Raw genomic sequence first — 55214 nt, 5'->3', positions numbered from 1 at the left:
ATCACCGCCAGGGCGACCAGGATTTGAAGACTGCGTGTCACGTTCATGCAGGAGGCACGTCCCCGGCCCCGGAAAAGTTGCGCATGAAACGGTCGCGAAATGCGTCCATCGGCATCGCCGTGCTGCCTGGCTCTGGGATCAGCCCCGGCGTCAGGCCCCATCCGTCGGTCAGGGCGACCAGATCGGGCGGGCCGATGACGTGGATCGGAACCTCGCGCCGGTCATCCAAGCCGATGGGGGTTGCCGCCTGGTGATCGCCGATCAGCAGGATCAGCGGCGCGTCGTCCCCCTGCCGCGCGGCGTATTCCAGCACCGCCTGCAGCGTATAGTCGATGGTATCGCGATATTGCGCCCGCACCCGGTCGCGGTCGCGCCAGACGACGTTCGGCGGATCGCCCGCCTGCGCCATCGCGTCGAATTCGGTCCCGTCGCCCAGATCCTCCCACGGCAGCATCTCCGGGACCGGGGTCCAGGGCGCGTGGGACGAGATCAGGGCGATCTGCGCGAACAGGCGGCGCGGGTCGCTGCCGTCGCGCAACAGGCGGTCTGTCGCTTCCAACGTGAACTGGTCGGGCATCGTGACCCAATTGAAGGGCTGCCCGCGATAGCCCAGGTCGGGCGCGGCCAGGATCCGCTGGAACCCCATGGTCGACGCCTCGGGCCAGGGACGGACGATGGCGGGCATCACGGCGGCGGTGCGGAACCCGGCATCGGCTGCGTGATGGAACAGCGTGCGGCGCCCGCTGGCGATGGCGGCCTGATAGCGGGTCTGGTCGTTGACCCACAGCCCGTTGGCCAGCGTCGCATGCGCCAGCCAGCTTTGTCCTCCATGCGTCGGAGAGGTCAGGAACCCCGACGCCATGGCCAACCCACGATCCTGCAGCGCCTGCTGTCCCTGGCGCAGCCGTGGCAAGTGCGCGTCGGCAAAGAAGGACCTGTCAAAGCTGGTCCGGCCATAGCTTTCCAGAAAGATCACCAGCACGTCGCGGTCGATCAGCGCCAGTGGGTCCTGCAGCCCGGCCAGCGTGTCCTGTCGCGCCTGTTCGCGGAACTGGCGCAGTTCCATAACGGTGCGTGCCGACAGCTGCGCGCGGTCGACGGCATAGGTGGCGGTGGGGGGCGGCATCGTGGTCAGCAGGGCGATGCCCACGGCGGATGCGGCCAGGCTGGCGGCGCGCGCCCACCCGGCTTGCGGTGCCCGGCGCCTCAGCACACCCACGGCCCACCACGTCCCCGCAGCGATCAGCGCCATGGCCAGCAGCGCGGCCAGGACGGCGCCCGCGGCCTGCCACGGCCCCAGGCTGCCCGCGATCAGCCGGACCGAGGCGTCGATCAGCGGCAGGTCCGCGACCGGATTGAACCGCCGTCCCAAGCTTTCCAGCATCGCCAGGTCCGCGACCTTGAGTACGGTGACAAGGGTCAGGGTCAGTGTGACCGCCACGCGCAGCAACTGCCCCGCAAGCGACCGACCCGCAGCCAGCGCCATCAGGATCACGACCGCCAGTTCCGGTGCGGGGCGGGCCAGCGCGGTCCAGGCCAGCTGGTCAGGATGCGCAGGAAGGGCCAGTAGGCCGTGCAGCAACAGGATGGCGGCAAGGACCGACCAGGGCCGGGGCGTCACCGATGGCCCCGCAGCCACAGCACGTCGCGGCCAAAGGACCAGATCAGCGCCGCCGCCGCGATCCGGGCCAGCGTGATCGCCAGATCATCCGGCAGCACCGGCACCTGCAGCGCGATCAACGTCGCCAGCTGCAGCACGCAGACGGCCTTGCGCGCATAGCTGACCGGCAGCGGCGCCATGATCCACGGCCAGATCAGCCCCGCGCCGATGAACAGATAGCGCATGACGCCCAACGCCAGGATCTCCGCCCCGACGGGACTGCCGGCCAGGGCATGCAGCGCCAGGATCAGCGCCAGCGCCGCGTCGACCTCCATGTCGAAGCGGGCGCCGAATTCGGAACACAGCCCACTGCGCCGCGCCAGCCAGCCGTCCACCCCGTCCAGCGACAGCGATATCGTCGCGATGGCGGCCACGGCCCAGCCCGCCGCCACCCCGCCGACCAGGGGCGCGATCAGCGCCGCCGTCAGCGCCATGCGCATCAGCGTCACGGCATTGCACCACCCCAGCCTTGCATGCGGATAATGGCGGCGCATCGCGACGCAGACCAGCGCCGCCCCCGCCAGATAGACGGCACCCGCCGCCAGCGCGCCGGTGCCTTGCCCCAGGACCATCACGCCGACGCCCAGGTTCAGGGCCAGGCCCGCGGGAATGGCCAGGATCAGCCCCTCGGGCAGGCGGCGGCCTGCGGCGGCGGCCGGTCTGATGGCCGGATCGGCAAGGTCGGGGCGGGAAATCTGCATCGGCTGAACATATGACAGGCGCATGACGCGTCAAGCGGACTTCTCAACACGCTTGCCTCAGCGCGATCGCGGGCTATCCTGTCGGAACAGGAGGACTGCGACATGGATCATCGATCCGCAGGCTATGGCACCACGGCGCGGATGCTGCACTGGCTGGTCGCGGCGCTGGTCCTGGCGATGATCCCGGTGGGGCTGTTGATGGTGCGGGATGGGCTGGATCGCGGCCTTGGCGATGCGCTTTACCTGTTTCACAAGAACGTGGGCAGCCTGCTGATCGCCATCATCGCGCTGCGGCTGGTCTGGCGGCTGACGCATCCGCCCGCGCCTCTGCCCGCGACCATGCCCGCCTGGCAACGGCGGGCGGCGGGCCTGTCGCATCTGGCGCTGTACGCGCTGATGGTGGTGATGCCGCTGTCGGGCTATGTCCGCGTCCGCGCCGGCGGCTTTCCGATCGAGGGGCTGGACGCGCTTGGCCTGCCGACGCTGATCCCCCGGTCGAAACCCTTGGCCGATGCCGCAAGCAGCCTGCACGCACTGGCGGCCTGGGCGCTGATCGCGGTGCTGGTCTTGCATGTCGGCGCGGCGCTGCACCATGCGCTGATCCGGCGCGACGGGGTCTGGGGGCGGATGTGGCCGCCGCGGGCGCGCTGAGCCCTCGACAGGACCATCCGGTTTGGATATGGCCGTGCGGCGCGGATGACGGGGACCGTCTGGTGGCGTCGACTTATCAAATATCGATCACAGGCGGTTGAACGAAAGGCCCGGTCGGGACGTTCGACGATGCCGTCGAAAATACTGCCGTTCAGGAGAGACCGTGACCAAGACCCTAGACCTGACGATTCTGATCGTCATCGGAGCGGCCCTTGCCGGCGTGTTCACCCTGGATCTGATGGTGCCTCTGGGGACGGCGGTCTGGCTGATCTATATCCTGCCGCTGAGTCTTGCGGTCTTCGCGCGCTGGCCCGCGCTGCCGGTTGCCACGGCCGTGCTGGTCTGCGGGGCGATGGCGCTGGCGTTCCAGAAGGACAATGTCGGCATCGATCCGACGCTGGCGGGGATCAACCGCGCGCTGGCCGGGATCGTTTATCTGTGCTTGGGCTTTCTGGGGCGCAGACTGATCGTGACCCGCGGCAAGCTGCTGGACACCGACTGGATCACCGGCACCCAGGTCGCGGTGTCCCGCGCCGTGCAGGGCGACCTGTCGACCGAAAAGCTGGCCCGTCAGGTCCTGCAGGTGCTGGCCGACCGGATCGGCGCGCGCGCCGCCGTCGCCTATGCCCGCAACGGTCACGGCCACATGCGGCTGGCGCAGTGGGGCACCGACGGGGCCGCCCTGGCCGAGCGTGTGGCCGATGACGAAGGCCATCTGGGCCGGGCCATCACCGAAGGCCGCATCCTGCAGATGTCGCTGGCGCCGGACCAGGCGCTGGGCTGGGGGTCGGGGCTGGCGCGCGGGCGCACTGCGCATGCGCTGATCGTGCCGATGCGGGACGGTCAGCTGATCAACGGCGTGCTGGAATTCGGGCTGGACTCCGCCCCCAGCCCGCGCGTGATCGACCTGTTCGAACGTATCGGCGACAAGCTGGGCATTGCCCTGCGCTCCGCCCAGTACCGCCAGCAGCTGCAGGAGCTGCTGGAGGAGACCCGCCGCCAGGCCGAGGAGCTGCGCGCCCATACAGAGGAGCTTGCCGCCTCGAACGAGGAGCTGGAGGAGCAGACCCGCGCCCTGCAGGACAGCCAGCGCCGGCTGGAGGCCCAGCAGGCCGAGCTGGAGGAGCAGAACGCGCAGCTGGAGAGCCAGACGCAGGAGTTGGAGGAACAGCGCGACGCGCTGGCCCGGTCGCGCCGCATGCTGGAGGATCAGGCGCAGGAGCTGGCGCAGGAAAGCCGCTACAAGTCCGAATTCGTCGCGAACATGTCGCACGAACTGCGCACGCCACTAAACGCGCTGCTGATCATGTCGCGCCTGCTGTCGGACAACCGCGGCCGCAACCTGTCCGAGGAGCAGGTCCGCTGGGCCGAGACGATCGAGGCGTCGGGCAAGGATCTGCTGGCGCTGATCAACGACATCCTGGACCTGTCCAAGATCGAATCCGGCAAGATGGACGTGTCGCGCGACACGGTCGACCCGCAGGTGCTGGCCGACAAGCTGGTCCGTGGCTTCGAGGCGCAGGCCCGCGACAAGGGCCTGACGCTGACCGCGCAGGTGGATCCGGCCGTCGCGGCCTTCCACACCGATCGGCAGCGGCTGGAACAGGTGCTGCGGAACTTCATCTCGAACGCGCTGAAGTTCACCGAGCGGGGGCAGGTGGTGCTGCATGTCTCTCCTGCGCCGCAGGGGATCGCCCTGTCGGTGCAGGACAGCGGCATCGGCATCGACGCCAGCCAGCAGGAGACCGTGTTCGAGGCGTTCCGGCAGGCGGACGGCACCATCTCTCGCCGCTTTGGCGGCACGGGGCTGGGCCTGTCGATCTGCCGCGAGTTGGCCGACCTGCTGGGCGGGCGGATCACCCTGACCAGCGCGCCCGGCAAGGGCAGCACCTTCACGCTGATCCTGCCCGCGGCCCCCGCGCTGCAATCGCCCGCCCCGGCGCGGCGGTCCGCGCCCGTGCCCACGATGCCGGAACCCGCGCCGATGATGCTGGATGCGCTGTCGGGGGTCGATGACGACCGCGCCGATATCGCGGCCGGGGACCGGGTCATGCTGGTGGTCGAGGACGATCCGGCCTTTGCCCGCATCCTGTACGGTCTGGCGCAGGAGCTGGGATTCCGCTGCGTCTGTGTGGGACGGGCCGATGACGCGGTGCGTGCGGCGCGCCATTTCCTGCCGCAGGCCATCGTCATGGACGTGGGCCTGCCCGATCATTCGGGCCTGTCCGCGCTGGACCGGCTGAAACGCGACACCACCACGCGCCACATTCCCGTGCACATGGTCTCGGCCGACGATTACACCAAGGAGGCGCTGGCCCAGGGGGCCATCAGCTACATGATGAAGCCGGTGCGCCGGGACGATCTGGCCACGGCGATCCGCAACCTGGAAACGCGGCTGGAGCAGCGTCTGCGCCGGGTTCTGATCGTCGAGGACGATCCCGCACAGATGCTGGGCCTCAAGGCTCTGCTGACCAGCGACGGGGTCGAGACGGTGGGTGCTGGCACCGCCGCCGAGGCGCTGCAGGTCTGCCGCAGCCAGACGGTCGACTGCATCGTGCTGGACATGACCCTGCCGGACGCGTCGGGCTTTGAGGTGCTGGAACAGCTGGACGGGGACGGCACGGCGTCCTTTCCGCCGGTCATCGTCTATACCGCCCGCGCCCTGTCCGAGGCCGAGGAGCAGCGCCTGCGCCGCTATTCGAAATCGATCATCATCAAGGGCGCGAAATCGCCCGAACGCCTGATAAACGAGGTGACGCTGTTCCTGCACCAGGTCGTGTCCGACCTGCCCCAGAAACAGCGCGACATGCTGGCCGCGTCGCTGAACCGCGACGCGCAGCTGGAAGGGCGCCGCATCCTGGTGGTCGAGGACGACATCCGCAACGTCTATGCCCTGACCGGCGTGTTCGAGCCGCATGGCGCGACCGTCCAGATCGCCCGGAACGGCCGCGAGGCGCTGGAGGCCCTGGGCCGCATCAACGACGGTGCCGCGCCCAAGGTGGACCTGGTGCTGATGGACGTGATGATGCCGGAAATGGACGGCCTGACCGCCACGCGAGAGATCCGCAAGATCGACCGTTGGAAGTCGCTGCCCATCATCATGCTGACCGCCAAGGCCATGGCCGAGGATCAGAACCAGTGCCTGGCGGCGGGGGCCAACGATTATCTGCCCAAGCCCCTGGACGTCGACAAGCTGCTGTCGCTGACCCGGGTCTGGATGCCCAGATGAGCGTCGATCCCGTCCCCCTGCACGCGGCCGATGCGATCGAGCTGGACCTGTTCCTGGAGGCGCTGAACCGGCGCCACCATTACGATTTCCGGTCCTATTCGCGGACGTCGCTGGCGCGGCGGGCGGAACTGGCGCGCGAACGGTTGGGCTGCGCGACCCTGTCCGAGGTTCAGGGCCGTCTGCTGCACGACCCCGCCGTGCTGCCCGACATCATCGACGCGATGACGGTGCAGGTCAGTGAGATGTTCCGCGACCCGGCCTATTACCTGGCGCTGCGCCGCGAGGTGATCCCGCATCTGCGGACCTTTCCGTCGCTGAAGGTCTGGGTGGCGGGCTGTGCCGACGGAGAGGAGCTGTATTCCCTGGCCATCCTGTTCCAGGAGGAGGGCCTGTTCGACCGCACGATGTTCTATGCCACGGAAATCAACCGCCGCGCCCTGGCCCGGGCCGAGGCCGGGATCTATGACATCGACCGCCTGCCGGTCTTTTCGCAGAACTATCAGCGGGCGGGGGGGCTGGGGTCGCTGTCGGATTACTATACCGCCGCCTATGGGCGCGCGGCCTTTGATCGGTGCCTGCGGTCGCGCACGGTGTTCACCGAACACAACCTAGCCACCGATCAGGTGTTCTCCGAGGTGCAGCTGGTGTCCTGCCGGAACGTGCTGATCTATTTCGACGGAACGCTGCAGGACCGCGCCGTGGGCCTGTTCGCCGAGGCTCTGGCGCGGGGCGGCTTTCTTGGCCTCGGCTCTCACGAGACGTTGCGCTTTTCCACCCATGCCGCGTCCTTTGCGGCCTTTGCCGAACCGGACCGGATCTGGCGCCGGACTGCCGACCAGGAGACTGTTCATGCCCGATAGACCCATCCGTTTCCTGATCGTCGACGACATCGCGGAAAACATCATGGCGCTGGAGGCGCTGCTGCGCCGCGACGGGCTGGTGGTCGACACCGCCCGATCCGCGACCGAGGCGCTGGAGCTGATGTTGCAGCACGATTACGCGCTGGCGTTTCTGGACGTGCAGATGCCCGGCACCGACGGCTATGAGCTGGCCGAACTGATGCGGTCCACGGAACGCACCCGTGGCGTGCCGATCATCTTCGTCACCGCCGCCGAGATGGACGAGGCCCGGCGTTTCCGCGGATACGAGGCGGGGGCCGTCGATTACATCTTCAAGCCCATTGACCCGGTGGTGCTGAAATCCAAGGCCGAGGTGTTCTTTCGCATCGGCCGGCAAGCCAAGGACCTGCAGCGCCAGCGCGACGAGATGCAGGACATCGCGCTGCACCGCGACCGCGCGATGGCGCAGCTGAAGGCGCATGCCGACAATTCGCCGCTGGCGTTTGTGACGCTGGACCGGAACCTCTGCGTGCGCAGTTGGTCCAAGGGGGCGGAACGCATGTTCGGGCGCCCGGCGGGCGACATGCTGGGCATGACCGCCACCGCGGCGGGCTGGCTGGACGAACAGGGGGCCGCGCTGCTGACCGGCTGGCTGGACAGCCAGCAGGACGGCGTGCCGCGTTTCTCGGCCGAGATCAGCCTGGATCACGCCGATATCGGCCCGATCTGCTGCGAGGTCTATGGATCGGTGCTGTCCGAGGGGCTGAACCGCCAGTCGCTGTCGCTGCAGGTCCAGGACATCACCGAACGAAAGCAGTCCGAAGAGGTCCGCGCCCTGCTGATCGGAGAGCTGAACCACCGCATCAAGAATACCTTGGCCAACGTCCAGGCCATCGCCCGCCAAAGCCTGCGCCAGTCCGGCAGCCTGCCGGAATTCGAGACCAGCTTTGGCGGCCGCTTGCAGGCCTTGGCCCGCGCCCATTCGATCTTGTCGGATGCGACCTGGGCCAGCGCGCCGCTGGACCAATTGATCGATGACCAGATCAGCTCGGGCACGCTGGACGGCGACCGCCTGCGCCGCGACGGCCCGCCGGTGGAACTGGCGCCCGACACCATGCTGCGCCTGGCGCTGACCCTGCACGAACTGGGCACGAACGCGGCGAAATACGGCGCGCTGTCGGTTCCGGGCGGCATCGTGCATATCGCCTGGCGGCTTGAGGGTCAGCGCCTGGTCCTGACCTGGCGCGAGACGGGGGGGCCGACGGTGACCGCGCCGTCGCGCATGGGCTTTGGCATGACGCTGATCGGGGCGGCCGGGGGCGGCGACGCCGCGGCGGTCAGCGCCGACTGGAACCCCGACGGTGTCGTCTGGACCATTCGCCTGACCGAAGGCGTCACCCGGCTGTCGGGTCAGGCCGCCGCGGCCGAGGCGCTGGCCGGGCAGCCCATTGTGCGCGTGTCGACCCTGCAGGGCGCCCGCGTGCTGCTGGTCGAGGACGAGCCGCTGGTCGCGTTGGACCTGCGATACGAGCTGGAGGATGCCGGGGCCACCGTCACCGCCGTCGCCCGCAGCGTCCCCGAGGCGCTGGCCGCCGCCCGCAACGGTCCGGTCGACCTGGCCCTGCTGGACGGCAACCTCAAGGGAGAGCCGGTGGACGAGGTCGCCGCCCTGTTCGACAGCCTGTCGGTACCGTTCTGCTTCGTGTCGGGCTATGGGCGCGAAAACCTGCCGCAGGGGTTCGACCATGCGCCGCTGATCGAAAAGCCGTTCCGCCCTGACACGCTGCGAACCATCCTGACCGCGCTGCTGGCGCGCGGGATGCCGGATGCGGCGGAATAAGGACAGCCTTCCTGTCACATGTCGGATCGACCTGCCGCGCGTTCACGCGCGCAGGCCGGGACAGGGCATGCGTTCCGGAACCCCGCACCCGCGGCGAACGGTCGTTTTGCGGGCGCAGGCTGCGTGATCGCCGCACGGCTTGCGCCCGGCGGCCGTTTCGGGCAGGACCGCGCCCTGACTTTTGACAAGCATGCAGGATGCGGATGACCGGCGCGGCGATAACCTTCGAAGGGCTGGGCAAGTCCTTTCCCAAGGCGGGCGGGCAGGTGATGGCGCTGGCCGACATCACCCTGTCGGTGCCGCAGGGCAGCATCACCGGCATCATCGGGCGATCCGGCGCGGGCAAGTCCACGCTGCTGCGCATGGTGAACGGGCTGGAGCGTCCGACGACGGGCAAGGTGTCGGTCGCGGGCCGCGATGTCGGCACCGCCACCGGGTCCGGCCTGCGGGCGATCCGGCGCGACGTCGGCATGATCTTCCAGCACTTCAACCTGCTGGCCTCGCGCAGCGTGCGGGGCAACATCGCCCTGCCGCTGGAGGTCGCCGGCACCCCGCGCGGCCAGATCCGCGCCCGCGTCGACCAGCTGATCGACCAGGTGGGCCTGGGCGCGCTGGCCGACCGCTATCCGGCAGAGCTGTCGGGCGGGCAGAAACAGCGCGTGGGCATCGCCCGCGCCCTGGCCACCGGCCCCAAGGTCCTGCTGTCGGACGAGGCGACCAGCGCGCTGGACCCCGAAACCACGCAGACCGTCCTGGACCTGCTGGCGCAGATCAACCGCGACCTGGGCCTGACCGTCCTGCTGATCACGCACGAGATGGCCGTCCTGCGCGACATCGCCAGCCACATGGCGGTGATCGAGGCCGGGCGCATCGTCGAAGCCGGTCCGACCTATGACGTCTTTGCCCGCCCGGCGCACGCGACCACCCGCAGCTTTCTGTCGGGCGTGACCGGCGCCACGCTGCCCGCCTTCGTCGCGGCGCGGCTGCAGGCCGATCCGCCGGGCGACCAAGTGATCCGCGTGACCTTTGCCGGCACCCATGCGACCGACCCGATGCTGGCGCGGCTGGCGACCGATCTGGGCATCAGCGCCAACATCCTGGGCGGCACCATCGAAGAGATCGGCACGCGCCCCTTTGGCAACCTGCTGATTTCCGTCCCCCACGACCGCGGCGACCAGGCCCGCGCGTCCTGAGCGAACACGGTCTGACCACGGAGGTGCTGGGCCATGTCCGCTAACCTGATCCCGATCCTGTGGGATGCGACGCTGCAGACGCTGTACATGGTCGCCATCTCGGCGATCCTGGGCACGGTGGGCGGGCTGCCCTTGGGCGTGTTCCTGGCCACGTCGCAGCGAGGCGAGCTGCTGTCCACGCCTTGGGTCAACAAGGTGCTGGGGCTGGTGGTGAACGCCACGCGGTCGGTCCCGTTCATCATTTTGGTGGTGGCGATCATCCCCTTCACGCGGGCCGTGGTCGGCACGTCGATCGGCACCGACGCCGCCATCGTGCCGCTGACCGTGGCCGCGATCCCCTTCATCGCGCGGCTGGTCGAGAACGCCATCCGCGAGGTCGACCAGGGCCTGATCGAAGCGGCCCGCGCGATGGGCGCTACGCCTTTGCAGATCATCCGCAAGGTGCTGATCCCCGAGGCGCTGCCCGGCATCACCCTGGGCCTGACCCTGGCCGTGGTCAGCCTGATCGGATATTCCGCGATGGTCGGCGCCGTGGGCGGGCAGGGACTGGGCGATCTGGGCATCCGCTATGGATACCAGCGTTTCATGCCAGAGGTCATGGCCGCCGTCGTCGTCATCCTGATCGTGCTGGTGCAGCTGGTCCAGTCGCTTGGCGAATGGATCGCGGCCCGCGTCGACCGTCGCGCGCCCCGCAACCGCGGCGCCTGAGTTTTCCCCCGTTTTTCCGCAGACAAGAAAGGACCAATCCCATGCTGCGTCTGACAACCTTTGTTTCCGCCCTTGCCCTGTCCACCGCCGCGATGGCCGAGGATATCACGGTCGGCGTCTCCCCCGGTGAACATGGCGAGATCATGGAGAAGGTGGCCGAGGTCGCCGAACCCCTGGGCCTGACCATCGAGGTCATCGAATTCTCCGATTACGTCGTGCCGAACCAGGCGCTGGCCGATGGCGATCTGGATGCCAACAGCTTTCAGCACCGCCCCTATCTGGAGAACCAGATGACCGATCGCGGCTTTGCCCTGGTCGAGGTCGGCACCACCATCACCACCCCGATGGGCGTCTATTCCGACCGCATCGAGGATCTGGCCGATCTGCCCGAGGGCGCGCAGGTCGCGATCCCCAATGACCCGACCAATGGCGGGCGCGCGCTGCTGATCCTGCAGGATCTGGGCATCATCACCCTGACCGAGGGCACGGGCCTGGTCCCCAGCCCGCTGGACATCGCCGACAACCCCAAGGGCCTGCGCTTCCTGGAGCTGGACGCGGCGCAGCTGCCCCGCACGCTGGCCGATGCCGATATCGCGATCATCAACACGAACTATGCGCTGGCCTCTGGCCTGTCGCCGCGCGGCGATTCCATCGCTATGGAAAAGGCCGACAGCCCCTATGTGAACATCCTGGTCGTGCAGGAAGGCCGCGAGGCCGAGCCTTGGGTCCAGACCCTGGTCGAGGCCTATCAGTCGCCCGAGGTCAAGGCCTTCATCGACGAGAAATACGAAGGCGCGGTCATCACCTCGTGGTAATCGCTTGGGGCCGTCCTTCGGGGCGGCCCCGTTCCGTCAGGCACTGAACCGCGCCTGCCGCGGCGAACAGCGCCAGCCCGATCGCCGTCAGCACGGCAAGGGCCGCGAACATCAGGTCGGTCTGACCCCGCCCGTTCGCCATCAGCATCACGTGCCCCAATCCGCGGCTGGACCCCACCCATTCGCCGATGATCACCGCCAGCGGCGCCTGCACCGCCGCCAGCCGCAGCCCAGAGCCAAGCGCGGGCAGGGCGTTCGGCAGCTGGATCAGCATCAGGCGTCGCACGGGCCGCGCGCCCATCGACAGGGCCAGATCGTCCAGCGCCGCGGGCGGGCGCATCAGCGCGTCGAACAGGACCGACGCCACCGGGAAATACACCACCAGCGCAACCATCACGACCTTGCTGGGCGCGCCGTAACCCAGCCACAGCGTCAGGATCGGCGCCAGCGCAAAGACCGGCACCGCCTGCGCCGCGATCAGCATCGGCCGCAGCAGCCACCGCGCCGCGGGCGACAGCGCCAGGTTGATCGCCGTGCCGACCCCAAGCGCCACCCCCAGGGCCAGCCCGGCCGCCAGATTGGCCAGCGTGAACCGCGCGTTCACCGCCAGCATCCCGGCATGATCGATCAGCGCATGGGCCACCCGCGCGGGTCCCGGCAGGATGAAGGGCGGCACGCCGCTGGCCCAGACAACGCCCTGCCATAGCGACAGCGCGACCAGTATCGCGATCAGGCCGCGCATGGCATCAGGCTGCGGAACAATGCGCCTTGGGTGGCCAGCACCTGCGGGTCGTCCAGGGCGCGCGGTGTGGGGGTGGCGGGCAGGGCCAGTGCATGGGTTCCGTGCGCGTCCAGCAGCCAGGCGGCGTGGCACAGGCGCGCGGCCTCCAGCGGGTCGTGGGTGATCAGGATCATCGTGCGCCCGGCCAGGTGTCGCGCCGCCAGATCCTGCATCTGCGCCCGCGTGCCGGCGTCCAGCGCCGAGAACGGCTCGTCCAGGACGACCACCGGGCGATCCTCGATCAGGGTGCGGGCTAGGGCCACACGCTGGCGCTGGCCGCCGGACAGCTGGGCGGGGCGGCGCGCCTCCAGCCCCGACAGGCCCAGATCGGCCAACAGGGCGCGGGCACGGTCCCGGTCGGGGGCTGGCCGCGCAGCCGCGCGCCGATGGTGACATTGGCCAGCGCATCGGCCCAAGGCAGCAACTGATCCTGCTGCCCCATCAGCGTGACCGCCCCCGCCGTGATATGCCCCCGCAGCCGCGCGGCCACGGGCAGGCCCGCCACGATGCGGCCCAAGGTCGACTTGCCCACCCCCGACGGCCCCATGAGCGCGGTCCACCGCCCCTGCGGACAGTCCAGCGCCAGACCCTGCAGCAGAGGCCGCCCGTCCAGGATCAGGTCGCCCGTGATGCGGATCATGTCCGGTCCAAGCCCATCTGCCAGAACCCGACCTCCAGCTGGGTTGCTTGGGTGAAATGGCGCGCCAGCGTCTGCGCGCGGGGCAGGGTGGGCCAGTCGGGGCCCAACCGCGCCTCCAGCGCCGCGTCGATCAGCGCGCCCACGTCATGGCAGACGCGCTGGTAATCGGCGCCGCCATAGGTCGCGGTCCATTCGCCATAGGGGCCGCCGCTGCCCGCATGCGCCAGCCCGATCTGGCCATAGCCGAAGACGCAAGGTGCAAGCGCCGCCAGCAAGTCCAGCATGTCGCCCGCATAGCCGGTGGCCTGCACGAACCGCGTATAGGCCATGTTGGCGGGCGATTCCGGGGTCTGCTGCAGCATCTCCTCGGAGATGCCCTCGCGGCCGCAGATGTCGACATGCAGCGGCATCTCTCCGTTCAGCAGGCCGTGCGCGATGGACGACGCCAGCGCCATTTCCGACATCCGGTCCGACTTGGCAAAGACCAGCGCCCAGGACCGCGCGAAATGCAGAAGGAACACATAGTCCTGCCGCAGATAATGCAGGAAGCTGTCGCGCGGCAGTTCGCCCGCCGCCAACTGCCGCACGAAGGCATGGTCGACATAGGCGTCCCAGTGCCCCCCCGCCGCCTGCCGCCACAGCGCAAAGGCGCGGCCGTAATCGGGCGCGCTCATGGTGCGGTCACGTCGATGGCCAGGTCGGACAGGTCCTGTCCGCCCGGCGTGGCCCCCTGGTCGGCCAGAAACGCCTCGAACCGCAGATAGCGTCCGGCGTCCAGCGCGGCGGGGCGTCCGGCAAAGCGCGGCCAGGTGTCCGCCCACGCGGCCTCGTTCAGGGGCGTCTGCAGTTCGGCGGCGGTGTCCGCGAACATCCGCCACGCCGCGTCGGGGTCGTTCTTGATGAAGGCCGTCGCGCGTTCGGTGGCCTCCAGAAAGGCCGCGATGGCGGCGCGGTCCATGCGCGCGGGATCGGCCAGATAGATCAGTTCGTCATAGGCGGGGATGCCGTGGTCCTCGGGGTTCAGGCAGCGGCCCTCGAACCCCTCCAGCCGCAGCTGGTTCAGCTCGAAGTTGCGGAAGGCGCCGATGACGCCGTCGACCTGTCCCGACATCAGCGCGGGCGCGATGGACCAGCCGATGTTGATCTGTTCGACATCGGTGGGGGCCAGCCCGCTATCGGCCAGCATGGCGTCCAGCATCACCTCCTGCACGCCCGCCACGGCAAAGCCCACCTTGCGTCCCGACAGGTCGGCGGGGGTGTCGATGCCGCTGTCGGCCAGCACGACCAGACAGGTCAGCGGCGTTTCAACCAGCGTGCCGACGCGTGTCACCGGCAAGCCCTGATGGCGTGACAGATGCAGCTGCGGCTGATAGCTGACGGCCAGATCGACGCGCCCCGCCGCGACCATGCGCGGCGGATCGTTGGGGTCGGACGGGGTCACGGTGTCGACCGCCAGCCCGGCATCGGCGAAATAGCCCAGTTCCTGGGCCAGCACGATGGGGGCATGGTCGGGGTTCACGAACCAGTCCAGCATCACGGTCAGCCGGGTTTCGGCATGGGCGGGCATGGCCAGCACGGCCAGCGCCAGGGTCAGCGTCTTCATGGGCGTCCTTTCAGGTCGTCATCGGTCAGGGCCAGCAGGGCGATGCGCCCCGGCCAGCGTGATTGCAGCACCTGCCCGGCATTGTGCGCGCGCAGGCCGGTGCGACAGGCCAGCACCACCCGCGCGGCGGGGCCGGGGTCCAGATGCGCGATCCGGTCGGGGGGCAGGTGGCGGGCGCCGGCAAAGGGCGCGGCCTCGGTCCGCAGGTCGATCAGCAGGTCGCCGGGGGCGATCTGTGCATGGGCGATGAAGGGCAGGGGGGCGGCGGGTTCGGGCGCCGCGTCGAAACGAAACCCGCCCATCCGCCAGCCGCCTGCGTCCCAGCTGACCAGCCGCCCCAAGGGCTGCGGGTCCAGCCCCAGCAGCACCGCCAGCGCCATCTGCGCCTGCAGCGCGCCGATCATGCCGACGACGGGACCAAGGACGCCCGCGCTGGCACAGCTGGCGGCCTGCACAGGCAGGTCGGGAAAGATCGCACGCAGGCTGGGCGCGCCGCCACAGCACCCCGCCGCATAGCCTGACAGGCCAAGGGCGGACCCGGTGATCAGCGGCCTGCCCGATGCCATGCAGGCATCCGACAGGGTCAGGCTGACCGCAAAGCTGTCGGCGCAGTCCATCACGACATCGGCCGCCTGCACCAGATCGAAGACGTTGGCCGGGGTCAGCCAGTCGGCATGCGGCACCACGTGGCAGTCGGGGTTCAGCACCGCCAGCGCAGCTGCCGCCGCCTGCGCCTTGGGGCGGCCGATCTGCTCCATGCGGTACAGGGGCTGGCGGTGCAGGTTCGTCTCCTCCACCCGGTCGGGATCGACCAGCGTGATGCGGCCCACGCCCGCGGCGGCCAGATATTGCAGCGCGGGACAGCCCAGGCCGCCCGCGCCGACGACCAGCACATGCGCCTGCGCCAGCCGATCCTGGCCCACGGCGCCGATGCCGGGCAGCACCATCTGGCGGGCATAGCGGTTCATGCCGTCACCGCCAGCCAGTCGATCATCCGGGCCTCGGGGTCGGGATTCAGCGTGATGTCGGTCACCGCCGACACCACGTCCGCCCCCGCCGCCAGCGCCTGCGCGCCGCGATCGGGGGTCAGCCCGCCGATGGCGATCAGCGGGACGTCGCCCACCAGCGCCTTCCATTCGGTGACGCGGTCCAGCCCCTGTTCGTGCCAGCGCATCTTTTTCAGGATCGTGGGCCAGACCGGCCCAAGGGCCACGTAATCGGGCGCCAGCGCCAGCGCGCGGTCCAGTTCGGCCCGGTCATGGGTCGACACGCCAAGCCGCAGCCCGGCGCGGCGGATGGCGGGCAGGTCGGCGGTGTCCAGATCCTCCTGCCCCAGATGCAGCCAGTCCGCGCCCAGATCGATCGCCACCTGCCAGTGATCGTTGACGACAAGCGTCGCGCCATGATGCCGCGCCACGCGCAGCCCGCGCGCGATCTGGTCGCGCAGGTCGGCGGGGTCGCGGTCCTTCAGCCGCAGCTGAACCAGCCGCACGCCAAGGGGCAGGGCGCGGTCCAGCCAGGCCACGTCGTCGAAGATCGGATAGAAGCGCGGCAGTGTCACAGCCAAGCCCTCCCGATCAGGGGGGTGGATGGCGCGCCCATGTCGCGCACCCCCATCGGGTCGGCGTCGCGGGCCAGCGCGCCCGCCTGCACGGCAAAGGCAAAGGCCCGCGCCATCGCGACCGGGTCGCCCGCCTGCGCCACCGCGCTGTTCAGCAGGACCGCATCGAACCCCATCTCCATCGCCTCGGTCGCGTGGCTGGGCAGGCCCAGGCCCGCGTCGATCACCATCGGCACGTCAGGGAAGGCCGCGCGCAGCATGCGCAGCCCGTGGCGGTTGTTCAGGCCCAGCCCCGATCCGATGGGCGCGCCCCAGGGCATCAGCACCTTGCATCCGGCGTCCAGCAGGCGGGCGGCCAGCACCTGATCCTCGGTCGTATAGGGGAAGACGTGGAATCCCTCGGCGCACAGGATGGTCGCGGCCTCCAGCAGGCCGAAGGGGTCGGGCTGCAGGGTGTCGGCATGGCCGATCACCTCCAGCTTGATCCAGTCGGTCTCAAAGACTTCTCGGGCCATTCGGGCGGTGGTCACGGCCTCGCGGGCGCTGTGACAGCCGGCGGTGTTGGGCAGGATGCGCACCCCCAGATCGCGGATCAGCGACCAGAAGGCCTGTCCCTGACCGGCCTCGCGGCGCAGCGACACGGTCGCCACCCCGGCACCGCTGGCCCGGAACGCGTCCTGCAGCACCGACGGGGACGGGTACTGCGCGGTGCCCAGCAGCAGCGCATTGGGCAGGGTGACGCCATAGAAATCGCGCATCGCCTATCCTCCCTGCATGGGGGCCAGAACCTCCAGCCGGTCACCGTCGCGCAACGGGTGGGTCGCGCGGGACGCGGCGGGCAAAAAGTCGCCGTTCAGCGCGGTCGCCACGCGGGCATCGCCCCAGCCCAGTTCGGACAGCGCGTCGGCCACGGTGGAGGCGGCGATGTCGCGGGGGGTTCCGTTGACCTCAATCCTCATGGATCAGTTCTCCCTTGGTTCCGGTGATCAGGTAATCGGCCGCCTGCCGCGCCAGCGCGGGGGTCATCAGGTATCCGTGGCGGAACAGCCCGTTCAGGTGCAGCACCCGCCCCCGTACGGTGACGCGCGGGATGTTGTCGGGAAACGCCGGGCGCAGGTCGGCGCCCAGTTCGACGATGGCGCTTTCGGCAAAGCGGGGGTCCAGCGCATAGGCCGCCGACAGCAGCTCCAACACCGACCGGGCCGTGGCGGGCGCGCGGGAGGCGCTTTCGATCTGGGTCGCGCCCAGCATGAACAACCCGCCTGCGCGCGGCACGATGTACAGAGGATGGCGCGGATGCAGCAGGCGGACAGGGCGCGTCAGGGCGATGTCGGGGGCATGCAGGACGATCATCTCGCCGCGCACGCCGCGCAGGTCTGGCAGGGCGGCGGACAGCCCGCGCGCGTCGATTACCGGGCCGACGATGTCGCGCGGATCGGCCGTCGCGGCCTCGATGCCGATGCCGCGCGCGGCCAGCCACGCGGTCAGGTCGGTCAGGGCGCGGCGGGGGTCCAGATGCGCCTCGGTCGGAAAGATCAGGCCGGGGCGGGGCGGCAGGTCAGGTTCCAGATCGGCGCTGTCGCAGGGCTGATGGTCGGTGGCGCGGCGGGCAAAGCGGGCCAGTTCCGCCCGGTCGCGGTCCAGCGCCAGCACCAGCGTGCCGTGCCGCGTGACGGGCGTCACGGCGGACCAGGCATCGGCAGCGTCGGCGCCAAGCCGGGTGATCACCGGATCGGCGGTGACGCCTTCGCAATGCGGGGCCAGCATGCCGCCCGCCCACCACGAACAGCCATGCGGACCCGGCGGGCCGTTGCGGTCCAGGATGCGCGGGGTCAGCCCGCGCAGCGCCAGCACATGGGCCGCGAACAGCCCGGCCACGCCCGCGCCGATGATGGTGACGTCAGCCATGTGACCAGACCGCATGGAAATGATGCACAGGCCCATGCCCCGAGCCCACGTGCAGGTCATCCGCCGCCGCGATCGCGCGTTGCAGATAGCGATGCGCGACCCCCACGGCCTGCACCAGCGGCAGGCCTTGCGCCAGCCCCGCCGCGATCGCCGCGGACAGCGTGCAGCCGGTGCCATGCGTGTTGCGCGTCGCCAGGCGTCGTGCGCTGAAGGGCGTCGCCCCCTGCGCGGTCACCAGAAGGTCGGTGCAGATCGCGCCATCCCCGTGACCGCCCTTCATCAGCACAGCCTGCGCGCCCATCGCGCGCAGTGCCGCCCCCTGTTCGGCCATCTGCGCCGGGCTGGTGGCCGGGGCACAATCCAGCAGGAAGGCGGCCTCCGGCAGGTTCGGGGTCAGCATGGTCGCGCAGGGCAGCAGGGCGCGCAACGCATCAATGGCGTCGGGCGGCAGCAGCCGGTCGCCCGATTTCGCGATCATCACCGGATCCAGCACGACGGGCAGGCCGCAGCCGTCCAGCCCGCGGGCCACGGTGGCGATGGCGTCAGCCGCGCCCAGCATGCCCAGCTTGATCGCGCGGACATCCAGATCGTCCAGCACGGCGCGCATCTGGGCCGCGATCATCGCGGGGCTGGCGGGTTCGACCATGCTGACGGTGCGGGTGTTCTGCGCGGTCAGTGCGGTCACCACGCTGGCGCCATAGCAGCCAAGCGCCGAAAAGGTTTTCAGATCCGCCTGGATGCCGGCGCCGCCGCCCGAATCGGACCCGGCGATGGTCAGGGCAATGGGTGCTGTCACGTCGTCCCCCTTTAAGGTGGCGGGTCGTGACCGGGCAAAGGGGTGGGGACACAGGGCGGGCCGGGGGCGCGCGGATATCTGCACCGTTCCCTCCGCCGGTATGACCCGGATCAGGTTCGATGGGTTGGCTGACGCCTCTCAGCCCCTGACGGGACACCCCAACGGTTTGCACCGTCAAGGCTAGGTCGGGCGGGCGCGGGGCGCAAGGGGGGCTTTTCGTGCGGCCGCGATTGTCGCAGGATGGCGGTTCAGCAGACGGGGGACCGATGGACAAGCGCGGGCTGGAGATGACGGTGCTGATGTCGCCGGACATGGCGAATTTCAGCGGCAAGGTGCATGGCGGCGCGCTGTTGGCCTGCCTGGACCGGGTGGCCTATGCCTGCGCGTCACGGTGGTCGGGGGAATATGCGGTAACCCTGTCGGTCGACCAGGTGACTTTCAAGGAGGCCATCCACGTGGGCGAACTGGTCACCTTTCGCGCGCGGGTGAACCACACCGGGCGCACCTCGATGGAGGTCGGCATCCGGGTCGAGGCCGAGAACATCCGCCGCGGTACGCGCAGGCATACCAATTCGTGCTATTTCACCATGGTCGCGGTCGACGAACGCGGCCATCCCGTCCCCGTCCCCAAACCCGAACTGGAGGACGAGATCGACCGCCAGCGCTGGCGTTCCGCCGAGGTCCGGCGCACCATGCGGCGCGAGATCGCGGCCCGCCAGGAGGCCGCGTCGAACACCCCGTGATTGGGCGTGGACTTTGCGATCCAAGTCGCGTAGGGAACCGCCTTTGGCCCTGCTAGTCCGGGGCGGCGGGTGCAGGGTGGGCCGGTCGCAGCGACGATAGGTGCCGCTCATCGGGTCGCTCACGACCCCCGCATTTTGGCGAATCACATGACTGAACTGAATTTCCCCGCGCCGCTTCAGGCGGCGTTGGCCGACAAGGGCTATGAGACCCTAACCGCGGTGCAAAGCGCCGTTCTGGCGCCCGAGGCGCAAGGCCGCGACGTGCTGGTCTCGGCCCAGACCGGGTCGGGCAAGACCGTGGCCTTTGGCCTGGCCATCGGGGCCGAGCTGCTGGACGGCGACCGCATGATCGAGGGGCAACTGCCCCTGGCGCTGGCCATCGCGCCGACGCGCGAACTGGCACTGCAGGTCGCGCGCGAACTGGAGTGGCTTTATGCCGGCACCGGCGCGCAGATCGCCACCTGCGTCGGCGGCATGGATTACCGCAACGAGAAACGCGCCCTGCAGCGTGGCGCCCAGATCGTGGTCGGCACGCCGGGCCGCCTGCGCGACCATATCGACCGGGGCAGCCTGGATCTGTCCGATCTGCGCGCCGCCGTTCTGGACGAGGCCGACGAGATGCTGGACCTGGGCTTCCGCGAGGACCTGGAGTTCATCCTGGGTGCAGCGCCCGTCGAGCGCCGCACGCTGATGTTCTCGGCCACGGTGCCGTCCGCGATCGAAAAGCTGGCCCGCGATTTCCAGCGTGACGCCCTGCGCATCGCCGCCATGGGCGAGGCACGCCAGCACGGCGACATCGCCTATCGCGCCTATACCGTAACCGCCCGCGACCGCGAGCCCGCGATCTTCAACCTGCTGCGCATCCACGAGGCGCAGACCGCCATCGTCTTCTGCAAGACGCGGGCCAACGTGAACCACCTGCTGGCGCGCATGTCGAACCGCGGCTTCAAATGCGTGGCCCTGTCGGGAGAGCTGTCCCAGCAGGAACGCACCCACGCACTGCAAGCGCTGCGCGACGGTCGCGCCCGCGTCTGCATCGCCACCGACGTCGCCGCCCGCGGCATCGACCTGCCGGGGCTGGAACTGGTGATCCACGCCGATCTGCCGACCAACCCCGACACCATGCTGCACCGGTCGGGCCGCACCGGGCGCGCCGGGTCCAAGGGCGTGTCCGCGCTGATCGTGCCCTCTGCCGATTATCGCCGCGCACAGCGCCTGCTGCAGAACGCCAAGGTTTCGGCCGAATGGCTGGACGCGCCGACCGCAGACGAGGTTCGCGCCCGTGACGACCAGCGCATGCTGGACCACCCCGGCCTGCACGAACCGGCCGGCGAGGATGCTGCGCTGGCGGCACAGCTGCTGGAGCAGTTCAGCGCCGAACAGGTCGCCGCCGCGTTCCTGCGCATGTGGCGCGAAGGCCGCCCCGCCGCCGAGGAGCTGGCCGAGGCGCATGCGCCCCCCGCGCCGATGGCACCCCGCCCGCAGCGCGAATTCGGGCCGTCGGTCTGGTTCACGCTGTCGGTCGGCCATTCCGGTCGCGCCGAGGCGCGCTGGCTGCTGCCCAAGGTCTGCGACGCGGGCGGGATCACCCGCGACAGCATCGGCGCGATCCGCGTGAAGCAGGACCTGTCCTATATCCAGATCGCGTCCGAAGTGGCCGCCAAGTTCGGCGATTTCATCGAGATCACGCCCGAGGTCACCATGCGCCGCATGGACGGCGCCCCGGATCTGGATGCGCCTATCGAACGCGCCCCGCGCGCCCCGCGCACCGACAACCGCTCCGAGGGCCGCAAGCCCGCGCCCCGCGCCAAGCCCGCCGCATCGGATGAGGGTCATAAGGAGCGCGTCAAGTCGGCCCGCGGTGGCTGGGTGCCCGATGACGTCCCGGCCGAACCGCGCGAGACCGGACCGCATGCGGCCGTGAAATCGTGGAAGAAGAAGTCGTCCGCCGACGCCGGCAAGGGTCCGAAGCCCGCTTGGGCCAAGTCCAAGCCCGCCGCCGACAAGGCCGGTGCGCCCAAGGCGCATCGCAAGGGCCCCAAGCGCCCCGCCTGATCGGCGACTGCCCGCAGGCCCGGACGATTGCCTGAATAACAGGCAGCGGGTCCTGCACGCTCTGCAATCGACACAGCCATCGCGCGAAGCCCCATCACGGGGTTTCGGGCGCGACGCGTTCGGCGCATGGAATGTCGCAATTGATATTGCCAGCCGGGCAGGGCGACGCTTAACCTGATCCTTGCGCTGAATAACCAACGACAAAACAGGGAGAGCGCTTTTGCTGGACGACCGCCACGGCGACGCATTCGTCGCCTTCGAGCATGTGCAAAAAAGCTATGATGGACAAACACTTGTCGTCAAAGACTTGAATCTGTCCATCGGGAGGGGAGAGTTTCTGACGATGCTGGGGCCGTCCGGGTCCGGCAAGACGACCTGCCTGATGATGCTGGCAGGCTTCGAGACCGCCACGAACGGAGAGATCCGCCTTGACGGCCGCCCGATCAACCAGGTGCCGCCGCACAAGCGCGGGATCGGCATGGTGTTCCAGAACTATGCGCTGTTCCCGCACATGACGGTCGGAGAGAACCTGTCCTTTCCGCTGGAAGTGCGCGGCATGGGCAAGGACGAACGCCAGACGCGCATCGCCCGCGCGCTGGACATGGTGCAGATGGGCAAGTTCGCGAACCGTCGCCCCGCCCAGCTTTCCGGCGGCCAGCAACAGCGGATCGCCCTGGCCCGCGCGCTGGTGTTCGATCCCGAGCTGGTGCTGATGGACGAGCCGCTTGGCGCGCTGGACAAGCAGCTGCGTGAACACATGCAGTTTGAGATCAAGCACTTGCATGAGAAACTTGGAATTACCGTGGTCTATGTGACCCATGATCAGGGCGAGGCGCTGACCATGTCGGACCGCATCGCGGTCTTCAACGACGGGCGCATCCAGCAGCTGGCCCCGCCCTCCGATCTGTACGAGCGCCCCGAGAACATCTTTGTCGCCAGCTTCATCGGCGAAAACAATGTCCTGCCGGGCACGATTGAACAGCTGGATGGCGACAGGGCGCTGGTGCGGCTGGACGGGGGCGGCGTGATCGACGCGACCGCCGTCAACATCCGCGAAAAGGGTCAGCGCACGACCGTGTCCATCCGCCCCGAACGGGTCGAGTTCAAGCCCGAGATGATGTCCCAGGGCGCCCACACGATCGAGGCGCAGGTGATGGAGGTCATCTATATGGGCGACATCCTGCGCGCCCGGCTGAAGGTCGCGGGCAGCGACAATTTCGTCATGAAGATGCGCAACACGATCGGCCAGACCCGCCTGGACCCAGGCCAGGTGATCCGCATCGGCTGGCATCCCCAGGATGCCCGCGCGCTGGACCCGATCTGATCCCCTTTCCCAACCGGAGACTTCGATGAAGCGTTTTCTTGCACTCAGCACCGCGATGGGCCTGGTCGCCGGGCCGGCACTGGCCGATGTGAACCTGCTGTCCTGGGGCGGCGCCTATGGCAACAGCCACCTGGAGGCCTATGCCAAGCCGTTCACGGCGGAGACGGGCATCAACGTCATCATGTCGGACGCCGACAACCCCGCGACCCCGATCAAGGCGCAGGTCGAGGCGGGCAATGTCAGCGTCGACGTCGCATCGGTCGAGTATGCCGATGCGGTGCGGCTGTGCGACGAGGGTGCGTTGGAGGTGATCGACCCGGCCATCCTGCTGCCGGCCGAGGACGGCACGGCGGCGGCCGACGATTTCATCGACGGTGCGGTGACGGAATGCTTTGTCGCGACCGACGTATATTCGATGGTTCTGGCGTTCAACGACACGGCCTTTCCGGAGGCCAAGCCCGCGACGCCCGCCGACTTCTTCGACCTGGAGGCGTTTCAGGGCAAGCGGACGATGCGCAAGGGCGCCAAGTTCAACCTGGAACTGGCCCTGATGGCGGATGGCGTGCCTGCCGCCGAGGTCTATGAGGTCTTGGGCACCCCCGAGGGCGTGGACCGGGCCTTTGCGAAACTGGACACGATCAAGTCCGAGGTGATCTGGTGGGAGGCGGGCGCGCAGCCTCCGCAACTGCTGGCCGATGGCGAGGTCAGCATGGCCTATGCCTTCAACGGCCGGATCTTCAACGCGGCCCAGGCCGACGGCCAGCCGTTCGAGATCATCTGGGACGCCCAGATCTATGAGATGGAGGGCTGGGTGGTGCCGAAGGGCGCGCCGAACCTGGAGCAGGCGATGGAGTTCGTGGCCTGGACCACGGCATCCGCGCCCCAGGCCCGCGCCGCCGAATTCATCAGCTATGGCCCGCCCCGCCGGTCCGCCGCGGCCATGGTCGGCAACATCGAGGGCACCGAGGAGCCGATGGGCCCGAACCTGCCGACCTTTGACGCCAACATGGCCGGCGCGCTGGCATCGGACTTGGATTTTTGGGTCGACCGCGATGCCGAGCTGATCGAGCGTTTCAACAGCTGGCTGGCCAGCTGATCCATTCGGACCGGGCGGGTTCGTCCCGCCCGGTCCGCGCCCCGCAGCGGGGCCAATGACAACGGGCAAAAATGCCCGAGACCAACCAACCGGGAGAACCAACGTGAAAACCACCCTGATCCTTTCGACCGCCCTGTGCGGCGTGGCCTTTGGCGCGATGGCGCAAGAGGTCAACGTCGTGTCCTGGGGCGGCGCCTATGAGGTCAGCCAGGTCGAGGCCTATAACAAGCCCTTTACCGCTGAGACGGGCATCACCGTCAACATGATCGCCGCCGACAACCCCGCAACGCCCCTGCGCGCGCAGGTCGAGGCTGGCAACGTCACGGGCGACGTCTTTGACGTTGAGGTCAGCGACGCGATCCGCCTGTGCGACGAGGGCGCGCTGGTCGAGATCGACCCCGCCGACCTGCCCACCGCCCCCGATGGCACCGCCGCCGCCGATGATTTCGTGCCGGGCGCCCTGCAGGATTGTGCCGTCGCCAACATCGTCTGGGGCACGGTCATTTCCTTCAACACCACCAAGTTCGAGGGCGAGGCCCCCAGCACGGCGGCGGATTTCTTCGACACCGAGACCTTCCCCGGCAAGCGCGGCCTGCCCAAGAACCCCAAGCGCACGCTGTACCTGGCATTGATCGCCGACGGCGTGCCCGCCGCCGAGGTCTATGACGTGCTGTCCACCCCCGAAGGCGTGGACCGCGCATTCGCGAAGCTGGACACGATCAAGGGAGAGACCGTCTGGTGGGAAGCCGGCGCCCAGCCCGTGCAGCTGCTGGCCGACGGAGAGGTCAGCATGACCACCGTCTATAACGGTCGCGCCTTCGACGCGATGGTGGCCGAAAAGCAGCCGTTCGAGATCATCTGGGACGGCCAGTACCTGGACATGGACATGTTCGTGATCCCGGTCGACGCGCCCAACCCGGAAGCGGCGATGGAATACCTGAAATTCGCCACCGACACGCAGCGGCTGGCCGATCAGGCGAAATACATCGCCTATGGCCCGGCGCGGCAATCCTCGACCTCGCTGGTGGGGCTGTATCAGGATGGCGTCACGGAGATGGCGCCCCACATGCCGACCAGCCCCGAGGCGCTGGCCAACGCGGTGACGGACGACCCGGAATTCTGGGCCGACCATTCCGCGGAACTGACGGAACGCTTCAACAGCTGGCTGGCCGCGTCCTGAACTGACACCCTGCCGCCCCCGCATCCGGGGGCGGCGGACCTGACTGCCGGGGGACGACATGGCCGACGCCGCACTTGATCCACACGCCGCCATCGCCACCACCGCATCCGGTGTGGGGTCTGGCACGCTGACCACCGCCGACGGGATGCCGCTGGCCCGCGCCCTGGCCCACAGCCAGCGCCGCGCGCGACGCCGCGCCTTTCTGCTGGTGCTGCCGCTGCTGGCCTTCATTTTGATCACATTCGTGGTCCCGATCGGCCAGATGCTGGCGCGGTCGTTCCACAATGACGGCTTTTCCGCGAACATGCCCCAGGTCTCGGCCTGGTTCGCGTCGACGGAACATGGCACCGCGCCCGACGATGCCGCCTGGACCGCGCTGGCCCAGGACCTGGTTGCCAGCGCCGATGCACGCAGCATCGGGGTGGTGGGCACGCGGATCAACTATGACATGCCGGGGACGCGGTCGCTGTTCACCGCGACAGGGCGCCAAGTGCGCCGCGGGCTGGAGCCGCCGTACCAGGAGGCCCTGCTGGAGATCAACGAGGCTTGGGGCGACCCGCGCCTGTGGTCGGTGATGCGGTCGGCATCGACCCCGGTCACCGCGAATTTCTATCTGGCGGCCGTGGACCGCACCCGCGACGAAGACGGCAACATCCAGCAGGTCGAGGAACAGCAGCGGATCTATCTGACGCTGTTCTGGCGCACCTTCTGGCTGTCGGCGGTGATTACCGGGCTGACATTCATCCTGGGCTTTCCCATCGCGCATTTGCTGGCGACGCTGCCGATGCGGAAATCGAACCTGCTGATGATCCTGGTGCTGCTGCCGTTCTGGACATCTCTGCTGGTCCGGACGACCAGCTGGATGGTTCTTCTGCAGCAGCAAGGGGTGATCAACGACATCCTGGTATGGATGGGGATCATCGGCGGCGATGCGCGGTTGCAGATGATCTATAACCGCACCGGCACGATCATCGCGATGACGCATATCCTGCTGCCCTTCATGATCCTGCCGCTGTATTCGGTGATGCGGACGATCAACCCCGCCTATGTCCGCGCCGCGCGCAGCCTGGGGGCGACCAGCTGGACCGCGTTCCGCCGCGTCTATTTCCCGCAGACCCTGCCGGGGCTGGGGGCGGGGGCGATGCTGGTCTTCATCTTGGCGGTCGGATACTACATCACGCCCGCCCTGGTCGGCGGATCGTCGGGACAGCTGATTTCGAACATGATCGCGCAGCACATGACCGGGACGCTGAACTGGTCGATGGCGGCGGCGCTGGCGGCCCTGCTGCTGGGGTCGGTGCTGATCCTGTATTGGCTTTACGATCGCCTTGTCGGCGTCGACAACCTGAAACTGGGGTAAGCGAATGGCAATTCCGACCTATGCAAGCCCGCTGGAGCGCGTCTGGCATTACACCTATCTGACGGTGTGCACGCTGATCTTCGTGTTCCTGATCGCGCCGATCATCGTCATCATCCCGCTGTCCTTCAACGCGGAGCCGTATTTCACCTTCACCGACCGGATGCTGTCCTTCGATCCCGAAGGCTACAGCACCCGGTGGTATCGCAGCCTGCTGACCTTTGGCATGCAGAACCCGGAATCGACGGGTTGGGCGTTCTGGTCGGATGCCTGGACGAATGCGAACTGGGTCAAGGCGGCCAAGAACTCGATCATCATCGGGGTGTGTTCGACCGTCGTCGCGACGGTGCTGGGGACGCTGGCGGCCCTGGGCCTGTCGCGCCCCGAGATGCCGTTCCGCCGGGCGATCATGGCGATCCTGATCTCTCCGATGATCGTGCCGCTGATCATCACGGCGACGGGGATGTTCTTCTTTTACTCGAACCCCTGCGAATTGCTGGCCCTGATCGGGTTCGATCCGCAATGCGGGCGCTTGGCCGGGACCTATCTGGGCGTGGTGCTGGCGCATGCGACCTTGGGGATTCCCTTTGTCATCATCACCGTGACGGCGACGCTGGTCGGGTTCGACCAGTCGCTGAACCGGGCGGCGGCCAGCCTTGGTGCCAATCCGCGCACGACCTTCTTCAAGGTGACGATGCCGCTGATCCTGCCGGGGGTGGTGTCGGGGGCGCTGTTCGCCTTTGTCACCTCGTTCGACGAGGTGGTGGCGGTGCTGTTCATCGCAGGACCCGATCAGCAGACCATACCGCGCCAGATGTGGAACGGCATCCGTGAACAGATCAGCCCGGCCATCCTGGCCGTGGCGACGCTGCTGGTGATCTTTTCGATCGCGCTTCTGACGACGGTCGAACTGCTGCGCCGCCGGTCCGAACGCATCCGGGGCGTCACGCCGCGATGACCCCCGAAGAGCTGGAGGACGAGGGCGCGCGTCCCGCGCCCCCGTCCTATCCCGCCATCACGCAGGCCGAGCGCGCGCATGGGCGCCGCCTTGCCGCGATCCACGACATGTACCGGGCAGAGTTGGACGCGGTGCAACGGCTGCTGGTGCAGGTCCGGGCGGCGCAGGCCGACCCGGCCGTGGTTGCGCCCGCAGTGGCGGCGACCGGGTTGGCGCGCAACATGGCGCAGTTCGGCACCGCGTGCGGGCGCGACTGCGCGCTGCTGCAGAACCACCATGACATCGAGGAGCAGTGGATGTTCCCGGTTCTGGCAGATCGCGGCGGATCGGCCCTGGCCCCGGTGATCGCGCGGCTGATGGCCGAGCACCAGGTGATCCACCGGCTGATTGGAGAGCTGCACGATGCGGCGCAGGCGCTGGTGGCGGATCGGGGGAACGCGGCGCTGGACCTGTGCGCCGATCGGTTCGCGGTCCTGGACCGGGCGATCCGGTCGCATTTCGGGTATGAGGAAAGGGCGCTGGAAGAGCCCCTGGGGGCGTTGCGCGTGCCGATCTGACGGTCTTGTTGCGTCCCGCGAGGCGGGGGGCCAGCTCCCCGCACCCCCCGCCGGGGAGCCTGCGGCCCCCCGGACCCCCCGCAATGCGTCAGGGCAGCAGCGCCAGCCACATCCAGATGGTCAGCGTGGACAGCGCCGTGGCGACCAGCACGCTGGAAGCGGCCACCCGCTTGGCCGCGCCATAGACATTGGCGAACAGATAGGCGTTCACGCCCGGCGCCATCGACGCCGTCAGCACGGCAGAGCGCATGCCGTCCCGGTCCAGATCCAACGCCCAGGCCGTACCGAAGGTGATTGCCGGGTGCAGGATCAGCGACGCGGCGCAGCATAGCGCGATGGTGGCCATGTCCCCCTCGGGGCGATAGCGGTAGAGGACGCCGCCCAGACCGAACAGCGCAGCGGGCAGGGCGGCCCGGGCGATCATGTCGGCGGCGTCCCAGAACCCCTGCGGCACGACCAGCCCCGCCTGCGTCAGCACGTTCACGGACAGCCCGGCGATGATACCGATCACCAGCGAGGTGCGCAGCACTCCGGTCAGTGCGCGCAACGCCACGCGACCGACCGACAAGCCGCTGCCACGGGCGCGGGTGAACTCCATCACGGTGATGCCGAAGGTGTAGAGCATCGGCGAGTGCAGTGCGATGATCGCCCAGTTTCCCGCCAGCGCGTCCGAACCATAGGCGCGTTCCGTGATCGGCACGCCCAGCAGCAGCGTGTTGGAGAACAGGCAGACGAACCCGATCGCCACGCAATCCACAGGCGGCCTGCGGAACAGGAACCGCGCGCCTGCCCAGCCCGCCGCAAAGGCCGCGAAGGCGCCGGCATAGAATGGGATCAGCAGTTGCGCGCGGAATTCGGTCCCCAGATCCAGCCGCGCCATCGATACGAACAGCAGCGTGGGCACCGCGAAGTTCTGGGCAAAGTTCATCAGCCCGTCGACGCCGCTGGCCGAGAACCAGCCCCGCCATGCAACCAGATAGCCGAAGCCCACGATCAGGAAGACGGGCAGGATGATCGTGAACAGCGCCGTCATGACGCGGCGGGCACGGTGATCTGCATGCCGTCGAAGGCGGGCTCGACATGGGCGGGCGTCTGCGCGGCGACGGTGGCATAGTCCATATCGATATGCATGTTCGTCAGCACGGCGCGCGGGCTGCGGGCGCGGGCGATCCAGTCCAGCGACAGGGCCAGGTGGGCGTGGCTGGGATGTGGCTCGGGCCGCAGGGCGTCGATGATGAAGACCGGCGCATCCTCGATCAGCGGCCAGGCCGTGTCGGGGATGTCGGAGACGTCGGGCAGATAGACCAGACCGCCGATGCGAAAGCCCAGGGCGGTGATCTCTCCGTGCTGGACGCGGAAGGGGATCAGGGTCACCGGGCCGCCGGGGCCGTCGATGGTGATCGGGCCATCGATGGCGTGCAGCGCGCAGATCGGCGGATAAAAGCTGCCCTCGGGCGTCTCGAACACATAGCCGAAGCGGGTGGTCAGCGCCTCGGCCGTCGGTTCGTCCGCCCACAGCGGCAGGATGCGGTGGGCGTTGAAGACCAGCTGACGCAGGTCGTCGATGCCGTGGACGTGGTCGGCATGGGCATGGGTATAGACCACAGCGTCCAGCGTCGCCACGCCCGCGTCCAGCATCTGCGGGACCAGGTCGGGGCCGGTGTCGATCAGCACTTGCGTGGTGCCGTCAGGGCCGTCGCGCTCGACCAGCAGGGAACAGCGGCGGCGGCGGTTTCGCGGGTTCGCGGGGTCGCAGGCGCCCCATCGGTTGCCAAGCCGCGGCACCCCACCGGACGATCCGCAGCCTAGGATCGTGGCGCGGATCGTGTCGGTCATCGGGCGGCCTTCCAGAACAGGCGGTCGAAATTGGCCTCGGTCCGGGCGGCGAAATCGGGCAGGGACAGGCCGAACAGGTTCGCGCCCACCGCGGCGGTGTGGGCGACATAGGCGGGTTCGTTCCGGCGACCGCGATGCGGGGGCGGGGCCAGATAGGGGCTGTCGGTTTCAACCAGGATGCGGTCCAGCGGCGCCGCCTTGAAGATGTCGCGCAGATCCTGGGACCGCGGAAAGGCCGCGATGCCCGACATCGACAGATAGAACCCCAGATCAAGCGCCGCCTGCGCCAGCGCCGTGGTCGAGCTGAAGCAGTGCATGACGCAGTTGTATTCGCCCGCGTGGTGTTCCTCGGTCAGGATGCGCGCCATGTCGTCATCGGCATCGCGGGCGTGGATGATCAGGGGCAGGCGGGTCAGGCGCGCGGCCTGGATATGGATGCGCAGGCTGTCCTGCTGCGCCTGCGCGCTGTCGGCGGTGTAGTGATAGTCCAGCCCGGTTTCCCCGATCGCCACGAATTTGGGGTGTTCGGCCAGGGCCACCAGTTGATCGACGGTGGCCATCGGCTCGTCCGCGACGCTCATCGGGTGGGTGCCGGCGGCGTAGAAGACGCCGTCATGCGCCTCCGCAAGGGCGCGCACGGCGGGTTCCTGGCGCAGGCGGGTGCAGATGGTGACCATGCGCCCGACACCCGCCGCGCGGGCGCGGTCGATCAGGGCGTCATGTTCGCCTTCGAAATCGGGGAAATCCAGGTGGCAATGGCTGTCGGTCAGCCGGAGGGCCGCATCGGTCATCGGTCAGGCCTTGGTCAGGGACGCTTGCGCGGGCGGCAGCTGCGCCAGTTCCAGCACCATATCCATGACCAGCGCGGCAGGGTCAAGGTTGACCGCCCGCCCCGTGCGGGCGCGCGCCGACAGGCGGGCCTGCGCCTCGGCCCATATTCGGGCGGCGTGGTCGTCGGGCGACAGGCGCGCCATCAGCGCGCCCTCACCGCGTGCGGCCTGGGGCAGGGGCGCACCCATCAGGCCTGCGCGCGCCAGCCGCGTTACGACGCGGTCCAGCACGGTGATGGTCAGGTCGAACGGATCGCCATCGGCGCCGGCACGACCCGCTGCCCCATCCGCAAATTTCGACGCGGCCAGCCGGTCCATCCGGGGCAGGGTGGCAAACAAGTCGACCAGTTCCTGATAGCGGTCCAGGCCCCCCTGACCCGCCAGCCGCAGCGCCTCCCCGACGGAACCGTCGGACAGGGCCGACAGCGCCTCGGCATCCTCGTTCAGGCCCATGTCGGACAGGATCGCGGACATCTGGCGCGGCGGCAGCGGCGACAGGCGCAGCGTGCGGCAGCGCGACCGGATCGTGGGCAGCAGGCGCGCAGGCTGATGCGCGATCAGCAGGATCAGCGCGTCCGACGGCGGTTCCTCCAGCACCTTCAGCAGGGCGTTGGCGGCGGCGGTGTTCATCTCGTCCGCGGCGTCGATGATGGCCACGCGACGGCCCCCTTCGGCGGCAGACAGGTGGAAGAAGGACAGCAGCTTGCGGATCTCGTCCACGGTGATCTCTACGCGAAGGCGGCTGGTCTTGTCGTCCCAGGGGCGGCGGATCAGGGCCAGGCGCGGCTCGGACAGGGCGGCGATGCGGCGGGCCTCGGGCGTGTCGGGATCGACCGACAGATCGGCCCGCCCGGTATCGGCCAGAAGCCAGCGCGCGATGGCCCAAGCCAGCGTCGCCTTGCCCACGCCGCGCGGCCCGGTCAGCAGCCAGGCGTGGTGCAGGCGGTCACCCTGCGCCGCCTGCAGGAACGACGCCACCGCCGCATCTTGACCGATCACGCGCGGCGCATGGCGCGGATGGGGCGCGCCGGGAACCCGGTCGGGTTCGGGAATGTCGGCGGGTTCGGTCTTCACAACGCGGCCAGAATGCGGGCCGACACGTCATCCGCGCTGCCGCTGCCGTCGATCAGCCGCACGCGATCGGGATATTCGGCGGCCAGCGCGCGGAACCCAGTGGCCAGACGCTGCTGGAACGACAGGCCCAGGCTTTCGAACCGATCCTCGGCCCCGCCGCGCGCGTTGCCACGGGCCAGCCCCGTCGCGGGGTCGATGTCGATGACAAAGGTCCGGTCCGGCTCGACCCCGATCATCAGCGCATGCAGCCGGTCGACCATGTCGCGCAGATCGCCCCGCGCCGCGCCCTGATAGACGCGCGTGCTGTCGGCAAAGCGGTCGGTCACCACCACGCGCCCGGCCATCAGCGCGGGGCGGATGGTGCGTTCCAGATGATCGCGGCGGGCGGCGGTGAACAGCAGGCATTCCGTCTCGGGCGACCAGCGTTCGCCCGCACCTTCGACCAGCAGCCTGCGGATCTCTTCGGCGCCGGGGCTGCCGCCGGGTTCACGGGTCAGCACCACGTCGCGGCCCTGCGCCCGCAGCGCGTCGGCCAGCAGGCGGGCTTGCGTGGACTTGCCGCAGCCGTCGATGCCTTCCAGACTGATCAGCATCAGCCGGTGACGGCGGTAAGGGCGCGCTGGCCAAGCTGCATCACGGCGCCTTCATGCGGCCCATCAGGCCGGCTTCGGGGACGTCCTGCGTCGCGATCAGCGGGGTGATCGTGTCGCGCGTGCCGGGGATGGTCACGACCAGCTGGCCAAGGCGGTCGCCACGCGCGATGGGCGCGGGGACGGGGGAGTCATAGACCACCTCGACCTTGACCTGGTCCTGGACACCGGCGGGGACCAGCACGTTGACGCCGTTCTGCGTGGTCAGGCCAACCCGCGACGCGGTGCCCAGCCAGACGGGGGCCTGCGCCACGTCCTCTCCGGCGGGGACCAGGGTGCGCATGCTGAACTCGCGGAACGCCCAGTTGACCAGACGTTCGGATTCCTCGGCCCGCGCCCGGTCGGTCTGCAGCCCGGTGATGACAAAGATGATCCGCCGACCGTTCTGGATGGCCGATCCGACCAGGCCATACCCGGCTTCCTGCGTGTGGCCGGTCTTCAGCCCGTCGGCGGTCCATTCGCCCGTGCCGATGGACAAAAGCGGGTTGCGGTTGCCCGCGTTCGACGGCACCCGACCCTTGTAGTTGTACTCTGTCATCGCAAAGTTCGGGTAGAGATCGGGGAATTCGGCGATCATGTAGGCGGCCAGCAGGCCCAGATCCTCCATCGACATGCGATGGCCCGGATCCGGCCAGCCCGACGAATTCGTCAGCGTGGTGTGCGTCAGGCCAAGCTGCGCCGCGCGTTCGTTCATCTGGCGGGCAAAGGCTTCCTCTGTTCCGGCCAGCCCCTCGGCCACGGCGACGCAGGCGTCATTGCCGGAATTGATGATGATGCCGTGGATCAGATCCTCGACCGACGGACGGTCGGCGGGTTCGATGAACATCTTGGAACCACCCATGCGCCATGCCTTTTCCGACACCGGAAAGGTGGTGTCCATGGTCACGCGCCCGTCGCGCAGCGCCTCGAACAGCATGGTCAGGGTCATCAGCTTGGACATGGACGCGGGGGGCAGGGGCGTGTCGGCGTTCTTTTCCATCAGCACGGTGCCGCTCTGGACGTCATAGACCCACGCCGCCGAGGCGGTGGTCTCGAAGGCCCTGGCAGGGGCCGTCATGGCCAGCACGGCCGCCACCCAGATCAGGAATCCGCGCATGATAAGTCCCCCTAGGTTGTTTTCCATGATGGTTACATCAACCCAATCCGCCCCGCAACGCGCCTTGGTCGGGGCGGGGCAATCGTGATCAGTTTCCCGTGGCTTGGCGCCAATGCTTGCGGCACAGCGACACATAGGTCTCGTTCCCGCCGACCTGGACTTGCGCGCCCTCGGTGATGGCCTGGCCTGCATCGTCGCGGCGGATGACCATCGTGGCTTTCTTGCCGCAATGGCAGATGGTGCGGACCTCGCGCATGTCGTCGGCCAGCGCCAGCAGGGCCGCCGATCCGGGAAACAGCTTGCCGCGGAAATCGACCCGCAGGCCATAGCACATGACAGGAATGCCCAGATCGTCGGCAACCCGGGCCAGCTGCCAGACCTGGTCCGCGGTCAGGAACTGCGCCTCGTCGACAAAGACGCAGGCGGGGCGCAGTGCGGTCGCTGCCACTAGCGCCAGCAGGTCGGATGCGCTGTCAAAGGACAGCGCCTCGTCGGCGATGCCGATGCGGCTGGCGATGCGCCCCTTGCCCGCGCGGTCGTCCAGCGCCGCCGTCAGCAGCAGCGTCTCCATCCCGCGTTCGCGATAGTTGTAGGACGCCTGCAACAGCAGCGTGCTTTTGCCGGCGTTCATCGTCGAATAGTTGAAATACAGCTTTGCCATGGTGCCCGGCCCATACCCGCGCCCATGACCCTCGACAAGCAAAAGCCGCCGGGGATCGCTCCCCGGCGGCTTCTTCGTTGTCCAAATACCCATCTGCCTTGCGGCAGGGATCAGGCCGTGCGGCTTTTGGCGCGCGCGACGGACGGCGTGCGGGACGCTTGTGCGCGCCCCCGTCCATCGGCTTGCCACGTCCGCGCTGAACGCCGCCTGCAGGACCCGCCGCGGCCGCGGCAGCAGCCGATGGCACGTCGCCGCCGATCACCGGGATCGAATTCTTCATCGCCTTCTCGATGGCGCGCAGCTCTCCCAGCTCGGCGGGCGAGCAGAAGGCCACGGCGCGACCGTCACGGCCCGCACGCGCGGTCCGGCCGATGCGGTGGACATAGTTCTCGGGCACGTTCGGCAGATCATAGTTATAGATGTGCGCCACGTCCGGGATGTCCAGGCCGCGGGCTGCCACGTCGTCGCGACCAGAACCTTGGTCTCTCCCTTGCGGAACGCCTCCAAGGCGCGCTCGCGCTGGCCCTGCGACTTGTTGCCGTGGATCGCGGCGACGGCAAAGCCCCACTTTTCCAGCAGCTTGGCCAGCTTGTCGCAACCGTGCTTGGTGCGGCCAAAGACCATCGCCATCTCGGTCGTGTGCTTGGACATGTATTCGGCCAGCAGCGTGGCCTTGTCGCCCTGGCTGACGAAATGCACGCCCTGGTCGATCTTCTTGGCGGCCTGGCCCGGAGGGTTCACGGCGACCTTGACCGGGTTGGTCAGGTAGGTGTCCGACAGCTCGGACATCAGCTTCGGCATGGTGGCCGAGAACATCAGCGTCTGGCGTTCCTTGGGCAGCATACGCGCGATCTTGCGCAGCGTGTGGATGAAGCCGATGTCCAGCATCTGGTCAGCCTCGTCCAGCACCAGATAGGTGGTGGCCTCAAGGCTGATCGCGCGACGCTCGATCAGGTCCATCAGGCGGCCCGGCGTCGCGATCAGCACGTCCACGCCGCGCGACAGGCGCTCGGTCTGGGTGTTGATCGAGGCGCCGCCCACGACGCGGAACGACCGGATGGGCGTGCCTTCGGCATAGGCGTCGATGTTCGTCGCGATCTGGGTGGCCAGTTCGCGGGTCGGCGCCAGGATCAGCGCGCGGCAGGTCTTGGGGTCGGGCTTCTTGCCATAGTTGATCAGGCGGGTCAGCATCGGCAGGCCGAAGGCCGCCGTCTTGCCGGTGCCGGTCTGGGCCAGGCCCAGCACGTCGCGGCCCTGCACGATGGCGGGGATGCCCTGCTCCTGGATCGGGGTGGGCGTGGTCAGGCCCATCGCGATGATGTTGGCGTTGATGCGGTGGTCGATCCCCATGTCCGCAAAGGGACCGGTGATGACGGGTTCGCGGGCGGGGGCGCGGCGCCCCTCGTTCGATTGGGCCGAGATCGGCGCACGGCTGGGGGTGGACTTGCCGCCACGATTGGGGCGGCGGCGGGTGTTGTTCTGTTCCATCAGGATCTTTCGTCCCTTTCGTCCCCCGTATCGGACGCAAAGGCAGGGGCCACGCGCAGGGCGCGGCCAGTGGCAGGGGTGCAGGCGCGATACGAGGATGCCTGCTGCCTCCCCGCGTGAATGGGAAACTGGATTGGGTATCGGCGTCATCGGGAATGGCCCAAGGGGCTGCTCACGCGGCAGCGGACGGCGATGGGTGTCAGATGGGCCAGAATGACGCGAAAGTCAAGCCCCGTGGGGTCAGTCCCGGTCGGCGCTGTCCAGCCAGATCGTGACCGGCCCGTCATTGACCAGGGCCACCTGCATGTCGGCGCCAAAGCGCCCAGTTTCGGTGCCGATTCCCAGATCGCGCAGCGCCTGCGCAAAGCGTTCGTACAGGCGACGGCCATCGTCCGGGGCGGCGGCGGACGAAAATCCGGGACGGTTGCCGCTGCGCGTGTCGGCGGCCAGGGTGAACTGGCTGACGACCAGCGCCGACCCGCCGGTGTCCTGCAGCGACCGGTTCATGCGCCCCTGATCGTCGCGAAAGATGCGCAGCCGCGCCACGCGGGCGGCCATCTTGTCCGCGGCCGCATCGTCGTCGTCCCGCATCGCGCAGACCAGGATCAGCAAGCCGGGGCCCGTCCGACCCACGACCTGGTCGTCGACGGTGACGCTGGCTTGCGCGACGCGCTGGATCAGGACCCTCATGCGCGGGTCAGGGCGCCAGAACGATGCCGACCACGACCATCATCAGGCCGATGACCGATGCGGCCAGCGCGCCCATGTTCACGGCCAGCACGCCGCGCATCTTTTCGCGCAGCGCTGCGTCGTCCAGGCCCCGCGCGCGGCGCGTCCGACGGTCCAGATGCACCAGACGAGGGCGCCAAGCCCGATCAGGGTCAGGGCCGCGCCGCTCCAGATGATCCAGTCGAACAGGGTCATGGTCTTCTCCTTGGGCAAAGCGGGGTTTCGCGACCGTCCCCTAGCGGCGATTGCACCCCGCAACAAGACCGCCTAACACCCGGTGCAAACGCGCAAGAAGGGACGAATCCGATGCAGGACGATCAAGCTTACGGGGTGGCCGCGGACGAACTGCGCCAGTTCATCGAACAGTTCGAGCAGCTTGAGGCCGAAAAGAAGGACATCGCCGAACGCCAGAAAGAGGTGATGGCCGAGGCCAAGGCCCGCGGATACGACACCAAGGTGATGAAGCAGATCATCGCCCTGCGCCGCCGCGACAAGGACGACATCGCCGAGGAAGAGGCGATCCTGGACATGTACAAGGCCGCCCTGGGGATGGTCTGACGACGCCGCCCTGGGGCCGCCTTCCGCGGCCCTAGGGCAGGATGAATTCGACCCCGGGCAGGACCGCGATCTCGGCCACGTCGGCGCGGTAGTTCTCGGTCACCTGATCCACCAGCTCCTGCGTCCAGCCCGGCAGGTCGATGGTCTGGTCCAATACCTCCGGCAGGGCATGTGCCGCCAGCACCTCGGAATAGATCTGGCGGCGCTGCGCGACGTTGGTCTGGTCGCGGCCCGCCATCGCGGCGCGCAGCTTCTCCATTCCGGACGCGCCCAGCAGGTCGTACATGTAGGGCATGTTGCCCGCCAGCGGCACGCCGTCGGGCAATGCGCCGATCAGCCGCACCACCTCGGGCCAGATCAGCGGCACGTCCTCGTGGCACCACAGGACCAAGCGGCGGCCCTGCACCGATCGCACCAGCTTCTGGATCGCCAGCCGCCAGCGCAGTTGCAGCGGGTGGTTGCCCTGCATCAGGTCGTCGTATCCGCCGCCGCCGAACTGGGGCAGGACCTCGGCCAGCAGGGTCGCGGGGTTGCGCATCGCCACGAAGAATTCGGTGCGCGCCGACGGGAACAGCCGCGACAGCGCCGCGGCGCGCATGCCGATCTGCGGATACAGCCCCTCGCGGCCCACAGCCCGCCCCGGCGCGCCCATGAAGGTCGAGGTGGACATCACGATCCGCTTGGGGTCGTCGCTCTCCAGCATCGCGTCCAGCATGATCTGTTCCATCTCGGCCGTGGCAGTGCCGCCGTTCAGCGAGGCCAGCGCCTCGTCGAACAGGCCGCGATGACGGTTCGGGGTCACGACCTCGGTGCCCACGCCCTGCAGGCGGCCCGGTTGTTCAGCAGCGTCTTGAGCAGGCGGTCGCGGTCGGTGCCGTGCACCCCCAGGTGGAAAACCATCTGCATCTGAACTGTCCCGTCTTTTCTTGTCTTTGCGGCGGGTAATCCCGTCCTGCGTGTGCCGCGCAGATTAACCGTCCGGCGTGGACAGTCAAACCGCTTTGGCATATCGCCCTTGGGCATGACCCGGACAGCCCCAGACCCGACCCGCAGCCGCCGTCACGACCACGCCCTGCGCCAGGGGGGCGGACGCGGATGGTCGGTCGCCGCCGTGCTGGTCGCGGGACTGGTGCTGATGCCGGTCCTGTCGGTCGTCTGGCTGGCGCTGAACCCCACCGACAACATCTGGCCGCATCTGCTGTCCAGCGTCATGCCCCGCTATTTCGGGAATACGGTCGCGCTGGCGGTGGGCACGGGCCTGCTGGCGGCGGCGATGGGGACCGGGTCCGCGTGGCTGGTCAGCATGTACGATTTTCCGGGGCGCGGCGTGCTGCAATGGCTGCTGCTGCTGCCCCTGGCGGTGCCCGCCTATATCGGCGCCTATGCGCTCGCGGATTTCCTGGATTATTCCGGACCGGTCCAGATCGCCCTGCGCGGCTGGTTCGGGTGGGAGACGGCCCGCGACTACTGGTTCCCGCGCATCCGATCGCTGGAGGCGGCGATCGTGGTTCTGGCGTCCGCGCTGTATCCATACGTCTATCTGTTGACGCGCGCCGCGCTGCACGAACAGTCGGGCAGCGCATACGAGGTCGCGCGCGCCTTGGGCACCGGGCCGTGGGGCCTGTTCGCCCGCGTGGGCCTGCCGCTGGCGCGCCCGGCCATCGTCGCGGGGTCCGCCATCGCGATGATGGAGGCGGTCGCCGATTACGGCGTCGTCAGCTATTTCGGGGTGCAGACCCTGAACACCGGCATCTTCACCACCTGGCTGGAGCGCCGGAACGCGGGCGGGGCGGCGCAGATCGCCTGCGCGATGCTGGCCATCATCGTGCTGCTGTCGCTGTGGGAACGTTTCGCGCGCCGCAATGCGCGCTATCACCAAAGCGCCCGTCAGCCGCGCCCGATCCAGCGTCAGCGTCTGCGCGCGCTACCGGGGATCGCGGCGACCTTGGCCTGCGCGCTGCCCTTTGCGATGGGGTTCGTGCTGCCGGTGGGGGTGATCGCGACCTATGCGCTGGCCTATCCGCAGGGGTGGCTGTCGCCGGGGCTGGTGCGGGCGGCGTGGCACACGGTGTCACTGGGCGGGATCGCCGCGGTGCTGACGGTGCTGATGGCACTGATCATGGTCTATGGCACGCGCCTGTCGGGCCGCGCGCTGCCGCGTCTGCTGATGCCGGTCACGACCATCGGCTATGCCGCGCCGGGGGCGGTGCTGGCGGTGGGGCTGCTGATCCCGCTGGCGGCGCTGGATCACCGAGTCGCGGACGCATGGCTGGCGGTGACAGGCACCGATCCGGGGCTGATCCTGACGGGGACGGGCACGGCCATCGTGCTGGCCTATCTGGTGCGGTTCTTTGCCATCGGGCAGGGGGCCATCGACGCGGCCTTCACGCGGGTGCCGCCGTCGCTGCCGATGGCGGCGCGGTCGCTGGGGCGCGACAATGCGGGCGTGCTGCGCGCGGTCTATCTGCCGATGATGCGCGGGTCGGTGGGGCGGCGCTGCTGCTGGTCTTCGTCGATTGCGTCAAGGAGCTGCCCGCGACCCTGCTGCTGCGCCCCTTCAACTTCGAGACGCTGGCCACCCGCACCCACGAACGCGCCAGCCTGGAGGATCTGGGCAATGCTGCCCCCGCCGCCCTTCTGGTGATGGCCGTGGGACTGGCCGCGGTCGCGCTGCTGGCCCGCACCAATCTGGGCGGCGCACGGCGCTGACACGCTTGCGCAGCACGGGGCGGCTTGATAATCGGGCATCGATGCCGGCTTAGCTCAGTGGTAGAGCGTCTGATTTGTAATCAGGGGGTCGGGGGTTCAAATCCCTCAGCCGGCACCAACTTCCCCTTGCATCCCGGAACCGTCTGCCCTATCTAGACATGGCTACGTTAAATTCTCTGCATCCTGTCTGCTTCTGCCTTCAGTCTGCTTTGTTAATCTGACGGCCAAGCCACCGCATACTGCGGGTGGAACACTAAGACAGGAGATCTCACGATGGCCAACGGCACCGTGAAGTGGTTCAACAGCACCAAAGGCTTCGGCTTCATTCAACCGGAAGGCGGCCGCCAGGACGTTTTCCTGCACATCTCGGCTCTTGAGCGCGCGGGCCTGTCGGCTCCGGCCGATGGCCAGAAGGTGACGTTCGAGCTGGAGCGCGGCCGCGACGGTCGCGAATCGGCAACGAACGTTCAGTTCGTCTGATCCGACGCCTTACGGCGACGATATGAAAGGGCTGCCGCAAGGCAGCCCTTTTTGCATGTGCGCGCTTGAGGCCGCACCCAGATTGGCATAGCAGACCCCCATGAAAATTCTGTTTCTTGGCGATGTGATGGGCCGTTCAGGCCGTCGCGCGATCACCGAACGGCTGGCGGGGCTGCGCGCCCGGCTGAAGGCCGACCTTGTCGTGGTCAATTCGGAAAACGCCAGCGGCGGGCGCGGCCTGACCGCGGGCCACGCGCAGCTGTTGCTGGAGGCGGGGGCCGATTGCCTGACGCTGGGCGACCATGCCTTCGACCAGAAGGACATGCTGGCCTTCATCGACCGCGAACCGCGGATCGTGCGCCCGCTGAACTTTGCGCGCGAGGCGCCGGGCCGGGGTCACACCATCATCAGCGACCAGCGCGGGCGCAAGGCGCTTATCGTGCAGGCCCTGGGACAGGTGTTCATGTCGCGGCCCTATGACGATCCGTTCTCGGCGCTGGACGGCGTGCTGCGCGCCCATCCGCCGGGCGGCATGGTCCAGGCGGCGCTGGTCGACATCCACGCCGAGGCCACCAGCGAAAAGATGGCCGTGGGCCATTTCTGCGACGGGCGCGCCAGCCTGGTCGTCGGCACGCACACCCACGTTCCCACCGCCGATGCGCAGGTTCTGCCGCGCGGCACTGCCTACCTGACCGATGCGGGCATGTGCGGCGATTATGACAGCGTGATCGGCATGGACAAGGCAGAGCCGCTGCGCCGCTTCATCACCGGCATGGTCCGCGACCGCTTCGTCCCCGCCGAGGGAGAGGCGACGCTGTCCGGCGTTCTGGTCGAAACCGACGACCGCACGGGTCAGGCGCGCAGCGTCCAGCCGGTGCGCGACGGCGGTCGGCTGGCGGCGACGCATCCGGTCTGACAGAGAATAATCTTCTCAACTTTCGCTTGCGGCAGCGCGGAAAACTGCTCTACACCCCGATGTCGGGGCCGCATCCGGGCCGTGTGACGAGACAGGATCTTCATGCTTGGCTTTGAACTGACCGGTACAACCGCCTCCGTTGCCATGCTGATCATCGTCAGCATCACGTTTCTTCTGTTCATCCGCGAAAAGCATCCGCCAGAGGTCATTGCCATCGCGTCGGCCGCGACGATGATGGTGCTGGGCCTGCTGCCGATCGACGATGCGGCGGGGGTGCTGTCGAACGCCGCGCCCTGGACGATCGCGTTCATGTACCTGCTGATGGGCGGGCTGATGCGGACGGGGGCGCTGGACCTGATGTCCAGCATCGTGTCCGCCCGCGCCGACACCAACCCGATGATGGCCATCGCCAGCCTGTTTGGTTTCGTCATCGTCGCATCGGCGGTGATGAACAACACGCCGGTCGTCGCGGTGATGATCCCGATCTGCATCCAGCTGGCGCTGCGTCTTGGAACAACCCCGTCCAAGCTGCTGATGCCGCTAAGTTATTTTACGCTGATGGGGGGCATGATCTCGCTGATCGGCACCTCGACCAACCTGCTGGTCGACGGCGTCGCCCGCGAACGCGGGATGGAGCCGTTCACCATCTTCGAGATCGCCCCCGTGGGCATCGCCATCACCCTGGCCGGCATCGTCTATTTCCTGCTGATCGGGCGCAAGCTGCTGCCCGAACGCACCTCGCTGGCCGGGTTCCTGGGCGCGCGGCGCGAGATGAAGTACTTTACCGAGGTCGCGATCCCTGAGGATTCGTCGCTGGTCGGCCAGAACGTCACCGAGGTGGCCTTGTTCAAGCGCGACGCCGTGCGGCTGATCGACGTCCTGCGTGGCGACGCGTCTTTGCGCCGCAACCTGCCCGAGGTCGTGCTGGCCCCCGGTGACCGGGTCGTGCTGCGGTCGGAGATGTCCGATCTGCTGGAGATGCTGGACAACAAGAACCTGCAGATGCTGGACAAGCTGGGCTCGGTCGCGACCGAGACGGTCGAGGTGCTGATCTCTCCGGGTTGCCACCTGATCGGGCGGCGTCTGGGCGATCTGCGCCTGCGCCGGCGCTATGGCATCTACGTTCTGGCGGCCCATCGGCGAAACCAGAACATCGGTCGCCAGCTGGACGACCTGGTGGTGCGCGTGGGCGACACCCTGCTGCTGGAAGGCGCCCCCGAGGATATCGGCCGCCTGGCCACCGACATGGAGATGGTCGACGTCTCGCGCCCCTCGGCGCGGGCCTATCGGCGCAACCGCGCACCCATCGCCATCATCTGCCTGCTGGCGGTGGTGACGCTGGCCGCGCTGGACGTCGCGCCGATCCTGGCGCTGTCCTTCCTGGCGGCGGCGGTGATCCTGATCACCCGCTGCGTCGATGCCGAAGAGGCGTTCTCGTTCGTGGACGGTCGCCTGATGGCGATGATCTTTGCCATGCTGGCCGTGGGCGAGGCGCTGGAACATACCGGCACCGTCAACCTGATCGTCGATTTCGTCGCGCCCTATCTGATGGGGCTGCCGCCCTTCCTGACGCTGATCGCGGTCTATTTTCTGGGCCTGATGCTGACCGAACTGCTGTCCAACAACGCGGTCGCCGTGTTGCTGACGCCTATCGCCATCGCGCTGGCCACGACCCTGGGTCACGATCCACGCCCCTATGTCGTCGCGGTCATGTTCTCTGCCACGGTCGCGTTCGCAACGCCCATCGGCTATCAGACGCACATGATGGTCTATGGGCCGGGGGGCTACAGGTTCTCGGACTTCGTCAAGGTTGGTGTGCCGTTGGACATCATCTGCGGGATCGTGGCCTGCCTGATCATCCCCATCCTGTGGCCGCTGGTCCCCTGACCCGATGCTGTTGCCGCAACTGCAATGCTGCCATGCAGCATCGGCGGTTGCGGTTGGGGCCTGGAACTCCGATCTAGGGCACAGGGGAGGAAACGACTTTGTCCTATGCAAGGAGTTTCCACATGGCGACCATCGCTTCTGTCGATCACAAATCCACCGGTTTCTCGGCTGGCTCGCTGTTGGCACCGTTCCGTGCCGTGGGTCGCTTCATGATCGCACTGGCCGAGGCAAGCCCGCAGATGCGCGCGCTGAACCGCCTGAGCCAGCTGTCCGACGCGGAACTGTCCGCAAAGGGCCTGACCCGCGACGGCGAAGTGCGCCGCATCCTGGGCGGTGCCGCCGCGCTGTAAGGCGCGCCAAACCACCGGACGACCACCGCGCGGCCCCCCGGGGCCGCGTTTCGCATTGCGATGGGGGTGCCCGCTGGACTAGAAGCGGGCGATATTCCAGTTTTCCGCACGAAGGACGACCCGACATGGCAGGGCATTCCAAATGGGCCAACATCCAGCACCGCAAGGGCCGGCAGGACAAGCTGCGGTCCAAGCTGTTCTCCAAGCTGGCCAAAGAGATCACCGTCGCCGCCAAGATGGGCGACCCCGATCCTGAAAAGAACCCGCGGCTGCGCATGGCCGTCAAAGAGGCCAAGGTCAAATCCGTCCCCAAGGACGTGATCGACCGCGCCATCAAGAAATCGCAGGGCGGCGACGCCGAAAGCTATGACGAGATCCGCTATGAGGGTTACGGCCCCAACGGCATCGCGCTGGTGGTCGAGGCGATGACCGACAACCGCAACCGCACCGCGTCGAACGTCCGCAGCTATTTCACCAAGTCGGGCGGCGACATGGGCCAGACCGGCTCGGTCAGCTTCATGTTCGACCGGGTCGGAGAGATCGTCTATCCCGCATCCGCGGGCGATGCCGACACGGTCATGCTGGCCGCACTGGAGGCAGGTGCCGACGACGTCGAATCCGATGACGAAGGCCACTGGATCTATTGCGCCGACACGGCCCTGAACGAGGTGTCCAGCGCGCTGGAGGCGTCCTTGGGCGAATCCGACACCGCCAAGCTGATCTGGAAGCCCCAGGCACCGACCGAGGTCACCGACCTGGAGACCGCGCAGAAGCTGATGCGCCTGATCGACACGCTGGAGGACGACGACGACGTCCAGACCGTCACCGGCAATTTCGACATCTCGGAAGAGGTCGCAGCGCAGCTGTAAGCGGCGCTTTGCATGCGGGCGGGCCGTTCCCATCGGGGGGCGGCCCGCCTTTGCGTTTTGCGCCTTGCGCGCCGCCGGGAAAGGCGGCAATTGCAGATCATGCAGATGCAAAGCGACACACGCCGCGACATGATCGGCATCGGATGGATGCTGGCGACGGGGCTGTGCTTTGTCGCGGTCAATACCATCGTGCGCGGGCTGGACGGCGCGCTGCCCGCGTCGCAGGCGGCCTTCATCCGCTTTCTGTTCGGCATGGTGTTCCTGGCCCCGGTCATCGCAAGCGCCCTGCGGGGCGGCTTTTCGCGCGGGATCTGGGGGCTGTTCGCCCTGCGCGGCGCGCTGCACGTGGTGGCGGTGGTCGCGTGGTTCTATGCCATGTCGCGCATCACCGTGGCCGAGGTGACGGCCATCGGTTTCCTGAACCCCATCATCGTGACCATCTGCGCGGCGCTGTTCATGGGGGAACGGCTGGCCTCGCGCCGGATCGCGGCGGTGGGGGTGGCGCTGTTGGGCGCGCTGGTGGTGCTGCGGCCCGGCCTGCGGGAACTGGACCCCGGACATCTGAGCCAGGTGCTGGCCTCGGTCGCGTTCGGGCTGTCCTATCTGATCGCCAAGCGGCTGTCGGACCGGGTACCTGCGGCGGTGGTGGTGGCGATGATGTCGTTGACCGTGTCCGTCGGGCTGGCGCCGCTGGCCATCGCGCAATGGGTGCCGCCGACGATGGGTCAACTGGGCTGGCTGGCGCTGGTCGCGGTCTTTGCCACGCTTGGGCATTACACGATGACGCGGGCATTCGCCGCAGCGCCGCTGACGGTCACGCAACCGGTGACTTTTCTGCAGTTGATCTGGGCCAGCCTAGTCGGCGTCCTGATCTTCCATGAACCGCTGGACCCTTGGGTGATCCTGGGCGGCGGGCTGATGATCGGGGCGATCAGCTATATCACCTGGCGCGAGGCCCGCATCCGCGCCCGCACCGTCACACCGCCGGTCAGCGCCACCAAGATCTGACGCTACAGAGGCAGCACGGACCTTCCACCGCGTGTCACCCACAGCAGCCGTGCGGCTATCCGATCGGCGGGCATCCTGAGGCGTTTCAGCGCTGCCGCGGCCAGTGTCGAACGACGTGCGGCCAGGTCGAACCCAAAGCTCATCGCGCCGATCGCCGTCAGCAACACGACGGTCCATGTCAGTGCAGCCACCCCATCGGCCGGAGCGGGGCGCAGCAGATACAGCAGGATATTCCCCCATGCAAAGGTGAACATGCTTGTTCGGCCAAAGAACGTCGCGCGCGTCCAATGGTCCGTGCGCCCCACCTTTCGGATGTCGATCAGCCAGACGAACAGCAGCGTCATCAATGTCGCCGACAGGATGCCCGCCGCGAAATACAACGGATGGCTGTCCTTGCGGAGGCTTCCACTCGACAACCCGACGATCGTCTCTTCGGTCACGAACAGCCCACCGATCAGCGCCACTGCCGCGCCGCCGATCAGCAAGGTGCGAACCCGTCGCCCGAAACCCGGGTCGGTTGACGGATCAAGCGCCTGCAGCCCGTTCGGCGAACTGCCGGTCAGATAGCGGCCCAGCCACTGCCCGACGATGACCAGCGTCAGACCATGAAGGATGGATGGACCCGCCAAGGGCAGGTCGCCAAACCCGGTCAGAAACTGGACCAGGCTTGCGACAGGCGTCGGCGCCCCCAGATCGCCCTGAATATCCGGCAAAGCGCTCAGCAGTGGCCACGCCGCCTGATAGGGGATGGCGGCGACCACCAGCGGCCATAGCCCCACCCGCCCGCGGATCCACAGCAGGATCGGGGCGAATGCAAGAACGACGGCATAGAACTTCAGGATCTCGGTATAGGGCGAGTTGCCCATGAACAGGATCGTGGCGATGCTGTAGGGTACCGAATAGCCGTCCTCGGTCAGGGTCAGCGCAAGGATCGTCAGCGCGTACAGGACCCAGCATTGAAGGGCCCGGGACAGAAGCCGTGTCGCCACCTGTTGCCGGGCCTGCGGCGTGGTCCAGCGGGGTCGATAGACGACCTCCAGCATGGTCCCGAACAGCAGGATGAAGGTCGGCGTTGCGATCTGGAAAAAGAACCATGCAATGCGCGCGACATGATCAGGGATATAGGCGCCAAGCCCGATATCGGCATAGACATGCGACGACATCGCCAGAACGATCGCCAGACTGCGCGCTGCATCGAGGCCTATGATCCGCATCCGCCACCGCGCTTTTGTTCTGGGGTCTGTAAGGCGCGGTCATAGGCCGATCGACATCGGATTGGAACCGCGTTTCGTCGCCAAGTGTTTCTCGCGTGACGCGGGAGGACGCAATGGCATCACACGAACAGATCTGGAACGACTGGCAGGAGCTGGTCAACATGACGCCGTCGCAGTTGAAGGACTGGCTGGAGACCGATGACAGCAAGTCGGTCGGCGACACGGGCGGGCAGGGCGAAAGCACCGGCCACAGGTCGGGCCGCCATATCCTGCGCATCAAGGACAAGAAGAAGGCTGACTTGTCCGAGGATGACTGGGCGCATATGGCCAAGGTCGCGGGTTACATCAAGCGCCACCTGGCGCAGGGCGGACCCGAGAAGGACAAGGAACACAGCGACTGGCGCTATTCCTTGATGAACTGGGGCCACGATCCGCTGAGGTGATCGCGGCCCCCGCGCCTTACCGGTTCGGCCACAGCGTTGCGTGCCTGTTTACGTCCTTGTAGAGCAGATAGCGGAACGGCCCCGGACCGCCCGCATAGCAGGCCTGCGGGCAGAAGGCGCGCAGCCACATGTAATCGCCGGGGCCGACCTCGACCCAATCGCGGTTCAGGCGATAGACGGCCTTGCCCTCCAGCACGAACAGGCCATGCTCCATCACGTGGGTTTCCGCGAAGGGGATCGAGCCGCCGGGTTTGAACGTCACCACGGTGATGTGCATGTCGTGGCGCAGATCGGCGGGGTCCATGAAGCGCGTCGTGCCCCAGGCCCCGTCCGTGTCGGGCATCATCGACGGCGCAATATCCTGTTCGTGCACTACGATCGGGTCGGGCTTGTCGGTGCCGGCAAAGGGCTGCCACCGCTTGCGCCACCAGTGGAACCCTGCCGGACCCGCCGTGCGGTTCCTGACCCGCCACGGCGTGCCGGGGGGGATATAGGCGAAGCCCCGGGCGACAGCAGATGTTCGGTCCCGTCGATCACCACCTGCATGTCGCCGCCGGTGACGAAGATCGCGTGCTGGATTTCCGGATCGTCATCGGGGGTGTCGCTTCCGCCGCCTTCGGCCAGTTCCACGATGTACTGGCTGAAGGTTTCCGCGAACCCGGTCAGCGGACGCGCCAGCATCCAGAACCGCATCCCCTGCCAGCCGGGCAGATAGCTGGTGACGATGTCGCGCATCACCGTGCGCGGGATGACCGCATAGGCGTCGGTGAAGACCGCCGTGTCGGTCGTCATGCCCGTCTGTGGCGGCAGGCCCGCAACGGGACCGGCATAGCGGATGCGCGCGCCGGTCGCATCATCGGTGGGCAGGACGGCGATGTCGCCGGTGGGGGCGCCTGCGGGGCCGGTATCGGTCATTTCAGGATCTCTTTCAGGCGAAGGGTGGCGATGCGGATGACCTGCGCCTCGGCTGTGGCGCGCTCAAGCGGGGTGTCGTTGTCGACGCGGGTCTGCATGGCGGACAGGATGCCCGCCTTGTCGTGGTCGCGGACCGCGATGATGAAGGGAAAGCCGTGCTTGGCGACATAGGCGTCGTTCAGGCGGGTAAACTCGGTGCGTTCGGCGTCGGTCAGCGCGTCCAGACCGGCGCTGGCCTGTTCGGCGGTGCTGTCGGCGGTCAGGCGTTTCGCCAGTGCCAGCTTGCCTGCCAGATCCGGGTGCGCCTGCAGGACGCCAAGGCGTTCGTCATCGCCCGATGCGCGGAACATCTGTGCCATGCGCCCGGCAAGGCCGGTGGGCGTGTCATGGACGGCGCCCATCTCGCGTCCCAGACCCGTTCGGCGATGAAGGGCGAATGCTCATAGATGCCGCCGAACCGCGCGACAAATGCGTCGCGGTCCATCTGCGATGGGCGGGTACGCGGCTGGAACGGATGTTCCGCGGCCCAGTGGCGGGCAATGTCCAGGCGGCTGGCAAACCAGACGCCGTCATGGCTGCGGGCATGGTCCAGGAACCGCTGGATCGCCATCGCCCGGCCCGGTCGCCCCGCCAGGCGGCAATGCAGCCCGATGGACATCATCTTGGGCGCACCCGCCGCCCCCTCGGCATAGAGCATGTCGAAGCTGTCGCGCAGATAGTCGAAGAAATCGGTCCCCGTTCCGAACCCCTGACCCGAAGAGAACCGCATGTCGTTGGCGTCCATCGTATAAGGCACCATCAGCTGGGGCCGGTCGTTGTGGACGTGCCAATAGGGCAGCTCGTCCGCGATGGTGTCGGCCAGGTAGTCGAACCCGCCTTCCTCGCAGCCAAGCGCCACCGTGTTCATCGACGTGCGCCCCTGATAGAAGCCGCGCGGCCGTTCGCCGGTGATCGCGGTGTGCAGGGCCACGGCCTGGGCGATGTGGCGGGCCTCCTCCTCGCGCGGGACGTTGCGGTAATCGATCCATTTCAGGCCGTGGGTCGCGATCTCCCACCGGGCCTCCTGCATGGCGGCGACCTGTTCGGGGCTGCGTTCCAGCGCGGTGGCCACGCCATAGACGGTGACGGGCAGGTCCTTGAGCATCCGATGCATCCGCCAGAAGCCCGACCGCGCGCCGTAATCATAGATCGATTCCATGTTCCAGTGCCGCTGGCCGGGCCAGGCTTGCGCGCCGATGATCTCGGACAGGAACGCCTCGGATGCGGGGTCGCCGTGTTCGACGCTGTTCTCGCCGCCCTCCTCATAGTTCAGGACGATCTGGACGGCGATGCGGGCACCGCCCGGCCAGCGGGGATCGGGGGTGGTCCGGCCATATCCGGTCAGGTCTCGGCTGTAGCGCATCGGTGTCCCCTTGTGCCTGTCGTTGCGTCAGCAAAGCGCGCCAAGACCGCAAGAACAAGCTCTCCGGGGCGGAATTCTGTATCAAGGAATGCGCGACAATGGACGGGTCTTTCAAATTCGCGTTGAAAGACTTACGCGCCGGGGACAATTGCGGCATGAGGCCGCGCCGCCCACTGTCCGGCTCAACGGCGGACGGGGGGTCCGCCAAGGGGGGACGCATGGAACGCTACTTTGGACTTGCCGAAAAAGGCAGCAGTGTCAGGACCGAGGTGATCGCAGGCATCACCACCTTCCTGACGATGGCCTATATCATCTTCGTCAATCCGGACATCCTGGCCACGACCGGAATGGACCGCAACGCGGTCTTTGTCGCGACCTGCCTGGCCGCGGCGCTGGGGTCGATGATCATGGGGATGTGGGCCAACTGGCCCATCGGCATGGCGCCGGGCATGGGGCTGAACGCGTTCTTTGCCTTTACCGTCGTGGGGGTCATGGGGTTCACCTGGCAACAGGCGCTGGGCGCGGTGTTCATCAGCGGCCTGATCTTCCTGTTCCTGTCGCTGACCGGCATCCGGCGCTGGCTGATCGCGGGGATCCCCGCGTCGATGCGCAGCGCCATCGCGGCGGGTATCGGGCTGTTCCTGGCGATCATCGCGCTGCAGTCGTCGGGCATCGTGGTGGGCAACCCCGCGACGCTGGTCGCGCTGGGCGATCTGACCGCAACGGGGACGCTGCTGACGATCTGCGGGTTCTTCCTGATCGTCGCGCTGGACGCGCTGCGGGTGACGGGGGCGATCCTGATCGGCATCCTGGTGGTGACGGTCGCGGCCATCGCGCTGGGCGTCAGCCAGTTTTCGGGCGTTATGTCCATGCCGCCGTCGATCGCACCGACCTTCCTGCAGATGGACCTGATGGGGGCGCTGACATTCGGCATCTTCCAGGTGGTGCTGGTCATGGTCCTGGTCGAGGTGTTCGACGCCACCGGCACGCTGATCGGCGTCGCCAAGCGCGCGGGCCTGCTGACCGAGGGGCCGACCCACAAGAACAAGAACCTGGGTCGCGCGCTGATGGCCGATTCGACCGCGATCACCGCGGGCGCGCTGCTGGGCACGTCGTCGACGACCGCCTATGTCGAAAGCGCGTCGGGCGTTCAGGCGGGCGGCCGGACCGGGCTGACCGCCGTGGTCGTGGGCCTGCTATTTTTGGCCGCGATGTTCTTTGCACCGCTGGCAGGATCGGTGCCCGCCTATGCGACCGCGCCGGCGCTGCTGTACGTCGCCACCCTGATGGTGCGCGAACTGGCCGAGGTCGAATGGGACGACGTGACCCAGGCCGCGCCGTCGGTGCTGACGGCCATCGCCATGCCGCTGACTTATTCCATCGCGAACGGGCTGGCGTTCGGCTTCATCAGCTATGCGGTGATCAAGCTGCTGACCGGCCGCGCCCGCGAGGTGCATGCCGCGACCTGGATCATCGCCGCCCTGTTCGTGGCCAAGTTCGCGCTGTTCGGCGCGCACTGATCGCGGTCAGGGCGTCGGGCCGCCCAGGGCATCGGACAGGCTGGCCGCCGCGGCGGCCACCACCGCGCCCAAGGTCTTGACGTGTTCGGCCCCGATGCGGTGCGTGGGGCCGCTGACGCTGATCCCGGCGATCGCCTCGCCGGACAGATCGAAGACGGGCGCTGCTATGCAGCGCATGCCCCGGCTGCGTTCCTCGTCGTCAAAGGAAAAGCCGCGGTGACGGATGCGGGCCAGGTCCGCCTCCAGCGCCTCGGGGTCGGTCAGCGTGGTGTCGGTGAACCGCGCCAGCGGGCCCAGTGCCGCGACGCTGTCGGGCCGGAACGCCAGCAGCGCCTTGCCGATCCCCGATGCGTGCAGGGGCGAACGGGTGCCGGGCGGAAAGAACGCGCGGATCGTCTCGGACGTTTCGACCTGGGACAGGAACAGCACGCTGTCGCCCTGCAGGATGCCCAGGTTCGCGGTTTCCCCGGTATGTTCCATCAGCGCGCGCATGATCGGGCGGGCGCGTTCGACCAGCCCCGACCGGCGCATGAAGGCCGACCCCAGGCGAAACGCCTGCGGCCCGATGTTCCAGGCCTGCGTCGCGGGGTCGCTTTCGGCCATGCCGCGCGCGGCCAGCGTGTGCAGCACCCGGTGCACGGTCGAGGGTGGCTGGGCCGACCGTTCCGCCACTTCGGACAGGGTCAGGCCGGGTTGGGCCGCCAGCAGGTCCAGCAGGTCCAGCGCCCGGTCCAGCGACTGCACGGTGCCCGGTGCGTCGGGCAATGTCTTGCGGGGGCGGCCCCGCTTGCGGGTCGGGTCGGCCATTATGCGTCCCTTGTTAATGCAGCCTTTAGATGCGGGCGAAAATGACACCTCGCAAGGCCAAAAGCCAACGCTTAGAAATCATTTCCATTTTTGCGCCCGAACGACCCCCGCCGCGGGGCGTGCATGCACGGATTCGGTGCCGCCTTTTCGGGCATGGGCGGGTCCTGCACAAGATGCGCTCTGAAAATCCGTTTCGGGAAAATGACGGGCCAAGCTAGGTCTGGGTCAGTCGCGCAACCACGACGCGACACCACAGGGGAGCCCGCCATGACAGACAGCCTTTCCCGGACCGAGGTCCATCCCGTCGACCAGATGCTGCCCACGGGGCGGCTGATCACCCTGGGGTTCCAGCATGTGCTGGTCATGTATGCGGGCGCCATCGCGGTGCCGCTGATCGTGGGCCGTGCCCTGCAGCTGCCGCCCGAGGAGGTGGCCTTTCTGATTTCGGCCGACCTGTTCGTCTGCGGTCTGGCGACCCTGATCCAAAGCCTGGGGATGACCCAGTATTTCGGCATCCGCCTGCCGGTGATGATGGGCGTGACCTTTGCCGCGGTCGGGCCGATGGTCGCCATCGCGGGCCAGACGCCTGGCACGGACGGGGCACGTGCGCTGTTCGGGGCGATCATCGCGGCGGGCCTGATCGCCATCCTGCTGGCACCGCTGATCGGGCGGTTCCTGCGTTTCTTTCCCCCCGTGGTCACCGGCACGGTGATCCTGGCCATCGGTATCAGCCTGATGCCCATCGGCATCAACTGGATCTTTGGCCTGCCGGTCGGGCCGACCGCGCCGATGCTGGTCGATCCGGCACAACAGGCCTGGCTGGACGGGGCCATCGCCGCGGGCGGCGTCCCTGAGGGCGTGCGCCTGGCCCCGGTGGTTGCCAACCCCGCCTATGCTTCGGGCACGAACATCCTGATCGCGGTGCTGGTGCTGGGCACGATCCTGGCGGTGTCGCGGTTCGCCCGCGGGTTCATGGCCAACATCGCCGTGCTGCTGGGTATCGCAGTGGGGGGCATCGCCGCCGCCGCGATGGGCCTGATGCAGTTCGACAAGGTCGGAGAGGCCGCTTGGTTTTCGGTCATCAAGCCGTTCCATTTCGGCCTGCCCACCTTTGATCCGGTGATGATCGTCACGATGGTGCTGGTGATGATCGTGGTGATGATCGAATCGACCGGCATGTTCCTGGCGCTGTCGGACATGTGCCGCCGGCCGATCAATTCACGCGGTCTGGCCGCGGGTCTGCGGGCCGACGGGCTGGGCACGATGCTGGGCGGCATCTTCAACACTTTTCCCTATACCTCGTTCTCTCAGAACGTCGGGCTGGTGGGGGTCACGGGCATCCGGTCGCGGTTCGTCTGCGTGGCGGGGGGTGTGATCATGATCGTGCTGGGCCTGATCCCCAAGATGGGCGCACTGGTCGAGAGCCTGCCGACCACCGTCCTGGGCGGGGCCGGTCTGGTGATGTTCGGCATGGTCGCGGCCACCGGCATCCGCATCCTCAGCCGTGTCGATTTCACCGCCAACCGCCACAACCTGTTCGTGGTTGCCATCAGCATCGGCATGGCGATGATCCCGCTGGTCGCGCCGAACTTCAAGCAGTGGCTGCCCCACGCGATCCATCCGCTGATCCATTCGGGCATCCTGCTGGCTGCGGTCAGTGCGGTTGCGCTGAACTGGTTCTATAACGGTGCCGCCCCCGCGGACGAGGCGGAGCTGGCCGAGGCCGGTCGCCTGGCCGATCACTAGGGTCCGATTATGCACGGTTTCTTAAGACTGCCTTGCCCATCAAGCCCCTGCCGGGCTTGGGCAAATCGGGTATCACGGCACAAGACCGATCAAGACGGGGGGATTTTATGTCCGGTTTTCTGACAACGCATGTTCTGGACACGGCGCGCGGGCTGCCCGCGCGCGGGATGCAGGTCGTGCTGTTCCGGCTGTCGCCCGCGCGGGAGGAGATCGCGCGCATGGTGACCAATGCCGACGGGCGCACCGATGCGCATATCCTGCCGGCGGGCGATTTCGCCACCGGCACCTACGAACTGGAATTCCATGCCGGCGCCTGGATGGATGCGTCGGGCGTGGCGCCCGAAAGCCCGCGGTTCCTGGACGTGATCCCGATCCGCTTCGGCATGTCGCAGGACGATCATTACCACGTGCCGCTGCTGGTCTCTCCGTTCGGCTATTCCACGTATCGGGGCAGCTGAGATGATCCCGGAAACCGCCATCCTGTGGGAGTTCCTCTCCTTTGCCGTCCGCTGGCTGCACGTGATCACAGCGATCGCGTGGATCGGGTCGTCGTTCTATTTCATCGCGCTGGATCTGGGCCTGCAGAAGGCGCCCGATCTGCCCAAGGGCGCACATGGCGAGGAATGGCAGGTCCACGGCGGCGGCTTTTACCATATCCGCAAGTACCTGGTCGCGCCGGAACGCATGCCCGAGCATCTGACCTGGTTCAAATGGGAAAGCTATGCGACCTGGCTGTCTGGGGCCGCGCTGCTGATGGTCACCTATTGGGCGGGCGCGAACCTGTATCTGATCGAGCCCGCCAAGGCCGATCTGGCGATCTGGCAGGCCATCCTGATCTCGGGCGGATCGCTGGCGGTGGGCTGGCTGATCTATGACGGGCTGTGCAAGTCGCCCCTGGGCAACCGTCCCACGGTGCTGATGCTGCTGCTGTTCGCGGCGCTGGTGGCGATGGGCTGGGCCTATGACCAGATCTTCACGGGCCGCGCCGCCCTGCTGCATCTGGGGGCGTTCACCGCGACGATCATGACCGCGAACGTGTTCCTGATCATCATGCCGAACCAGCGCATTGTGGTGGCCGACCTGAAGGCCGGGCGCGCCGCCGATCCGAAATACGGCAAGATCGCCAAGCTGCGCTCGACCCACAACAACTACCTGACGCTGCCGGTCATCTTCCTGATGCTGTCGAACCATTATCCGCTGGCCTTCGCCAGCCAGTACAATTGGCTGATCGCGGCGCTGATCTTCCTGATGGGCGTGACCATCCGGCATTTCTTCAACACCATGCACGCACGCAAGGGGTACCAATGGTGGACCTGGGCGGTCACGACGATGCTGTTCATCGGGGTGATGTGGCTGGCATCGCTTGGCGTGAACCAGGACAGCTATGACGAGGCGATGGCCCGCCCCCTGACCCCGGTCGAGGCCCGCTTTGCCGATGCCGAAGGGTTCGAGGATGCCAGCCAGGCCGTCATCGGCCGCTGCTCCATGTGCCATGCGCGTGAACCGGTCTGGGACGGCATCCGCACCGCACCCAAGGGCGTCCTGCTGGAAACGCCCGCCGACATCGCCCGGGCGGCGCATCAGATCTATGTCCAGGCGGGGCTGACCGACGCGATGCCCCCCGCCAACATCACCGGGATGGAGGACGCCGAGCGCGATGCCATCCTGCGCTGGTTCCGCGAAGTCGGACCTCTGGGGGTGGCGGGGCTCTAGGCCACTTTCGCCAAACGACAATGACCCGCGTGACAGCGGGACACGGGGGCGCAGTCCCCCGGGCGCGGCGGCCCCCCTCGATGGGGGGTGCCGCCGCGGCCTCTTTGCGCCCCCGGCA

51 protein-coding genes, 1 tRNA gene, 5 pseudogenes and 1 riboswitch are annotated in these 55214 nt (G+C 68.0%); of the genes and pseudogenes, 29 read left to right on the top strand and 28 right to left on the bottom strand.

The window, feature by feature from the left end; genetic code table 11:
* Nucleotides 1-43: 43 nt before the first annotated feature.
* A complete protein-coding gene (locus TY51_RS09505) occupies nucleotides 44-1621 on the bottom strand; it encodes a sulfatase (RefSeq protein WP_042248820.1) in 1578 nt (525 codons plus the stop codon).
* Entirely contained in the window at nucleotides 1618-2385 is a 768-nt protein-coding gene (locus TY51_RS09500) for a CDP-alcohol phosphatidyltransferase family protein (protein ID WP_231558991.1), read from the bottom strand. The genes TY51_RS09505 and TY51_RS09500 overlap by 4 nt, the downstream gene beginning before the upstream one ends.
* Nucleotides 2386-2463: 78 nt before the next feature.
* Here TY51_RS09500 and TY51_RS09495 point away from each other — a divergent pair, with 78 nt between their 5' ends.
* The 7 genes and pseudogenes from TY51_RS09495 (at nucleotide 2464) to TY51_RS09465 (ending at nucleotide 11636) form a co-directional block, all read left to right on the top strand.
* Nucleotides 2464-3012 carry a cytochrome b gene (locus TY51_RS09495; protein WP_042248817.1) on the top strand — a complete coding sequence of 183 codons (549 nt, stop codon included), beginning with the start codon at nucleotides 2464-2466 and terminating at the stop codon, nucleotides 3010-3012.
* 163 nt (nucleotides 3013-3175) lie between these two features.
* Complete coding sequence (locus TY51_RS09490; protein ID WP_231558990.1) at nucleotides 3176-6241, top strand: response regulator; 3066 nt, start codon at nucleotides 3176-3178, stop codon at nucleotides 6239-6241.
* Nucleotides 6238-7101 (top strand): protein-glutamate O-methyltransferase CheR, encoded by an 864-nt coding sequence (locus TY51_RS09485; protein WP_042248813.1) that lies wholly within the window; start codon nucleotides 6238-6240, stop codon nucleotides 7099-7101. Before TY51_RS09490 ends, TY51_RS09485 begins: the two co-directional genes overlap by 4 nt.
* Nucleotides 7091-8920: a response regulator gene (locus TY51_RS09480; RefSeq protein ID WP_042248809.1), complete on the top strand. Its 1830-nt coding sequence runs from the start codon at nucleotides 7091-7093 to the stop codon at nucleotides 8918-8920. The genes TY51_RS09485 and TY51_RS09480 overlap by 11 nt, the downstream gene beginning before the upstream one ends.
* 197 nt (nucleotides 8921-9117) lie before the next feature.
* A pseudogene (locus TY51_RS09475) lies at nucleotides 9118-10157 on the top strand (methionine ABC transporter ATP-binding protein).
* On the top strand, nucleotides 10147-10821 hold the full coding sequence (locus tag TY51_RS09470) for a methionine ABC transporter permease (RefSeq protein WP_042248805.1): 675 nt from the start codon (nucleotides 10147-10149) through the stop codon (nucleotides 10819-10821). Before TY51_RS09475 ends, TY51_RS09470 begins: the two are co-directional and overlap by 11 nt.
* A 41-nt stretch (nucleotides 10822-10862) precedes the next feature.
* Entirely contained in the window at nucleotides 10863-11636 is a 774-nt protein-coding gene (locus TY51_RS09465; RefSeq protein WP_042248802.1) for a MetQ/NlpA family ABC transporter substrate-binding protein, read from the top strand.
* On the opposite strand, the gene TY51_RS09460 is transcribed toward TY51_RS09465, so the two are convergent.
* Genes TY51_RS09460 through thiD form a run of 11 tightly spaced genes read right to left on the bottom strand, consistent with a single transcriptional unit; the run spans nucleotide 11623 to nucleotide 18925 of the window.
* Complete coding sequence (locus tag TY51_RS09460) at nucleotides 11623-12378, bottom strand: ABC transporter permease (RefSeq protein WP_042248799.1); 756 nt, start codon at nucleotides 12376-12378, stop codon at nucleotides 11623-11625. The genes TY51_RS09465 and TY51_RS09460 overlap by 14 nt on opposite strands.
* Nucleotides 12366-12752 carry an ATP-binding cassette domain-containing protein gene (locus TY51_RS24260; RefSeq protein WP_307535906.1) on the bottom strand — a complete coding sequence of 129 codons (387 nt, stop codon included), beginning with the start codon at nucleotides 12750-12752 and terminating at the stop codon, nucleotides 12366-12368. Before TY51_RS24260 ends, TY51_RS09460 begins: the two co-directional genes overlap by 13 nt.
* Entirely contained in the window at nucleotides 12671-13057 is a 387-nt protein-coding gene (locus tag TY51_RS24255; protein ID WP_307535903.1) for an ATP-binding cassette domain-containing protein, read from the bottom strand. The genes TY51_RS24260 and TY51_RS24255 overlap by 82 nt, the downstream gene beginning before the upstream one ends.
* Nucleotides 13054-13731: a TenA family protein gene (locus TY51_RS09450; RefSeq protein WP_042248797.1), complete on the bottom strand. Its 678-nt coding sequence runs from the start codon at nucleotides 13729-13731 to the stop codon at nucleotides 13054-13056. Before TY51_RS09450 ends, TY51_RS24255 begins: the two co-directional genes overlap by 4 nt.
* A complete protein-coding gene (locus TY51_RS09445; RefSeq protein ID WP_042248794.1) occupies nucleotides 13728-14660 on the bottom strand; it encodes an ABC transporter substrate-binding protein in 933 nt (310 codons plus the stop codon). Before TY51_RS09445 ends, TY51_RS09450 begins: the two co-directional genes overlap by 4 nt.
* Nucleotides 14657-15628 (bottom strand): HesA/MoeB/ThiF family protein, encoded by a 972-nt coding sequence (locus TY51_RS09440; RefSeq protein WP_042248792.1) that lies wholly within the window; start codon nucleotides 15626-15628, stop codon nucleotides 14657-14659. The genes TY51_RS09445 and TY51_RS09440 overlap by 4 nt, the downstream gene beginning before the upstream one ends.
* Entirely contained in the window at nucleotides 15625-16221 is a 597-nt protein-coding gene (locus tag TY51_RS09435; protein ID WP_042248790.1) for a thiamine phosphate synthase, read from the bottom strand. Before TY51_RS09435 ends, TY51_RS09440 begins: the two co-directional genes overlap by 4 nt.
* On the bottom strand, nucleotides 16218-16979 hold the full coding sequence (locus TY51_RS09430) for a thiazole synthase (protein ID WP_042248788.1): 762 nt from the start codon (nucleotides 16977-16979) through the stop codon (nucleotides 16218-16220). Before TY51_RS09430 ends, TY51_RS09435 begins: the two co-directional genes overlap by 4 nt.
* Before the next feature lie 3 nt (nucleotides 16980-16982).
* Nucleotides 16983-17180 (bottom strand): sulfur carrier protein ThiS, encoded by a 198-nt coding sequence (thiS, locus tag TY51_RS09425; RefSeq protein ID WP_042248786.1) that lies wholly within the window; start codon nucleotides 17178-17180, stop codon nucleotides 16983-16985.
* Entirely contained in the window at nucleotides 17170-18129 is a 960-nt protein-coding gene (locus TY51_RS09420; protein ID WP_042248783.1) for an FAD-dependent oxidoreductase, read from the bottom strand. The genes thiS and TY51_RS09420 overlap by 11 nt, the downstream gene beginning before the upstream one ends.
* A complete protein-coding gene (gene thiD, locus TY51_RS09415) occupies nucleotides 18122-18925 on the bottom strand; it encodes a bifunctional hydroxymethylpyrimidine kinase/phosphomethylpyrimidine kinase (protein WP_042248781.1) in 804 nt (267 codons plus the stop codon). Before thiD ends, TY51_RS09420 begins: the two co-directional genes overlap by 8 nt.
* Before the next feature lie 70 nt (nucleotides 18926-18995).
* A riboswitch (TPP riboswitch) is annotated at nucleotides 18996-19096 on the bottom strand.
* 95 nt (nucleotides 19097-19191) lie between these two features.
* Here thiD and TY51_RS09410 point away from each other — a divergent pair.
* The 8 genes from TY51_RS09410 (at nucleotide 19192) to TY51_RS09375 (ending at nucleotide 28195) form a co-directional block, all read left to right on the top strand.
* Nucleotides 19192-19668: an acyl-CoA thioesterase gene (locus tag TY51_RS09410; RefSeq protein WP_042248778.1), complete on the top strand. Its 477-nt coding sequence runs from the start codon at nucleotides 19192-19194 to the stop codon at nucleotides 19666-19668.
* Between the two features lie 147 nt (nucleotides 19669-19815).
* Entirely contained in the window at nucleotides 19816-21723 is a 1908-nt protein-coding gene (locus TY51_RS09405) for a DEAD/DEAH box helicase (protein WP_081994840.1), read from the top strand.
* A 220-nt stretch (nucleotides 21724-21943) separates the two neighbouring features.
* A complete protein-coding gene (locus TY51_RS09400; protein ID WP_042248774.1) occupies nucleotides 21944-23047 on the top strand; it encodes an ABC transporter ATP-binding protein in 1104 nt (367 codons plus the stop codon).
* A gap of 25 nt (nucleotides 23048-23072) precedes the next feature.
* Nucleotides 23073-24143 (top strand): ABC transporter substrate-binding protein, encoded by a 1071-nt coding sequence (locus TY51_RS09395; protein WP_042248771.1) that lies wholly within the window; start codon nucleotides 23073-23075, stop codon nucleotides 24141-24143.
* A gap of 103 nt (nucleotides 24144-24246) precedes the next feature.
* Nucleotides 24247-25323 (top strand): ABC transporter substrate-binding protein, encoded by a 1077-nt coding sequence (locus TY51_RS09390; protein WP_156117965.1) that lies wholly within the window; start codon nucleotides 24247-24249, stop codon nucleotides 25321-25323.
* A 58-nt stretch (nucleotides 25324-25381) separates the two neighbouring features.
* Entirely contained in the window at nucleotides 25382-26683 is a 1302-nt protein-coding gene (locus tag TY51_RS09385; RefSeq protein WP_042248765.1) for an ABC transporter permease, read from the top strand.
* A 4-nt stretch (nucleotides 26684-26687) separates the two neighbouring features.
* Nucleotides 26688-27638 (top strand): ABC transporter permease, encoded by a 951-nt coding sequence (locus TY51_RS09380; RefSeq protein ID WP_042248762.1) that lies wholly within the window; start codon nucleotides 26688-26690, stop codon nucleotides 27636-27638.
* Entirely contained in the window at nucleotides 27635-28195 is a 561-nt protein-coding gene (locus TY51_RS09375; protein ID WP_042248759.1) for a hemerythrin domain-containing protein, read from the top strand. Before TY51_RS09380 ends, TY51_RS09375 begins: the two co-directional genes overlap by 4 nt.
* 88 nt (nucleotides 28196-28283) lie before the next feature.
* Here the strand turns inward: TY51_RS09375 and TY51_RS09370 are convergent, their stop codons facing one another.
* From TY51_RS09370 to TY51_RS09325, 10 genes and pseudogenes are all read right to left on the bottom strand, one after another.
* Nucleotides 28284-29228, bottom strand: coding sequence for an AEC family transporter (locus TY51_RS09370; RefSeq protein WP_042248757.1), 945 nt, complete (start codon nucleotides 29226-29228; stop codon nucleotides 28284-28286).
* Complete coding sequence (locus TY51_RS09365; RefSeq protein ID WP_042248755.1) at nucleotides 29225-30031, bottom strand: MBL fold metallo-hydrolase; 807 nt, start codon at nucleotides 30029-30031, stop codon at nucleotides 29225-29227. Before TY51_RS09365 ends, TY51_RS09370 begins: the two co-directional genes overlap by 4 nt.
* Entirely contained in the window at nucleotides 30028-30822 is a 795-nt protein-coding gene (locus TY51_RS09360; RefSeq protein WP_042248753.1) for a TatD family hydrolase, read from the bottom strand. Before TY51_RS09360 ends, TY51_RS09365 begins: the two co-directional genes overlap by 4 nt.
* Before the next feature lie 3 nt (nucleotides 30823-30825).
* Nucleotides 30826-31935, bottom strand: a complete 1110-nt coding sequence (locus tag TY51_RS09355) for a DNA polymerase III subunit delta' (RefSeq protein WP_042248751.1) — start codon at nucleotides 31933-31935, stop codon at nucleotides 30826-30828.
* Nucleotides 31932-32528: a dTMP kinase gene (gene tmk / locus TY51_RS09350; RefSeq protein WP_042248749.1), complete on the bottom strand. Its 597-nt coding sequence runs from the start codon at nucleotides 32526-32528 to the stop codon at nucleotides 31932-31934. The genes TY51_RS09355 and tmk overlap by 4 nt, the downstream gene beginning before the upstream one ends.
* A gap of 40 nt (nucleotides 32529-32568) precedes the next feature.
* A complete protein-coding gene (locus TY51_RS09345) occupies nucleotides 32569-33681 on the bottom strand; it encodes a D-alanyl-D-alanine carboxypeptidase family protein (RefSeq protein WP_042248746.1) in 1113 nt (370 codons plus the stop codon).
* An 88-nt stretch (nucleotides 33682-33769) separates the two neighbouring features.
* A complete protein-coding gene (locus tag TY51_RS09340) occupies nucleotides 33770-34342 on the bottom strand; it encodes a thymidine kinase (RefSeq protein WP_042248743.1) in 573 nt (190 codons plus the stop codon).
* A gap of 115 nt (nucleotides 34343-34457) precedes the next feature.
* Nucleotides 34458-35692 (bottom strand): annotated as a pseudogene (locus TY51_RS09335) (DEAD/DEAH box helicase); the annotation flags it as partial.
* A 378-nt stretch (nucleotides 35693-36070) separates the two neighbouring features.
* Nucleotides 36071-36520, bottom strand: a complete 450-nt coding sequence (dtd, locus tag TY51_RS09330) for a D-aminoacyl-tRNA deacylase (protein WP_042248740.1) — start codon at nucleotides 36518-36520, stop codon at nucleotides 36071-36073.
* Between the two features lie 78 nt (nucleotides 36521-36598).
* Nucleotides 36599-36754: a hypothetical protein gene (locus tag TY51_RS09325; RefSeq protein WP_307535871.1), complete on the bottom strand. Its 156-nt coding sequence runs from the start codon at nucleotides 36752-36754 to the stop codon at nucleotides 36599-36601.
* A 111-nt stretch (nucleotides 36755-36865) separates the two neighbouring features.
* Here TY51_RS09325 and TY51_RS09320 point away from each other — a divergent pair, with 111 nt between their 5' ends.
* The gene (locus TY51_RS09320) at nucleotides 36866-37117 is read left to right on the top strand and encodes a DUF2312 domain-containing protein (RefSeq protein ID WP_042248738.1); all 252 of its coding nucleotides are present in this window, start codon (nucleotides 36866-36868) and stop codon (nucleotides 37115-37117) included.
* Between the two features lie 31 nt (nucleotides 37118-37148).
* Here the strand turns inward: TY51_RS09320 and TY51_RS09315 are convergent, their stop codons facing one another.
* Nucleotides 37149-37934, bottom strand: a complete 786-nt coding sequence (locus TY51_RS09315; protein WP_231558989.1) for a hypothetical protein — start codon at nucleotides 37932-37934, stop codon at nucleotides 37149-37151.
* A 318-nt stretch (nucleotides 37935-38252) separates the two neighbouring features.
* On the opposite strand from TY51_RS09315, the pseudogene TY51_RS09310 reads away from it, so the two are divergent.
* From TY51_RS09310 to TY51_RS09275, 8 genes and pseudogenes are all read left to right on the top strand, one after another.
* Nucleotides 38253-39826, top strand: a pseudogene (locus tag TY51_RS09310) (ABC transporter permease).
* Between the two features lie 43 nt (nucleotides 39827-39869).
* Nucleotides 39870-39944, top strand: a tRNA-Thr gene (locus TY51_RS09305).
* Between the two features lie 155 nt (nucleotides 39945-40099).
* Complete coding sequence (locus TY51_RS09300; protein ID WP_042248736.1) at nucleotides 40100-40306, top strand: cold-shock protein; 207 nt, start codon at nucleotides 40100-40102, stop codon at nucleotides 40304-40306.
* A gap of 100 nt (nucleotides 40307-40406) precedes the next feature.
* Nucleotides 40407-41222: a TIGR00282 family metallophosphoesterase gene (locus TY51_RS09295; RefSeq protein ID WP_042248734.1), complete on the top strand. Its 816-nt coding sequence runs from the start codon at nucleotides 40407-40409 to the stop codon at nucleotides 41220-41222.
* Nucleotides 41223-41324: 102 nt separating this feature from the next.
* On the top strand, nucleotides 41325-43109 hold the full coding sequence (locus tag TY51_RS09290) for an SLC13 family permease (protein WP_042248732.1): 1785 nt from the start codon (nucleotides 41325-41327) through the stop codon (nucleotides 43107-43109).
* Nucleotides 43110-43231: 122 nt separating this feature from the next.
* On the top strand, nucleotides 43232-43459 hold the full coding sequence (locus TY51_RS09285) for a hypothetical protein (RefSeq protein WP_231558988.1): 228 nt from the start codon (nucleotides 43232-43234) through the stop codon (nucleotides 43457-43459).
* A gap of 125 nt (nucleotides 43460-43584) precedes the next feature.
* A complete protein-coding gene (locus TY51_RS09280; RefSeq protein WP_042248729.1) occupies nucleotides 43585-44328 on the top strand; it encodes a YebC/PmpR family DNA-binding transcriptional regulator in 744 nt (247 codons plus the stop codon).
* A 99-nt stretch (nucleotides 44329-44427) separates the two neighbouring features.
* Nucleotides 44428-45336, top strand: a complete 909-nt coding sequence (locus TY51_RS09275; RefSeq protein ID WP_081994842.1) for a DMT family transporter — start codon at nucleotides 44428-44430, stop codon at nucleotides 45334-45336.
* Nucleotides 45337-45338: 2 nt separating this feature from the next.
* On the opposite strand, the gene TY51_RS09270 is transcribed toward TY51_RS09275, so the two are convergent.
* A complete protein-coding gene (locus TY51_RS09270) occupies nucleotides 45339-46550 on the bottom strand; it encodes a heparan-alpha-glucosaminide N-acetyltransferase domain-containing protein (RefSeq protein WP_052649991.1) in 1212 nt (403 codons plus the stop codon).
* A 113-nt stretch (nucleotides 46551-46663) separates the two neighbouring features.
* On the opposite strand from TY51_RS09270, the gene TY51_RS09265 reads away from it, so the two are divergent.
* Nucleotides 46664-46993: a DUF3140 domain-containing protein gene (locus tag TY51_RS09265; RefSeq protein WP_042248726.1), complete on the top strand. Its 330-nt coding sequence runs from the start codon at nucleotides 46664-46666 to the stop codon at nucleotides 46991-46993.
* A gap of 16 nt (nucleotides 46994-47009) precedes the next feature.
* On the opposite strand, the pseudogene TY51_RS09260 reads toward TY51_RS09265, so the two are convergent.
* Together TY51_RS09260 and puuE are read right to left on the bottom strand one after the other, a co-directional pair.
* Nucleotides 47010-47785: pseudogene (locus TY51_RS09260) on the bottom strand (bifunctional allantoicase/(S)-ureidoglycine aminohydrolase).
* A 119-nt stretch (nucleotides 47786-47904) separates the two neighbouring features.
* A pseudogene (gene puuE, locus TY51_RS09255) lies at nucleotides 47905-49310 on the bottom strand (allantoinase PuuE).
* Between the two features lie 218 nt (nucleotides 49311-49528).
* Between puuE and TY51_RS09250 the strand changes: the two are divergent.
* Nucleotides 49529-50830 (top strand): NCS2 family permease, encoded by a 1302-nt coding sequence (locus TY51_RS09250; protein ID WP_042248723.1) that lies wholly within the window; start codon nucleotides 49529-49531, stop codon nucleotides 50828-50830.
* Between the two features lie 6 nt (nucleotides 50831-50836).
* Here the strand turns inward: TY51_RS09250 and bhcR are convergent, their stop codons facing one another.
* Complete coding sequence (gene bhcR, locus TY51_RS09245; RefSeq protein WP_042248719.1) at nucleotides 50837-51637, bottom strand: HTH-type transcriptional regulator BhcR; 801 nt, start codon at nucleotides 51635-51637, stop codon at nucleotides 50837-50839.
* A 267-nt stretch (nucleotides 51638-51904) separates the two neighbouring features.
* Here bhcR and TY51_RS09240 point away from each other — a divergent pair, with 267 nt between their 5' ends.
* From TY51_RS09240 to TY51_RS09230, 3 genes are all read left to right on the top strand, one after another.
* On the top strand, nucleotides 51905-53383 hold the full coding sequence (locus tag TY51_RS09240; RefSeq protein WP_042248715.1) for a nucleobase:cation symporter-2 family protein: 1479 nt from the start codon (nucleotides 51905-51907) through the stop codon (nucleotides 53381-53383).
* Between the two features lie 107 nt (nucleotides 53384-53490).
* Nucleotides 53491-53841: a hydroxyisourate hydrolase gene (uraH, locus tag TY51_RS09235; RefSeq protein ID WP_042248712.1), complete on the top strand. Its 351-nt coding sequence runs from the start codon at nucleotides 53491-53493 to the stop codon at nucleotides 53839-53841.
* A 1-nt stretch (nucleotide 53842) separates the two neighbouring features.
* On the top strand, nucleotides 53843-55096 hold the full coding sequence (locus tag TY51_RS09230; protein WP_373960576.1) for a urate hydroxylase PuuD: 1254 nt from the start codon (nucleotides 53843-53845) through the stop codon (nucleotides 55094-55096).
* Nucleotides 55097-55214: the final 118 nt, after the last annotated feature.

The sequence above is a fragment of the Paracoccus sp. PAMC 22219 genome, from assembly GCF_000787695.1.
In the GTDB taxonomy this organism is placed as follows: Bacteria; Pseudomonadota; Alphaproteobacteria; order Rhodobacterales; family Rhodobacteraceae; genus Paracoccus.
The sequence above is the reverse complement of the archived record's forward strand: the minus strand, read 5'-3'. Positions and strand labels throughout refer to the sequence as shown.

Excerpts from the sequence above, each read along its gene's own strand:
- TY51_RS09375 (WP_042248759.1), top strand. The coding sequence starts at position 27,635 with ATGACCCCCGAAGAGCTGGAGGACGAGGGCGCGCGTCCCGCGCCCCCG.
- TY51_RS09240 (WP_042248715.1), top strand. The coding sequence starts at position 51,905 with ATGACAGACAGCCTTTCCCGGACCGAGGTCCATCCCGTCGACCAGATG.
- dtd (WP_042248740.1), bottom strand. The coding sequence starts at position 36,520 with ATGAGGGTCCTGATCCAGCGCGTCGCGCAAGCCAGCGTCACCGTCGAC.
- tmk (WP_042248749.1), bottom strand. The coding sequence starts at position 32,528 with ATGCTGATCAGTCTGGAAGGCATCGACGGCTGCGGCAAGTCCACGCAA.
- TY51_RS09480 (WP_042248809.1), top strand. The coding sequence starts at position 7,091 with ATGCCCGATAGACCCATCCGTTTCCTGATCGTCGACGACATCGCGGAA.
- TY51_RS09250 (WP_042248723.1), top strand. The coding sequence starts at position 49,529 with ATGGAACGCTACTTTGGACTTGCCGAAAAAGGCAGCAGTGTCAGGACC.
- TY51_RS09485 (WP_042248813.1), top strand. The coding sequence starts at position 6,238 with ATGAGCGTCGATCCCGTCCCCCTGCACGCGGCCGATGCGATCGAGCTG.
- TY51_RS09325 (WP_307535871.1), bottom strand. The coding sequence starts at position 36,754 with ATGACCCTGTTCGACTGGATCATCTGGAGCGGCGCGGCCCTGACCCTG.
- TY51_RS09445 (WP_042248794.1), bottom strand. The coding sequence starts at position 14,660 with ATGAAGACGCTGACCCTGGCGCTGGCCGTGCTGGCCATGCCCGCCCAT.
- TY51_RS09290 (WP_042248732.1), top strand. The coding sequence starts at position 41,325 with ATGCTTGGCTTTGAACTGACCGGTACAACCGCCTCCGTTGCCATGCTG.
- TY51_RS09430 (WP_042248788.1), bottom strand. The coding sequence starts at position 16,979 with ATGCGCGATTTCTATGGCGTCACCCTGCCCAATGCGCTGCTGCTGGGC.
- TY51_RS09280 (WP_042248729.1), top strand. The coding sequence starts at position 43,585 with ATGGCAGGGCATTCCAAATGGGCCAACATCCAGCACCGCAAGGGCCGG.
- TY51_RS09405 (WP_081994840.1), top strand. The coding sequence starts at position 19,816 with ATGACTGAACTGAATTTCCCCGCGCCGCTTCAGGCGGCGTTGGCCGAC.
- TY51_RS09370 (WP_042248757.1), bottom strand. The coding sequence starts at position 29,228 with ATGACGGCGCTGTTCACGATCATCCTGCCCGTCTTCCTGATCGTGGGC.
- TY51_RS09420 (WP_042248783.1), bottom strand. The coding sequence starts at position 18,129 with ATGGCTGACGTCACCATCATCGGCGCGGGCGTGGCCGGGCTGTTCGCG.
- TY51_RS09470 (WP_042248805.1), top strand. The coding sequence starts at position 10,147 with ATGTCCGCTAACCTGATCCCGATCCTGTGGGATGCGACGCTGCAGACG.
- TY51_RS09385 (WP_042248765.1), top strand. The coding sequence starts at position 25,382 with ATGGCCGACGCCGCACTTGATCCACACGCCGCCATCGCCACCACCGCA.
- TY51_RS24255 (WP_307535903.1), bottom strand. The coding sequence starts at position 13,057 with ATGATCCGCATCACGGGCGACCTGATCCTGGACGGGCGGCCTCTGCTG.
- uraH (WP_042248712.1), top strand. The coding sequence starts at position 53,491 with ATGTCCGGTTTTCTGACAACGCATGTTCTGGACACGGCGCGCGGGCTG.
- TY51_RS09270 (WP_052649991.1), bottom strand. The coding sequence starts at position 46,550 with ATGCGGATCATAGGCCTCGATGCAGCGCGCAGTCTGGCGATCGTTCTG.
- TY51_RS09460 (WP_042248799.1), bottom strand. The coding sequence starts at position 12,378 with ATGCGCGGCCTGATCGCGATACTGGTCGCGCTGTCGCTATGGCAGGGC.
- TY51_RS09340 (WP_042248743.1), bottom strand. The coding sequence starts at position 34,342 with ATGGCAAAGCTGTATTTCAACTATTCGACGATGAACGCCGGCAAAAGC.
- TY51_RS09230 (WP_373960576.1), top strand. The coding sequence starts at position 53,843 with ATGATCCCGGAAACCGCCATCCTGTGGGAGTTCCTCTCCTTTGCCGTC.
- TY51_RS09295 (WP_042248734.1), top strand. The coding sequence starts at position 40,407 with ATGAAAATTCTGTTTCTTGGCGATGTGATGGGCCGTTCAGGCCGTCGC.
- TY51_RS09450 (WP_042248797.1), bottom strand. The coding sequence starts at position 13,731 with ATGAGCGCGCCCGATTACGGCCGCGCCTTTGCGCTGTGGCGGCAGGCG.
- TY51_RS09265 (WP_042248726.1), top strand. The coding sequence starts at position 46,664 with ATGGCATCACACGAACAGATCTGGAACGACTGGCAGGAGCTGGTCAAC.
- TY51_RS09300 (WP_042248736.1), top strand. The coding sequence starts at position 40,100 with ATGGCCAACGGCACCGTGAAGTGGTTCAACAGCACCAAAGGCTTCGGC.
- TY51_RS09380 (WP_042248762.1), top strand. The coding sequence starts at position 26,688 with ATGGCAATTCCGACCTATGCAAGCCCGCTGGAGCGCGTCTGGCATTAC.
- bhcR (WP_042248719.1), bottom strand. The coding sequence starts at position 51,637 with ATGGCCGACCCGACCCGCAAGCGGGGCCGCCCCCGCAAGACATTGCCC.
- TY51_RS09345 (WP_042248746.1), bottom strand. The coding sequence starts at position 33,681 with ATGCGCGGATTCCTGATCTGGGTGGCGGCCGTGCTGGCCATGACGGCC.
- TY51_RS09285 (WP_231558988.1), top strand. The coding sequence starts at position 43,232 with ATGGCGACCATCGCTTCTGTCGATCACAAATCCACCGGTTTCTCGGCT.
- TY51_RS09365 (WP_042248755.1), bottom strand. The coding sequence starts at position 30,031 with ATGACCGACACGATCCGCGCCACGATCCTAGGCTGCGGATCGTCCGGT.
- TY51_RS09465 (WP_042248802.1), top strand. The coding sequence starts at position 10,863 with ATGCTGCGTCTGACAACCTTTGTTTCCGCCCTTGCCCTGTCCACCGCC.
- TY51_RS09410 (WP_042248778.1), top strand. The coding sequence starts at position 19,192 with ATGGACAAGCGCGGGCTGGAGATGACGGTGCTGATGTCGCCGGACATG.
- TY51_RS09500 (WP_231558991.1), bottom strand. The coding sequence starts at position 2,385 with ATGCGCCTGTCATATGTTCAGCCGATGCAGATTTCCCGCCCCGACCTT.
- TY51_RS09275 (WP_081994842.1), top strand. The coding sequence starts at position 44,428 with ATGCAGATGCAAAGCGACACACGCCGCGACATGATCGGCATCGGATGG.
- TY51_RS09320 (WP_042248738.1), top strand. The coding sequence starts at position 36,866 with ATGCAGGACGATCAAGCTTACGGGGTGGCCGCGGACGAACTGCGCCAG.
- TY51_RS09495 (WP_042248817.1), top strand. The coding sequence starts at position 2,464 with ATGGATCATCGATCCGCAGGCTATGGCACCACGGCGCGGATGCTGCAC.
- thiS (WP_042248786.1), bottom strand. The coding sequence starts at position 17,180 with ATGAGGATTGAGGTCAACGGAACCCCCCGCGACATCGCCGCCTCCACC.
- TY51_RS09440 (WP_042248792.1), bottom strand. The coding sequence starts at position 15,628 with ATGAACCGCTATGCCCGCCAGATGGTGCTGCCCGGCATCGGCGCCGTG.
- TY51_RS09395 (WP_042248771.1), top strand. The coding sequence starts at position 23,073 with ATGAAGCGTTTTCTTGCACTCAGCACCGCGATGGGCCTGGTCGCCGGG.
- TY51_RS09360 (WP_042248753.1), bottom strand. The coding sequence starts at position 30,822 with ATGACCGATGCGGCCCTCCGGCTGACCGACAGCCATTGCCACCTGGAT.